Origin of the sequence: Citrobacter sp. wls710, assembly GCF_005281115.1 — a bacterium.
In the GTDB taxonomy this organism is placed as follows: Bacteria; Pseudomonadota; Gammaproteobacteria; order Enterobacterales; family Enterobacteriaceae; genus Citrobacter; species Citrobacter werkmanii.
This window is the reverse complement of record NZ_SZXD01000033.1, coordinates 1-54356: the sequence shown is the minus strand read 5'-3', so window position 1 is coordinate 54356 and position 54356 is coordinate 1. Positions and strand designations below refer to the sequence as shown.

Annotated in this window: 66 protein-coding genes, 1 tRNA gene and 2 pseudogenes (1 of these 69 running past the window's edge); 23 read left to right on the top strand and 46 right to left on the bottom strand. The window is 52.7% G+C overall.

All coding sequences use genetic code 11. From position 1 onward, the window contains the following. Positions 1-658, bottom strand: the 5' portion of a protein-coding gene (locus FDX14_RS14900) for a CYTH domain-containing protein (protein ID WP_061382459.1). It extends 644 nt beyond the left edge of the window; 658 of the gene's 1302 nt are visible here — the first part of the coding sequence; its start codon is at positions 656-658; its stop codon lies beyond the left edge, outside the window. A 242-nt stretch (positions 659-900) separates the two neighbouring features. Between FDX14_RS14900 and FDX14_RS14895 the strand changes: the two genes are divergently transcribed. After that, positions 901-1521, top strand: a complete 621-nt coding sequence (locus FDX14_RS14895) for a TIGR04211 family SH3 domain-containing protein (RefSeq protein WP_048232822.1) — start codon at positions 901-903, stop codon at positions 1519-1521. 62 nt (positions 1522-1583) lie between these two features. After that, positions 1584-2825 (top strand): multifunctional CCA addition/repair protein, encoded by a 1242-nt coding sequence (locus tag FDX14_RS14890; RefSeq protein ID WP_137349754.1) that lies wholly within the window; start codon positions 1584-1586, stop codon positions 2823-2825. Between the two features lie 97 nt (positions 2826-2922). Here FDX14_RS14890 and bacA read toward each other — a convergent pair whose 3' ends face one another. Both bacA and folB read right to left on the bottom strand, forming a co-directional pair. Further along, positions 2923-3741 carry an undecaprenyl-diphosphate phosphatase gene (bacA, locus tag FDX14_RS14885; protein ID WP_042311049.1) on the bottom strand — a complete coding sequence of 273 codons (819 nt, stop codon included), beginning with the start codon at positions 3739-3741 and terminating at the stop codon, positions 2923-2925. Positions 3742-3827: 86 nt separating this feature from the next. Next, entirely contained in the window at positions 3828-4196 is a 369-nt protein-coding gene (gene folB / locus FDX14_RS14880; protein ID WP_042311051.1) for a bifunctional dihydroneopterin aldolase/7,8-dihydroneopterin epimerase, read from the bottom strand. A gap of 106 nt (positions 4197-4302) precedes the next feature. On the opposite strand from folB, the gene plsY reads away from it, so the two are divergent. Next, positions 4303-4920: a glycerol-3-phosphate 1-O-acyltransferase PlsY gene (gene plsY, locus FDX14_RS14875; RefSeq protein ID WP_003024662.1), complete on the top strand. Its 618-nt coding sequence runs from the start codon at positions 4303-4305 to the stop codon at positions 4918-4920. Between the two features lie 31 nt (positions 4921-4951). Here plsY and ttdR read toward each other — a convergent pair whose 3' ends face one another. Next, a complete protein-coding gene (gene ttdR, locus FDX14_RS14870; protein ID WP_061382461.1) occupies positions 4952-5893 on the bottom strand; it encodes an L-tartrate utilization transcriptional activator TtdR in 942 nt (313 codons plus the stop codon). Between the two features lie 212 nt (positions 5894-6105). Here ttdR and ttdA point away from each other — a divergent pair, with 212 nt between their 5' ends. From ttdA to ureG, 10 genes are all read left to right on the top strand, one after another. Next, a complete protein-coding gene (gene ttdA, locus FDX14_RS14865; protein ID WP_042311054.1) occupies positions 6106-7014 on the top strand; it encodes a L(+)-tartrate dehydratase subunit alpha in 909 nt (302 codons plus the stop codon). After that, positions 7011-7616, top strand: a complete 606-nt coding sequence (gene ttdB / locus FDX14_RS14860) for a L(+)-tartrate dehydratase subunit beta (RefSeq protein WP_006688017.1) — start codon at positions 7011-7013, stop codon at positions 7614-7616. The genes ttdA and ttdB overlap by 4 nt, the downstream gene beginning before the upstream one ends. A 48-nt stretch (positions 7617-7664) precedes the next feature. Beyond that, positions 7665-9128: an anion permease gene (locus FDX14_RS14855; protein ID WP_069324355.1), complete on the top strand. Its 1464-nt coding sequence runs from the start codon at positions 7665-7667 to the stop codon at positions 9126-9128. Between the two features lie 123 nt (positions 9129-9251). Next, entirely contained in the window at positions 9252-10076 is an 825-nt protein-coding gene (locus tag FDX14_RS14850; protein ID WP_204556000.1) for an urease accessory protein UreD, read from the top strand. Positions 10077-10086: 10 nt separating this feature from the next. After that, positions 10087-10389, top strand: a complete 303-nt coding sequence (locus tag FDX14_RS14845) for an urease subunit gamma (RefSeq protein WP_003024678.1) — start codon at positions 10087-10089, stop codon at positions 10387-10389. A 9-nt stretch (positions 10390-10398) separates the two neighbouring features. Beyond that, complete coding sequence (locus tag FDX14_RS14840) at positions 10399-10719, top strand: urease subunit beta (protein WP_038633976.1); 321 nt, start codon at positions 10399-10401, stop codon at positions 10717-10719. Continuing rightward, on the top strand, positions 10712-12415 hold the full coding sequence (ureC, locus tag FDX14_RS14835) for an urease subunit alpha (protein WP_137349752.1): 1704 nt from the start codon (positions 10712-10714) through the stop codon (positions 12413-12415). Before FDX14_RS14840 ends, ureC begins: the two co-directional genes overlap by 8 nt. 9 nt (positions 12416-12424) lie before the next feature. Next, a complete protein-coding gene (gene ureE / locus FDX14_RS14830) occupies positions 12425-12883 on the top strand; it encodes an urease accessory protein UreE (protein ID WP_042311069.1) in 459 nt (152 codons plus the stop codon). Beyond that, on the top strand, positions 12883-13554 hold the full coding sequence (locus FDX14_RS14825) for an urease accessory protein UreF (RefSeq protein WP_137349751.1): 672 nt from the start codon (positions 12883-12885) through the stop codon (positions 13552-13554). Before ureE ends, FDX14_RS14825 begins: the two co-directional genes overlap by 1 nt. A 9-nt stretch (positions 13555-13563) precedes the next feature. Continuing rightward, on the top strand, positions 13564-14181 hold the full coding sequence (gene ureG / locus FDX14_RS14820; RefSeq protein WP_038633986.1) for an urease accessory protein UreG: 618 nt from the start codon (positions 13564-13566) through the stop codon (positions 14179-14181). A gap of 87 nt (positions 14182-14268) precedes the next feature. Here ureG and tsaD read toward each other — a convergent pair whose 3' ends face one another. Continuing rightward, on the bottom strand, positions 14269-15282 hold the full coding sequence (tsaD, locus tag FDX14_RS14815) for a tRNA (adenosine(37)-N6)-threonylcarbamoyltransferase complex transferase subunit TsaD (protein ID WP_042311072.1): 1014 nt from the start codon (positions 15280-15282) through the stop codon (positions 14269-14271). Between the two features lie 236 nt (positions 15283-15518). On the opposite strand from tsaD, the gene rpsU reads away from it, so the two are divergent. From rpsU to rpoD, 3 genes are all read left to right on the top strand, one after another. Then, positions 15519-15734 (top strand): 30S ribosomal protein S21, encoded by a 216-nt coding sequence (gene rpsU / locus FDX14_RS14810; protein WP_001144069.1) that lies wholly within the window; start codon positions 15519-15521, stop codon positions 15732-15734. Positions 15735-15972: 238 nt separating this feature from the next. Beyond that, positions 15973-17718, top strand: a complete 1746-nt coding sequence (gene dnaG, locus FDX14_RS14805; RefSeq protein ID WP_038633998.1) for a DNA primase — start codon at positions 15973-15975, stop codon at positions 17716-17718. Positions 17719-17882: 164 nt separating this feature from the next. Continuing rightward, positions 17883-19727 carry an RNA polymerase sigma factor RpoD gene (gene rpoD, locus FDX14_RS14800; RefSeq protein WP_038634001.1) on the top strand — a complete coding sequence of 615 codons (1845 nt, stop codon included), beginning with the start codon at positions 17883-17885 and terminating at the stop codon, positions 19725-19727. Positions 19728-19772: 45 nt separating this feature from the next. On the opposite strand, the gene mug is transcribed toward rpoD, so the two are convergent. Further along, positions 19773-20279 (bottom strand): G/U mismatch-specific DNA glycosylase, encoded by a 507-nt coding sequence (gene mug / locus FDX14_RS14795; RefSeq protein ID WP_069324359.1) that lies wholly within the window; start codon positions 20277-20279, stop codon positions 19773-19775. A gap of 124 nt (positions 20280-20403) precedes the next feature. Here mug and FDX14_RS14790 point away from each other — a divergent pair. Beyond that, positions 20404-20479 (top strand) — tRNA-Ile (locus tag FDX14_RS14790). Between the two features lie 158 nt (positions 20480-20637). Here the strand turns inward: FDX14_RS14790 and FDX14_RS14785 are convergent. The 25 genes from FDX14_RS14785 to FDX14_RS14665 form a co-directional block, all read right to left on the bottom strand. Further along, the gene (locus tag FDX14_RS14785) at positions 20638-20856 is read right to left on the bottom strand and encodes a DNA-binding transcriptional regulator (protein ID WP_023135249.1); all 219 of its coding nucleotides are present in this window, start codon (positions 20854-20856) and stop codon (positions 20638-20640) included. Positions 20857-20923: 67 nt separating this feature from the next. Further along, positions 20924-22093, bottom strand: coding sequence for a phage late control D family protein (locus FDX14_RS14780; RefSeq protein ID WP_061873335.1), 1170 nt, complete (start codon positions 22091-22093; stop codon positions 20924-20926). Beyond that, on the bottom strand, positions 22090-22575 hold the full coding sequence (locus FDX14_RS14775; RefSeq protein WP_137349750.1) for a phage tail protein: 486 nt from the start codon (positions 22573-22575) through the stop codon (positions 22090-22092). The genes FDX14_RS14780 and FDX14_RS14775 overlap by 4 nt, the downstream gene beginning before the upstream one ends. A gap of 13 nt (positions 22576-22588) precedes the next feature. Beyond that, on the bottom strand, positions 22589-25030 hold the full coding sequence (locus tag FDX14_RS14770) for a phage tail tape measure protein (protein ID WP_137349749.1): 2442 nt from the start codon (positions 25028-25030) through the stop codon (positions 22589-22591). After that, complete coding sequence (locus FDX14_RS14765) at positions 25023-25160, bottom strand: GpE family phage tail protein (RefSeq protein WP_032159022.1); 138 nt, start codon at positions 25158-25160, stop codon at positions 25023-25025. Before FDX14_RS14765 ends, FDX14_RS14770 begins: the two co-directional genes overlap by 8 nt. Positions 25161-25174: 14 nt before the next feature. Continuing rightward, entirely contained in the window at positions 25175-25510 is a 336-nt protein-coding gene (locus FDX14_RS14760; protein WP_088168974.1) for a phage tail assembly protein, read from the bottom strand. Between the two features lie 61 nt (positions 25511-25571). Next, complete coding sequence (locus FDX14_RS14755; protein WP_127791653.1) at positions 25572-26093, bottom strand: phage major tail tube protein; 522 nt, start codon at positions 26091-26093, stop codon at positions 25572-25574. A gap of 15 nt (positions 26094-26108) precedes the next feature. Then, on the bottom strand, positions 26109-27287 hold the full coding sequence (locus FDX14_RS14750) for a phage tail sheath protein (protein WP_137349748.1): 1179 nt from the start codon (positions 27285-27287) through the stop codon (positions 26109-26111). A gap of 129 nt (positions 27288-27416) precedes the next feature. Then, entirely contained in the window at positions 27417-27923 is a 507-nt protein-coding gene (locus FDX14_RS14745; RefSeq protein WP_170973595.1) for a tail fiber assembly protein, read from the bottom strand. Then, the gene (locus tag FDX14_RS14740; protein ID WP_137349746.1) at positions 27920-29767 is read right to left on the bottom strand and encodes a phage tail-collar fiber domain-containing protein; all 1848 of its coding nucleotides are present in this window, start codon (positions 29765-29767) and stop codon (positions 27920-27922) included. The genes FDX14_RS14745 and FDX14_RS14740 overlap by 4 nt, the downstream gene beginning before the upstream one ends. A 6-nt stretch (positions 29768-29773) precedes the next feature. After that, a complete protein-coding gene (locus FDX14_RS14735) occupies positions 29774-30307 on the bottom strand; it encodes a phage tail protein I (RefSeq protein ID WP_137349745.1) in 534 nt (177 codons plus the stop codon). Continuing rightward, entirely contained in the window at positions 30300-31208 is a 909-nt protein-coding gene (locus FDX14_RS14730; protein ID WP_137349744.1) for a baseplate assembly protein, read from the bottom strand. The genes FDX14_RS14735 and FDX14_RS14730 overlap by 8 nt, the downstream gene beginning before the upstream one ends. 6 nt (positions 31209-31214) lie before the next feature. Beyond that, positions 31215-31562 (bottom strand): GPW/gp25 family protein, encoded by a 348-nt coding sequence (locus FDX14_RS14725; protein WP_137349743.1) that lies wholly within the window; start codon positions 31560-31562, stop codon positions 31215-31217. After that, positions 31559-32200, bottom strand: a complete 642-nt coding sequence (locus FDX14_RS14720; RefSeq protein WP_137349742.1) for a phage baseplate assembly protein V — start codon at positions 32198-32200, stop codon at positions 31559-31561. Before FDX14_RS14720 ends, FDX14_RS14725 begins: the two co-directional genes overlap by 4 nt. 68 nt (positions 32201-32268) lie before the next feature. Further along, a complete protein-coding gene (locus tag FDX14_RS14715) occupies positions 32269-32718 on the bottom strand; it encodes a phage virion morphogenesis protein (protein ID WP_023140001.1) in 450 nt (149 codons plus the stop codon). Next, positions 32711-33178 carry a phage tail protein gene (locus tag FDX14_RS14710; protein WP_039516547.1) on the bottom strand — a complete coding sequence of 156 codons (468 nt, stop codon included), beginning with the start codon at positions 33176-33178 and terminating at the stop codon, positions 32711-32713. The genes FDX14_RS14715 and FDX14_RS14710 overlap by 8 nt, the downstream gene beginning before the upstream one ends. Further along, complete coding sequence (gene lysC, locus FDX14_RS25305; protein ID WP_231912255.1) at positions 33141-33386, bottom strand: Rz1-like lysis system protein LysC; 246 nt, start codon at positions 33384-33386, stop codon at positions 33141-33143. The genes FDX14_RS14710 and lysC overlap by 38 nt, the downstream gene beginning before the upstream one ends. Continuing rightward, positions 33286-33699: an Rz-like lysis system protein LysB gene (gene lysB, locus FDX14_RS25445; protein WP_023140004.1), complete on the bottom strand. Its 414-nt coding sequence runs from the start codon at positions 33697-33699 to the stop codon at positions 33286-33288. The genes lysC and lysB overlap by 101 nt, the downstream gene beginning before the upstream one ends. Then, entirely contained in the window at positions 33696-34193 is a 498-nt protein-coding gene (locus FDX14_RS14695; protein WP_023135263.1) for a glycoside hydrolase family 24 protein, read from the bottom strand. Before FDX14_RS14695 ends, lysB begins: the two co-directional genes overlap by 4 nt. Continuing rightward, the gene (locus FDX14_RS14690) at positions 34180-34476 is read right to left on the bottom strand and encodes a phage holin family protein (RefSeq protein ID WP_023135264.1); all 297 of its coding nucleotides are present in this window, start codon (positions 34474-34476) and stop codon (positions 34180-34182) included. The genes FDX14_RS14695 and FDX14_RS14690 overlap by 14 nt, the downstream gene beginning before the upstream one ends. A gap of 3 nt (positions 34477-34479) precedes the next feature. Further along, complete coding sequence (locus tag FDX14_RS14685) at positions 34480-34683, bottom strand: tail protein X (protein WP_137349741.1); 204 nt, start codon at positions 34681-34683, stop codon at positions 34480-34482. Next, positions 34683-35189 (bottom strand): head completion/stabilization protein, encoded by a 507-nt coding sequence (locus tag FDX14_RS14680; RefSeq protein ID WP_000214253.1) that lies wholly within the window; start codon positions 35187-35189, stop codon positions 34683-34685. Before FDX14_RS14680 ends, FDX14_RS14685 begins: the two co-directional genes overlap by 1 nt. A 92-nt stretch (positions 35190-35281) precedes the next feature. After that, positions 35282-36031, bottom strand: coding sequence for a phage terminase small subunit (locus FDX14_RS14675; RefSeq protein WP_137349740.1), 750 nt, complete (start codon positions 36029-36031; stop codon positions 35282-35284). 3 nt (positions 36032-36034) lie between these two features. Then, positions 36035-37102 carry a phage major capsid protein, P2 family gene (locus FDX14_RS14670; protein ID WP_137349739.1) on the bottom strand — a complete coding sequence of 356 codons (1068 nt, stop codon included), beginning with the start codon at positions 37100-37102 and terminating at the stop codon, positions 36035-36037. Positions 37103-37178: 76 nt separating this feature from the next. Further along, complete coding sequence (locus tag FDX14_RS14665; protein ID WP_052946311.1) at positions 37179-38033, bottom strand: GPO family capsid scaffolding protein; 855 nt, start codon at positions 38031-38033, stop codon at positions 37179-37181. Positions 38034-38198: 165 nt separating this feature from the next. Between FDX14_RS14665 and FDX14_RS14660 the strand changes: the two genes are divergently transcribed. From FDX14_RS14660 to FDX14_RS14650, 3 genes are read left to right on the top strand one after another with little or no spacing between them, the layout of a single operon-like run. Further along, positions 38199-39968: a terminase ATPase subunit family protein gene (locus FDX14_RS14660; protein WP_137349738.1), complete on the top strand. Its 1770-nt coding sequence runs from the start codon at positions 38199-38201 to the stop codon at positions 39966-39968. Then, positions 39968-40714 (top strand): terminase large subunit domain-containing protein, encoded by a 747-nt coding sequence (locus FDX14_RS14655; protein WP_137349737.1) that lies wholly within the window; start codon positions 39968-39970, stop codon positions 40712-40714. The genes FDX14_RS14660 and FDX14_RS14655 overlap by 1 nt, the downstream gene beginning before the upstream one ends. After that, complete coding sequence (locus FDX14_RS14650) at positions 40711-41733, top strand: phage portal protein (RefSeq protein WP_088168962.1); 1023 nt, start codon at positions 40711-40713, stop codon at positions 41731-41733. The genes FDX14_RS14655 and FDX14_RS14650 overlap by 4 nt, the downstream gene beginning before the upstream one ends. 331 nt (positions 41734-42064) lie before the next feature. Here the strand turns inward: FDX14_RS14650 and FDX14_RS14645 are convergent, their stop codons facing one another. From FDX14_RS14645 to FDX14_RS14620, 5 genes and pseudogenes are all read right to left on the bottom strand, one after another. Then, positions 42065-44002, bottom strand: coding sequence for an ATP-binding protein (locus FDX14_RS14645; RefSeq protein ID WP_137349736.1), 1938 nt, complete (start codon positions 44000-44002; stop codon positions 42065-42067). Beyond that, on the bottom strand, positions 43989-44489 hold the full coding sequence (locus tag FDX14_RS14640) for an ABC-three component system middle component 5 (RefSeq protein WP_137349735.1): 501 nt from the start codon (positions 44487-44489) through the stop codon (positions 43989-43991). The genes FDX14_RS14645 and FDX14_RS14640 overlap by 14 nt, the downstream gene beginning before the upstream one ends. Then, positions 44483-45049, bottom strand: coding sequence for an ABC-three component system protein (locus tag FDX14_RS14635; protein WP_137349734.1), 567 nt, complete (start codon positions 45047-45049; stop codon positions 44483-44485). Before FDX14_RS14635 ends, FDX14_RS14640 begins: the two co-directional genes overlap by 7 nt. Positions 45050-45418: 369 nt before the next feature. After that, a pseudogene (locus FDX14_RS14625) lies at positions 45419-45601 on the bottom strand (DinI family protein); the annotation flags it as partial. Positions 45602-45716: 115 nt separating this feature from the next. Next, the gene (locus tag FDX14_RS14620; protein WP_353698800.1) at positions 45717-47792 is read right to left on the bottom strand and encodes a replication endonuclease; all 2076 of its coding nucleotides are present in this window, start codon (positions 47790-47792) and stop codon (positions 45717-45719) included. 175 nt (positions 47793-47967) lie between these two features. Between FDX14_RS14620 and FDX14_RS25200 the strand changes: the two genes are divergently transcribed. Next, positions 47968-48561 (top strand): hypothetical protein, encoded by a 594-nt coding sequence (locus tag FDX14_RS25200; RefSeq protein WP_170973594.1) that lies wholly within the window; start codon positions 47968-47970, stop codon positions 48559-48561. Positions 48562-48582: 21 nt separating this feature from the next. On the opposite strand, the gene FDX14_RS14610 is transcribed toward FDX14_RS25200, so the two are convergent. The 6 genes from FDX14_RS14610 to FDX14_RS14585 form a co-directional block, all read right to left on the bottom strand. Beyond that, entirely contained in the window at positions 48583-48807 is a 225-nt protein-coding gene (locus tag FDX14_RS14610; RefSeq protein WP_137349731.1) for a TraR/DksA family transcriptional regulator, read from the bottom strand. After that, positions 48807-49013, bottom strand: coding sequence for a DUF2732 family protein (locus FDX14_RS14605; RefSeq protein WP_170916258.1), 207 nt, complete (start codon positions 49011-49013; stop codon positions 48807-48809). Before FDX14_RS14605 ends, FDX14_RS14610 begins: the two co-directional genes overlap by 1 nt. 90 nt (positions 49014-49103) lie before the next feature. Next, positions 49104-49304 carry a hypothetical protein gene (locus tag FDX14_RS14600; RefSeq protein ID WP_001550179.1) on the bottom strand — a complete coding sequence of 67 codons (201 nt, stop codon included), beginning with the start codon at positions 49302-49304 and terminating at the stop codon, positions 49104-49106. Beyond that, positions 49291-49518, bottom strand: a complete 228-nt coding sequence (locus FDX14_RS14595; protein WP_001550178.1) for a phage filamentation protein Fil family protein — start codon at positions 49516-49518, stop codon at positions 49291-49293. Before FDX14_RS14595 ends, FDX14_RS14600 begins: the two co-directional genes overlap by 14 nt. 7 nt (positions 49519-49525) lie before the next feature. Continuing rightward, positions 49526-50035: a phage regulatory CII family protein gene (locus tag FDX14_RS14590; protein ID WP_061873355.1), complete on the bottom strand. Its 510-nt coding sequence runs from the start codon at positions 50033-50035 to the stop codon at positions 49526-49528. A gap of 30 nt (positions 50036-50065) precedes the next feature. Beyond that, positions 50066-50329 carry a hypothetical protein gene (locus tag FDX14_RS14585; RefSeq protein WP_074011536.1) on the bottom strand — a complete coding sequence of 88 codons (264 nt, stop codon included), beginning with the start codon at positions 50327-50329 and terminating at the stop codon, positions 50066-50068. A 92-nt stretch (positions 50330-50421) separates the two neighbouring features. Here FDX14_RS14585 and FDX14_RS14580 point away from each other — a divergent pair, with 92 nt between their 5' ends. Further along, positions 50422-51051 carry a phage repressor protein CI gene (locus FDX14_RS14580; protein ID WP_077950227.1) on the top strand — a complete coding sequence of 210 codons (630 nt, stop codon included), beginning with the start codon at positions 50422-50424 and terminating at the stop codon, positions 51049-51051. Continuing rightward, the gene (locus tag FDX14_RS14575; protein ID WP_057517732.1) at positions 51051-52094 is read left to right on the top strand and encodes a phage integrase; all 1044 of its coding nucleotides are present in this window, start codon (positions 51051-51053) and stop codon (positions 52092-52094) included. Before FDX14_RS14580 ends, FDX14_RS14575 begins: the two co-directional genes overlap by 1 nt. Positions 52095-52418: 324 nt before the next feature. Here the strand turns inward: FDX14_RS14575 and FDX14_RS14570 are convergent, their stop codons facing one another. The 4 genes and pseudogenes from FDX14_RS14570 to FDX14_RS25300 all read right to left on the bottom strand — a co-directional run. Then, entirely contained in the window at positions 52419-52904 is a 486-nt protein-coding gene (locus FDX14_RS14570; RefSeq protein ID WP_137349730.1) for a hypothetical protein, read from the bottom strand. Positions 52905-53560: 656 nt separating this feature from the next. After that, the gene (locus FDX14_RS25630) at positions 53561-53689 is read right to left on the bottom strand and encodes a hypothetical protein (protein ID WP_256372417.1); all 129 of its coding nucleotides are present in this window, start codon (positions 53687-53689) and stop codon (positions 53561-53563) included. 311 nt (positions 53690-54000) lie between these two features. After that, a pseudogene (locus FDX14_RS25660) lies at positions 54001-54167 on the bottom strand (cell filamentation protein Fic); the annotation flags it as partial. Further along, a partial coding sequence (locus FDX14_RS25300; RefSeq protein WP_212734835.1) for a hypothetical protein occupies positions 54158-54356 on the bottom strand: 199 nt, incomplete at its 5' end. The gene FDX14_RS25300 and the pseudogene FDX14_RS25660, both read right to left, overlap by 10 nt.

The following is a 54356-nucleotide window of genomic DNA, read 5'->3' as shown; positions in this document are numbered from 1 at the left end:
TCGCCTTCGCGGGAACCCGTAAAATGCGCGTCGGTTTGAGTTCACGCGGCGCATTCCCCTGCGCTAAATGATAGCCGCGCGCCGCTTTGCTCAGGCTACCCTGCCGTAAACCAGTTTGTGAAACCAGCTGGTTTGCCAGCTTCAGTACCGCACGGGTATCGCCACTTAGCAGTTCCAGTTCAAGCTCACAGATAGGTTCAGCAAACTCGCCCGCTTTCACTTCCCCAAGGTCGAGGGCTATCTCAATCCGGCTACCGTCGACATCAAGGCACCATTTCTCACGGTAAAAATCGGTGCTAAACAGCGGTTGCACCTGAGAAGCGAGTTCCGTGGGTAGCTTGCCATCCGGCCAGACTTCAGCGGGAAACAGGGTGAGATCCAGCTCAGGCGTGCTCAGCGCAACGTTATATTCTGGTCGCTGATGCAGACCGCCCGTTACCCGTCCGGCAATTTTCATGGTCATTTCATAATGACCGTTTTCACCGCGAATACGCAGTCCCATATCGTGACCACGCAACCAGGCATCCGGCGTTTCGTAGTAGATATTCAGCAACTGGCTGGGCGCGTGATGCTCTCCTCCCAGCGTATTCAGACGCTCACGTAGCGCATCTACAGCATCACTATTGACGATAAATTTTAATTCGATTTCCTGGGCCATGGTCTTGTACTTATGGGTTATGTCACAGTTGAGAAAACTGACTGCGAACTAAGTTCGTTCTTAATGGTCAAGTAGATAGTATTTTGCGCCAAATTGCCATGCAACGAGCAATTTGACGGGCGTAAAAGTTTCGGGTGGTGGCAAAAAGGACACAGATGATTCCGATTGATGTCGAATGCTTTGCGTAGAGACACTGATGCCACTACTATCGTTCCACTTTCTATGACAATAACGACAGCCTGATGCCAAAATTACGCCTGATTGGATTAACTTTACTCGCACTTAGCGCCACTGCAGTCTCACATGCCGAAGAAAAGCGCTATGTCTCTGACGAACTGAACACCTGGGTCCGCAGCGGTCCGGGAGATAATTATCGCCTCGTGGGTACGGTTAACGCCGGCGAGGAAGTCACGCTTTTACAGACTGACGCCAACACCAACTACGCCCAGGTGAAAGACAGCACCGGACGTACCGCCTGGATCCCGTTGAAAGAGCTGAACAGTACGCCGAGCCTGCGCACCCGCGTTCCCGATCTGGAAAACCAGGTTAAGACGCTGACAGATAAGCTCAATAATATCGATACCACGTGGAATCAGCGCACCGCCGATATGCAGCAAAAAGTGGCGCAAAGCGACAGTGTGATCGACGGGCTGAAACAAGAAAACCAGAAGCTGAAAAACGAACTTATCGTGGCGCAAAAGAAGGTCAGCGCAGCCAATCTGCAGCTTGATGACAAACAGCGCACCATCATCATGCAGTGGTTTATGTATGGCGGCGGCGTGCTGGGTCTTGGTCTGCTGCTCGGCCTGGTTCTGCCACACATGATCCCAAGCCGTAAACGCAAAGATCGCTGGATGAACTGAATCGCCTTCTCCGCCACACTGACATATGATTAAGGGATGATTTTTTTCAGAAGGAAAGTGGCGTGAAGATTTATCTGGTCGGTGGTGCTGTTCGGGACGCGTTAATAGGGCTACCGGTTAAAGATAAAGATTGGGTTGTTGTCGGCGCCACGCCGCAAGAGATGCTTGACGCGGGCTACCAGCAGGTAGGCCGCGATTTTCCCGTGTTTCTCCATCCGCAAACCCGGGAAGAGTATGCGCTGGCGCGTACCGAACGTAAATCTGGTTCGGGTTATACCGGGTTCACCTGCTACGCCGCAGCGGATGTCACGCTGGAGGACGATCTTCAGCGTCGCGACCTGACTATCAACGCGATGGCCCGCGATGACGACGGGGAAATTATCGACCCCTATAACGGACGCAGCGATCTGGAAAACCGCCTGCTGCGCCATGTTTCTCCCGCCTTTAGCGAAGATCCGCTACGCGTGCTGCGCGTGGCGCGCTTTGCTGCCCGCTATGCGCACCTCGGTTTTCGTATCGCTGACGAAACCATGACATTGATGCGCAACATGACCGCTGCCGGTGAACTGGAGCATCTGACGTCAGAGCGGGTGTGGAAAGAAACGGAAAACGCCTTAACCACCCGTAATCCACAGGTATTCTTTCAGGTTCTGCGCGACTGCGGCGCATTGCGCGTCCTGTTCCCGGAAGTTGATGCCCTGTTTGGCGTTCCAGCGCCCGCGCAGTGGCACCCGGAAATCGATACCGGTATTCATACCCTGATGACGCTGTCGATGGCTGCCATGTTAAGCCCCGAGGTCGACGTGCGCTTTGCCACGCTGTGCCACGATCTTGGCAAAGCATTAACGCCCAAAGCGCTGTGGCCACGCCATCACGGTCACGGTCCGGCGGGCGTCAAGCTGGTCGAGCAACTGTGTCAGCGCCTGCGCGTGCCAAATGACATCCGTGATTTAGCCAAACTGGTGGCCGAGTTCCACGATCTCATTCATACCTTCCCCATCCTGCAGCCAAAAACCATCGTGAAGCTGTTTGATTCCATCGATGCCTGGCGTAAACCGCAGCGTGTAGAGCAAATCGCCCTGACCAGCGAGGCCGACGTGCGTGGGCGTACCGGCTTTGAAGCGGCGGATTATCCACAAGGGAGACTACTGCGTGAAGCCTGGCTGGTTGCGCAGGCGGTGCCAACGAAAGACGTCGTTGAGGCCGGATTTAAAGGTCAGGAAATTCGGGAGGAGCTGACGAAACGGCGAATTGCGGCGGTGGCCAGTTGGAAAGAGCAGCGTTGTCCGAAACCAGCCCAGTAAACTGACGTTACCTGATGACGGCATAAATGCCGTATCCGGCCTACATATCGCGCCCGTAGGCCGGATAAGCGTAGCGCCATCCAGCATTTAATAGCGATCAGAAAAAAACCACATAGACGGCGGCCGCCACAATAAAGCGGTAAATCGCAAACGGAATAAACGAGATGCGTTTAATCAGTTGCAGGAAGGTTTTGATCGCTACCAGCGCCACGATAAACGCCGTCACGAAACCGACTGCAAACATCGGAATATCTGACGCACTGAGGAACGACCAGCTCTTGTAGAGATCCAGGGCCGTTGCGCCCATCATCATCGGCACCGCCAGCAGGAAAGAAAACTCAGATGCCGCGTAACGGCTGACCCCCATCAGCATACCGCCAGAAATCGTCGCCCCAGAGCGGGAAAAACCCGGCCACAGCGCCAGACACTGGAAACAGCCAATCATAAACGCCTGACGATAAGTCATATCATCCAGCCCCGGCGCGCGCGGCTCTTTCGGCTTCAGGCATTCTGCGGCTATCAGCAGCACGCCCCCTACCACCAGCGCATACATCACGTTGATCGGGTTAAACAGTGATTTGATTGTATCGTGGAAAACCAGACCGAGGACAACGGCCGGAATCATCCCGAGCAGGATATGTCCCAGCGTCAACCGACCTTTGCCAGTCCCTTCGTGTTGGACCTTGCCAAAGTGAATGCCAATCAGGCCAAACAGACGTCGCCAGAACATCACTACGACGGCCAGAATAGAACCGAGTTGGATCACCACTTCAAATGTTTTTGCGGTATCGCCCTCAAAACCCAGCAGGTGGCCAACAATAATCATATGGCCGGTACTGGAAACGGGTAAAAATTCCGTCAATCCTTCGACCACACCCAAAATTGCCGCCACCAGCAGCGAGTGCATATCACTCATTAATAAACCCCTAGATAGAGAAACCACGGCAAAAAAGAGCCGACGAAAAGACCCTTTTATACCCGTTTGTTTTAGAAATTATTAAATTAATTATTTTCTTTCAGATTACTGCCACGCTCAATGATAACCCCGACGTTTGCCGCACGCGCCACCGCGCCAGGTTTACTGAGTTTGATACGCACCCATGGGGAATTAAAGCGACTAAGCAGGAGGTCAGCCACCTCTTCCGCTACGCGCTCTACCAGTGCAAAACGCCCACCTTCCACATGATTAACAACCGTTTGAGCAATATCAGCATAGCTCAGGCAATCAGCGACATCATCGCTTTTAGCCGATTTACGGTTATCCCATGCCATTTCGATATCGAACACCAACTTTTGCTCGATTGTCTGTTCCCAGTCGTAAACACCGATGGTGGTGATTACTGAAAGTTGCTCTATAAATACAATATCCATCACGACCCGCCTGCTTTTTGGCTAACCCGGATACCACTTCCGGCGAAATATGCGTATTATCCACAGAAGTAGCGTTTTACACGACATTTTCAAAACGGAACAGCTTATGAGTGCAATCGCGCCTGGAATGATTATCTTCGCGTACCTCTGCGGCTCTATTTCCAGTGCCATTCTGGTATGCCGCCTCGCTGGATTGCCGGACCCGCGTGACAGCGGCTCTGGGAATCCGGGCGCGACAAACGTGCTACGCATAGGTGGCAAGGGAGCCGCCGTCGCCGTACTGATTTTCGACGTACTGAAAGGCATGTTGCCCGTCTGGGGTGCCTATGCGCTAGGCGTCAGCCCCTTCTGGCTGGGATTGATAGCGATCGCCGCCTGTCTGGGACACATCTGGCCGGTATTCTTCGGCTTTAAAGGTGGGAAAGGCGTTGCCACCGCCTTTGGCGCAATTGCGCCAATTGGTTGGGACTTAACGGGCGTAATGGCGGGAACCTGGCTGCTGACTGTCTTACTCAGCGGCTATTCGTCGTTGGGCGCTATCGTCAGCGCGCTGATTGCTCCCTTTTATGTCTGGTGGTTCAATCCCCAGTTCACCTTCCCGGTTTCCATGTTGTCGTGCTTAATTCTGCTACGTCACCATGACAACATTCAGCGTCTGTGGCGCCGTCAGGAGCCGAAAATCTGGACCAAACTGAAGAAAAAACGCGAAAAAGATCCTGAGTGACGATACTGCCGGATGGCGGCGCTTAAGCGTCTTATCCGGCCTGAGGGACGTGATACCCTTCAATTGGCTTACCCAATCGGTGCTGACACCACGTCGCCAGAAACTCCACACAGACGCGAAGCTTCACGCTGCGATACAGCGGCTCCTGATAAACCGCCCAGATATTGGCGCTTTGTGCATAGTCCGGAAGTACACGCACCAGTCCACCGCTTGCCAAAAACGGTTGTACGTCCCATTCGGAACGCAACATGATCCCTTTTCCCTGCAGCGCCCACTGCAACACAATCTCACCGCTGTTCGATGAAAGGTGCCCAGCTACCTTGACCGATTTTTTCTCCTGGCCGTTATCCAGCTCCCACACTCCGTGGGTCATATCGCGTTCTTTGGTGACCAGGCAATCATGCTGACTTAATTCCTGTAGCGTCATCGGCTCGCCATATTTTTGTAAATAGGTCGGGGCCGCACACAATATTCTTTTGTTTTTCGTTAACAAATGCGCAATATAATAATCAGGAATTTCATCATTAATACGAATATCCAAATCGATATTATCCTGCGCCAAATCAATTTGCCGATCGTAAAGCTCAAAATGCACCTGTAATTCAGGGTAGCTATGCATCAGTTCGGTAATGGCCGGCGCAATATAGCTGCGCCCAAAACCAAAGCTACAGCCGATACGAATCATCCCCGCCGGGCGCGTTTTGATTTGCGTGACGTCATCAACCAGATGCTGGTAGCCCGCGAGGATCGCCTGGGCATGTTCATAGCAACGTTGACCACTCTCAGTTAACGCCACGCCGCGCGCAGAGCGGTTAAGCAACGTCGTCCCCAGCGTGGATTCGAGGATTTGAATACGTTTTGTCACAAACGCTGGCGTCTGTCCCAGCGTGGCGGCAGCGGCGCTAAAGCTGCCGCTATGAACAATTTCAACCAGCACCTGCAGGTCTTTCGCCAGGGGATACGTGTTCAGCATGGTCGGTATATCCGTAATGTTGTTAACCGCAGTGTAATTCTCTCACGCGTATTAAACCCTGCCTTTGCGCAATTTTTATTGCCTTATTTGGACATCATTCACGAACTGTTAATTGGATATTCACAGTGGCAAATAATATAAACCCCTATTTTTAGTGGTAGTTTGTGGCGGAGAATTTATTTCCAGAAAATAAAAGAACTGGAGTTTACAAGATGAGCAATCAAAATAACCAAAATGCGATAAATACGCTGACAAACATTGTCGCGAATTTTACCGCCATGATTTCTACCCGTATGCCCGACGACGTAGTGGATAAGTTAAAACAGCTGCGTGAAGGCGAAGACTCGCCGATGGGTAAAATCATCTACCACACCATGTTTGACAACATGCAGAAGGCGATCGAACTGAACCGTCCGGCCTGTCAGGACACCGGTGAGATTATGTTCTTTGTAAAGGTCGGTTCCCGTTTTCCGCTGTTGGGTGAACTGCAAAGCATCCTGAAACAGGCCGTTGAAGACGCCACGGTCAAAGCGCCACTGCGCCATAACGCGGTAGAAATTTTTGACGAAGTGAATACCGGCAAAAATACCGGCACCGGTGTGCCGTGGGTCACCTGGGACATCATTCCTGATAATGATGACGCGGAAATCGAAGTCTACATGGCTGGCGGCGGCTGTACCCTGCCTGGACGCTCGAAAGTGTTAATGCCTTCAGAAGGTTACGAAGGCGTAGTGAAATTTGTCTTCGAAAATATCTCCACATTGGCCGTTAACGCCTGCCCGCCGGTGCTGGTGGGCGTAGGCATTGCCACCTCAGTAGAAACTGCCGCAGTACTCTCCCGTAAAGCGGTGCTGCGTCCTATCGGCTCACGTCATCCCAACCCCAAAGCGGCCGAACTGGAACTGCGTCTTGAAGAAGGACTTAACCGCCTCGGTATTGGTCCGCAAGGGTTGACCGGCAATAGCTCCGTGATGGGCGTGCATATCGAATCCGCCGCGCGCCACCCGTCGACTATCGGCGTTGCTGTTTCCACCGGCTGCTGGGCGCACCGTCGCGGCACGCTGCTGGTTCATGCTGATCTCTCCTTCGAAAATCTGTCTCACACCCGGAGCGCGTTATGAAAAAGATCCTCACAACCCCGATTAAAGCCGAAGATCTGGAAGATATTCGCGTTGGCGATGTCATTTACCTGAGCGGTACGCTGGTGACCTGCCGCGACGTGTGCCACCGTCGCCTGATCGAACTGAAGCGCCCAATTCCTTATGACCTGAATGGCAAGGCTATTTTCCACGCAGGCCCAATCGTGCGTAAGAACGGTGATAAATGGGAAATGGTCTCCGTCGGTCCAACCACCAGTATGCGTATGGAAGCCTTTGAGAAAGAGTTTATCGAGCAGACGGGCGTCAAACTGGTGGTCGGTAAAGGTGGTATGGGACCGTTGACAGAAGAAGGCTGCAAGCAGTTCAAAGCGCTGCACGTAATCTTCCCGGCAGGTTGCGCCGTACTGGCGGCTACTCAGGTTGAAGAGATTGAAGAAGTGCACTGGACGGAGCTGGGCATGCCGGAATCCCTGTGGGTGTGTCGGGTCAAAGAGTTCGGCCCGTTGATTGTGTCCATCGACACCCACGGCAACAACCTGATCGCCGAAAACAAAAAGCTGTTCGCTGAACGCCGCGATCCCATCGTGGAAGAGATCTGCGAGCACGTGCATTACATCAAATAATCCTTCCGGAGAGGCGCAGCGCCTCTCCCCATTCGCAGGGATATCACAATGGCACCTTTAGCTGGTTGGTGGCGATACCTGGCTCCGCTGGTGGTCATCGCCATTATTGCTGTTTTACCCGTTCCCACCGGTCTTGAGAGCCACACCTGGCTCTATTTTGCCGTCTTTACCGGTGTGATTGTGGGGCTCATTCTGGAACCTGTACCCGGCGCGGTCGTGGCGATGATTGGTATTTCGATCATCGCCGTGCTTTCACCGTGGATCCTGTTCAGCCCGGAACAGCTTGCGCAGGACGGTTTTAAATTTACCGCCAAATCACTGTCGTGGGCCGTGTCTGGCTTTTCTAACTCGGTTATCTGGCTGATTTTCGCGGCCTTTATGTTTGGTACCGGCTATGAGAAAACCGGCCTCGGTCGGCGTATCGCGCTAATGTTAGTAAAAAAGATGGGGCACCGGACGTTATTCCTCGGCTACGCGGTGATGTTCTCTGAGCTGATCCTCGCCCCCGTTACGCCTTCCAACTCCGCGCGCGGGGCCGGAATAATCTACCCGATTATCCGCAACCTGCCGCCGCTGTATAACTCCCAGCCCAATGACGCCAGTTCACGTTCTATTGGCTCCTACATCATGTGGATGGGCATTGTCGCCGACTGCGTCACCAGCGCGATTTTCTTAACGGCGATGGCGCCGAACCTGCTGCTGATCGGCCTGATGAAAGGCGCATCTCATACGGCGCTCAGTTGGGGCGACTGGTTCTTGGGTATGCTGCCGCTGAGCATTTTACTGGTGCTGATCGTGCCCTGGCTGGCGTATGTGTTGTACCCGCCGGTGCTGAAATCCGGCGATCAGGTGCCGCGCTGGGCGGATACAGAATTAAAAGCGATGGGCCCGCTCTGCGCACGTGAGAAAAAGATGCTCGGGCTGATGGTCGGCGCGCTGGTGTTGTGGATCTTCGGTGGCGATTATATTGACGCCGCAATGGTCGGTTACAGCGTGGTGGCATTGATGCTGGTACTGCGCATCATCAGTTGGGATGACATCGTCAGCAATAAAGCCGCATGGAACGTCTTTTTCTGGCTGGCCTCGTTAATAACCCTGGCGACCGGGCTTAATAACACCGGTTTTATTACCTGGTTCGGCAAGCTACTGGCAAACGGGCTGAGCGGCTATTCACCGATCATGGTGATGGTGGCGCTTATCGTGGTCTTTTATTTACTGCGCTACTTCTTTGCCAGCGCCACGGCGTATACCTCCGCCCTTGCGCCGATGATGATCGCCGCCGCGCTGGCGATGCCGGAAATCCCGTTGCCGGTCTTCTGCCTGATGGTCGGTGCCGCTATTGGCCTGGGCAGTATTCTGACCCCCTACGCCACCGGCCCAAGCCCTATCTACTACGGCAGCGGCTATTTGCCAACGGTTGACTACTGGCGGCTGGGCGCTATTTTTGGCCTGATTTTCCTCGTGCTGCTGGTGATCACCGGTCTGGTCTGGATGCCTCTCGTTTTACAGTAAAATCCCATTGGGGCGACGTTTTGTCGCCCCTTTATCCATAAGCTTCTCATATGATCGATTTCCCGATGCGCTGAGGCATACTTTTTTGTATGCAAACACCCTCTTGCTGATAAGGGAAACGCTCTGGACACGCTGGCGCACGAGACACTCACACGAGGCTGGCAGGCCGAACTGGATCTGCACTTTACCCGCACCGGACACAAAACGGTGCTCGCCTCGGCGCGTCACTATGGACCTTTGACGGTTCAACGTCCGTTTTATCCCGAAGAAGAGGTATGTCACCTCTATTTGCTTCATCCACCTGGCGGGATCGTCGGCGGGGATGAGCTACATATTTCCGTATCACTTGATGAAAACAGCCATGCGTTAATCACTCAGCCCGGCGCGGGAAAATTTTATCGCAGCCGTGGGCCGCAGGCGTTGCTACGCCAGCATTTCACGCTCGCCCCACACGCCACGCTGGAGTGGCTGCCGCAGGATACGATCTTCTTTCCCGGCGCTAAGGCCACCGTCCAATCCGTATTTCATCTGACGTCCGCAAGCCATTTGCTGGCCTGGGATCTGCTGTGTCTCGGACGCCCTGTCATGCAGGAAACGTTCAGCCACGGCACGCTACAAAACCGTCTGGAAGTGTGGCGGGATGGGCAACCGCTGCTGATAGAGCGTTTGCAGGTGCAGGCAGGGGATCTGCATGGGATCGCACATCATCCCTGGGTCGGTACGTTGCTGTGTTACCCGGCCAGCGAACACATGCTGGAGGGGACGCGCGAGCGGCTTACGCCACTGGGGGATTATGCCGGGGCAACGCTTAACGACTCGCTGCTGACAATTCGATTTCTGACGAACGACAACCTAATTGTTCAGCGCGTTATGCGCAATATCTGGCAATTTCTGCGCCCGCTGCTGACACACAAAGCGCCCATGCTACCGCGAATCTGGCAAACCTAAGAGGCCCATTATGGAACTGACCCCCAGAGAAAAAGACAAGCTGTTGCTGTTTACCGCCGCGCTGGTGGCGGAACGTCGCCTGGCCCGCGGGCTGAAGCTGAATTACCCGGAATCAGTGGCGCTGATTAGCGCTTTCATCATGGAAGGGGCGCGCGACGGGCAAACCGTGGCCGCGCTGATGGAAGACGGGCGTCACGTGCTGCGCCGCGATCAGGTGATGGAAGGCGTACCAGAGATGATCCCGGATATTCAGGTTGAAGCCACATTCCCGGACGGTTCGAAACTGGTCACCGTCCACAACCCGATCGTCTAAGGAGCGGTAATGATCCCAGGTGAGTATCAGATCTCAGCAGGCAACATTGCGATCAATCAGGGGCGCGAAACCTGCACGATCGTGGTGGAAAATCACGGTGACAGACCCATCCAGGTGGGATCGCACTATCACTTTTACGAGGTGAACCCGGCGCTGCGCTTTGACAGGGCGGCCACGCGGGGCTTCCGTCTGAACATTGCCGCAGGTACAGCGGTACGTTTTGAACCGGGGCAAAAGCGCGAAGTCGAACTGGTGCGTGTCGCTGGCGCACAAAGGATGGTGGGTTTTCGCAGTGAAGTGATGGGCGCGCTGGAGGCAGATAATGAGTAACATTTCCCGCCAGGCGTACGCCGACATGTTTGGCCCAACCACCGGCGATAAAGTGCGCCTGGCGGATACTGATCTGTGGATCGAGGTGGAAAAAGACTTCACCACCTACGGCGAAGAGGTCAAATTCGGCGGCGGAAAAGTGATCCGCGACGGTATGGGCCAGGGACAAATGCGCGCCCAGGCGTGTGTGGATCTGGTGATAACCAACGCGCTGATCGTTGATCACTGGGGGATCGTCAAAGCGGATATCGGCATCAAAGACGGCAGGATCTTCGCCATCGGCAAAGCGGGTAATCCCGATATTCAGCCCGACGTCACGATCCCGATAGGCGTAGGAACAGAAGTCATCGCCGGAGAAGGCAAGATCGTCACCGCGGGCGGCGTGGATACGCATATTCACTGGATCTGCCCACAGCAGGCGCAAGAAGCGCTGGTTTCAGGCGTGACGACGATGATCGGTGGTGGTACCGGTCCGGCCGCAGGCACTAACGCCACCACCTGCACACCGGGCCCGTGGTACATCGCCCGCATGCTGCAGGCAGCGGACACGTTGCCGGTTAACATCGGTTTGCTGGGCAAAGGCAATGGTTCAAACCCTGACGCCCTGCGCGAGCAAATCAGCGCCGGCGCCATTGGCCTGAAGATCCACGAAGACTGGGGCGCCACGCCTGCCGCAATCGACTGCGCGCTGACCGTGGCCGACGAGATGGACATCCAGGTGGCGCTGCATAGCGATACGCTCAATGAGTCCGGGTTTGTTGAGGATACGCTGGCGGCGATTGGCAATCGCACCATTCATACCTTCCATACCGAAGGCGCAGGCGGCGGCCATGCGCCGGATATCATCACCGCCTGCGCACATCCGAATATTTTGCCCTCCTCCACCAACCCGACGCTGCCTTATACCGTCAACACCATCGACGAGCATCTCGACATGCTGATGGTCTGCCACCATCTCGATCCAGATATCGCTGAAGACGTGGCCTTCGCCGAATCGCGCATTCGCCGGGAAACGATCGCTGCCGAGGATGTGCTGCATGACATTGGCGCGTTTTCCCTGACCTCGTCCGATTCACAGGCGATGGGGCGCGTGGGCGAAGTGATCCTGCGCACCTGGCAGGTGGCGCACCGCATGAAGGTTCAGCGTGGCTCGCTGGCGGAAGAAACGGGCGACAATGACAACCTGCGCGTTAAACGCTACATCGCCAAGTACACCATCAATCCGGCATTGACCCACGGTATCGCCCACGAAGTCGGCTCCGTTGAGCCAGGCAAACTGGCCGATCTGGTGCTGTGGTCGCCGGCCTTTTTTGGCGTAAAACCGGCGACCATCGTGAAGGGCGGGATGATCGCCTGCGCGCCGATGGGCGACATCAACGCCTCAATCCCCACCCCGCAACCGGTGCATTACCGCATGATGTTCGGCGCGCTTGGCGCAGCGCGGCATCACACCCGTCTGACCTTTATTTCACAGGCTGCCGACGCGCAAAACGTCCCGCAGCAACTTAATTTGCAAAGCGCTATCGCCGTCGTCAAAGGCTGCCGGACGGTAAAAAAGGCTGACATGATCCACAACGGTCTACAGCCCAATATCACCGTCGATGCTCAGACCTACGAGGTACGCATTGATGGTGAACTGATTACCAGCGACCCGGCAGACGTTTTGCCGATGGCGCAACGCTATTTCCTGTTTTAAGGAGTGAGGATGATCTACCTGACCCAACGCCTTGACCACGCCCACCGCGTCACCGCAAGCGTCACGCTACCCATTGATGTTCGAGTAAAAAGCCGCGCCAGAGTGGCGCTGAGCGATGGCCGCGAAGCCGGCTTAATGCTACCGCGCGGTTTACTGTTACGCGGCGGCGATCTGCTGACTACCGACGATGGCCGCGAGGTGATCGAAGTGATCGCCGCGCCGGAGTCGGTTTCCGTCGTGCGCTGCGCCGACCCTTTCCTGCTCGCCAAAGCCTGTTACCACCTTGGTAATCGCCACGTACCGTTGCAGATCCTGCCCGATGAGCTGCGCTACCACCACGATCATGTGCTGGACGATATGCTGCGCCAGTTCAACCTCGAGGTGGCGTTTGCCCAGTTGCCGTTTGAGCCGGAAGCGGGTGCCTATGCGAGCGAGTCACACGGGCATCATCACGGCCATGCACACTGATGCATAGCACCCAACAGCTGCGCCTGATGCAGCTCGCCAGCAGCAGTCTCCCGGTAGGATCGTTTACCTGGTCTCAGGGGCTGGAGTGGGCGGTAGAAATCGGCTGGGTGAAAAGCGTCGATGACTTCTCTGACTGGCAAATCCAGCAGATGGAGCACAACTTTTTTACCGTTGACCTACCGCTGCTGGCGAGATTGTATCGCGCCTGTGAGCAGGACGATCTCGCCGCCGCGCGCCGCTGGACCGCTTACCTGCTGGCCTGCCGGGAAACCCGCGAACTGCGGGATGAAGAACGCAGCCGGGGCCTCGCCTTTACGCGGCTGGTCACCGACTGGGAACCAGACTGTTCCCGGGAATGGCGCACGCTCTTTGCCGATAGCCAGCTGTGCGGTATGGCCTGGCTGGGCGTACGCTGGAAAATCCCCCTGACGAATCTGGCGTTAAGCCTCGGCTACAGCTGGATTGAGAGCGCCGTGATGGCAGGCGTCAAACTGGTTCCCTTTGGCCAGCAGGCGGCTCAGCGATTGATTATTTCGCTTGGCGATCGTTATGCGCAAGGTCTGGCACAAGCGCTGGCGTGTCCTGACGCCAGCCTCGGATCCGCAACGCCGTTAGCCGCCATCGCGTCTGCCCGGCATGAAACCCAATATTCCCGCTTATTCCGTTCCTGAGGAGAAAAAATGAGTGATTACAAGCATCCCCTGCGCGTGGGCGTTGGCGGCCCGGTTGGCTCCGGCAAAACGGCGCTGCTGGAAGCGTTATGCAAAGCCATGCGCAGCAGCTATCAACTGGCGGTCGTGACTAACGATATCTACACCAAAGAAGATCAGCGCATTCTCACCGAGGCTGGCGCACTGGAACCGGACAGAATCGTTGGTGTGGAAACTGGCGGCTGTCCGCATACCGCCATCCGCGAAGATGCGTCGATGAATCTGGCCGCGGTAGAAGCGCTGAGTGAGAAATTCGGCAACCTGGATCTGATTTTTGTGGAAAGCGGCGGCGATAACCTGAGCGCCACCTTTAGCCCTGAATTAGCAGATCTGACGATCTATGTGATCGACGTTGCCGAAGGCGAGAAGATCCCGCGTAAAGGCGGGCCAGGGATCACCAAATCCGATTTTCTGGTGATCAACAAAACCGATCTGGCCCCTTACGTGGGCGCTTCGCTGGAGGTGATGGAACGCGATACCCTGCGCATGCGCGGCGAGCGTCCGTGGACGTTTACTAACCTGAAGGCGGGCGACGGTCTGGCGACGATTATTGCGTTTCTGGAAGAGAAAGGAATGTTGCGGGTGTAGCGTGGTTTATCGCCGGGAGGCGGCTTCGCCTGACCCGGCCTACGGTTTTGTTGGCCCGGTAAGTAAAGCCACCACCGGGCAAAAAACTCACGCCGCCGGTAATTCCGCCAGCGGCCAGCGTGGACGTACGGTCACGCCAAGATCCGCCGTTGCGCCCGCTTTAAAACGCACCATACCCGCGTAGGCGATCATCGCCCCGTTGTCGGTACAAAATTCCGGGCGTGCATAGAACACTTCGCCGCGGCGTTTTTGCATCATTTCGGCAAGCTTCGCGCGCAGCGTGCGGTTAGCGCTCACGCCCCCCGCCATCACCAGACGTTTAAAACCGGTGTGATCCAGCGCGCGTTTGCACTTGATCATCAGCGTATCAACCACCGCATCTTCAAACGCTCGGGCAATATCTGCACGCGTCTGATCGTCATTTTCGTTATTACGAATCGTATTCGCGGCGAAGGTTTTCAGGCCGGAGAAGCTGAAATCCAGTCCCGGACGGTCGGTCATCGGACGCGGGAAGACAAAGCGTTTTTCCACACCCTGTGACGCCAGCTTAGACAGCATTGGGCCGCCAGGATAATCCAGCCCCAGCAGCTTGGCGGTTTTGTCGAACGCTTCACCTGCCGCATCATCAATCGATTCGCCCAGTAATTCATACTGACCGATACCGGTGACGCTGATCAATTGCGTGTGCCCGCCGGAAACCAGCAGCGCGACGAACGGAAAAGCAGGAGGATTCTCTTCCAGCATCGGCGCCAGCAAATGCCCTTCCATATGGTGCACAGGAATTGCCGGCACGTCCCAGGCGAACGCCAGTGAACGTCCTACGGTTGCACCGACCAGCAGCGCGCCAACCAGACCCGGACCTGCGGTGTACGCCACCGCATCGATCTCTTTCGCCGTGAGTCCCGCTTCTTTCAGCGCGGCCTGAATCAACGGTACGGTTTTACGTACGTGATCGCGCGAGGCCAGTTCTGGCACTACGCCGCCGTAGTCAGCGTGTAATTTCACCTGACTATACAATTGGTTGGCTAAAAGACCTTTTTCATCGTCGTAAATGGCGATGCCGGTTTCATCGCAGGATGTTTCAATACCCAGTACACGCATGACTTGTTTTACCTCGCTCTATTACCGCGCAGTGTAGGACCAATGCGGGTTGATGTAAAACTTTGTTCGCCCCAGGCGCATGCCTCGTGTATACTCCTTGTCCTTATAAAAGTCCCTTTCAAAATCGCGTGGGTGCTTTACAAAGCAGCAGCAATTGCAGTAAAATTCCGCACCATTTTGAAATAAGCTGGCGTTGATGCCAGCGGCAAACCGAATTTATTAAAGGTGAGAGTTACATGCCGGTAATTAAAGTACGTGAAAACGAGCCGTTCGACGTAGCACTGCGTCGCTTCAAGCGTTCATGCGAAAAAGCAGGTGTTCTGGCGGAAGTTCGTCGTCGTGAGTTCTATGAAAAACCGACTACCGAACGTAAGCGCGCTAAAGCTTCTGCTGTGAAACGTCACGCGAAGAAACTGGCTCGCGAAAACGCACGCCGTACTCGTCTGTACTAATCCATTGAGAGCTAAGGCTCTCAATTCAGACTGAGTTGTAGTTGTAAGGCCGTGCTTCCGGAAGGAATGCGCGGCTTATTTTCGTTTATACACGTCATCATTCAAGCTGCCTCAGTGTTGGCTGCAGTCGCTCACCCCAGTCACGTACTTGCTGTACGCTCCTGAGGATTCGCTTCCTTGCCGCCTTGATGCATCCTGAATGATTTTGTGTATATGAGTCATCAAAAAACAGGGGCTTATGGCTGGACGAATTCCTCGCGTTTTTATTAATGACCTGCTGGCAAGAACCGACATCGTCGATCTCATCGACGCGCGGGTAAAGCTGAAAAAGCAGGGCAAAAATTATCACGCGTGCTGTCCGTTCCATAACGAAAAAACCCCCTCTTTCACCGTAAACGGTGAAAAACAGTTTTATCACTGCTTTGGGTGTGGCGCGCATGGCAACGCCGTCGACTTTCTCATGAACTACGACAAGCTCGAGTTTGTGGAAACCGTCGAAGAACTGGCCGCAATGCACAACCTTGAAGTGCCCTATGAAGCAGGCAGTGGCCCCAGTCAGATAGAGCGCCATCAACGGCAAAGCCTTTATCAATTGATGGACGGCCTGAACACTTTTTATCAACAGTCTTTGATGCAGCCCGCCGCTACCCCTGCGCGCCAGTACCTGGAAAAGCGAGGATTAAGTAGCGACGTTATCACCCGTTTTGCTATTGGTTTTGCGCCCCCCGGCTGGGACAACGTCCTGAAACGGTTTGGCGGCAATGCTGAGAATCGCAAATCGTTGGTCGATGCGGGGATGTTGGTCACCAACGATCAGGGACGCAGTTACGATCGCTTTCGCGAACGGGTGATGTTCCCCATCCGCGACAAACGTGGTCGGGTCATTGGTTTTGGTGGACGCGTGCTGGGCGATGCCCTGCCGAAGTATCTGAACTCCCCGGAAACCGATATTTTCCATAAAGGTCGCCAGCTGTATGGCCTTTATGAAGCCCAGCAGGATAACGCCGATCCGCAGCGCCTGTTAGTGGTGGAAGGCTATATGGATGTGGTAGCGCTGGCGCAATACGGCATTAACTACGCCGTGGCATCCCTTGGGACGTCAACCACCGCCGATCACATCCAGCTGTTGTTTCGCGCGACGAACAACGTGATTTGCTGCTACGACGGCGACCGCGCCGGACGCGATGCAGCATGGCGCGCGCTGGAAACCGCACTGCCCTATATGACAGACGGCCGCCAGCTACGCTTTATGTTTTTACCTGATGGCGAAGACCCCGATACGTTAGTGCGTAAAGAAGGGAAAGAGGCCTTCGAAGCCCGGATGGAGCAGGCGTTGCCGCTCTCCGCGTTTTTATTTAATAGCCTGTTGCCACAGGTGGATTTGAGTACCCCGGACGGACGCGCACAGCTCAGCACGCTGGCGCTGCCGCTGATCACTCAGGTGCCGGGCGAAACGTTGCGCATTTACCTGCGACAGGAGTTGGGAAACAAGCTCGGCATTCTGGATGACAGTCAGCTTGAACGTTTAATGCCAAAACTGGCAGAAAATGGCGCTTCCCGCCCTGTTCCACAGCTAAAACGTACGACCATGCGTATACTTATAGGGTTGCTGGTGCAGAATCCGGACCTTGCTCCGCTGGTTCCGCCGTTAGGCGCACTGGACAGTAATAAACTGCCTGGACTTGGCTTATTCAGAGAACTGGTCAACACTTGTCTGGCTCAGCCAGGCCTGACCACCGGCCAACTGTTAGAGCACTATCGTGGCACAAATGATGCTGCAACCCTTGAAAAACTGTCGATGTGGGACGATATAGCAGATAAAGATATCGCAGAAAAAACCTTCACCGACTCACTCAACCATATGTTTGATTCGATGCTTGAACTGCGCCAGGAAGAGTTGATAGCTCGTGAGCGCACACACGGTTTAAGCAGCGAAGAACGCCGGGAACTCTGGACGCTGAACCAGGAACTGGCCAAGAAATAGCTGAAAGACAAAAGTATTTAACGGCTTAACTGCCGAATATCGATCGGGAAGCCCCCGACAGCCGCACGGAGAGGCAGCGGCAAAATATAAGTATGCCCTCGTTTTGCCGTTGGCGGTTTTACCGCCCAACACCAATCAAACGAATTAAGTGTGGATACCGTCTTATGGAGCAAAACCCGCAGTCACAGCTGAAGCTTCTTGTCCAACGTGGTAAGGAGCAAGGCTATCTGACCTATGCCGAGGTCAATGACCATCTGCCGGAAGATATCGTCGATTCAGATCAAATCGAAGACATCATCCAAATGATCAATGACATGGGTATTCAGGTGATGGAAGAAGCACCTGATGCCGATGATCTGCTGCTTGCTGAAACCTCCAACAGCACCGATGAAGACGCGGAAGAAGCGGCTGCCCAGGTTCTGTCCAGCGTTGAGTCCGAAATCGGCCGTACAACTGACCCGGTCCGCATGTACATGCGTGAAATGGGTACCGTTGAACTGTTAACCCGTGAAGGCGAAATCGACATCGCTAAGCGCATCGAAGACGGGATTAACCAGGTTCAATGCTCCGTAGCCGAATACCCGGAAGCCATCACCTACCTGCTTGAGCAATACGATCGCGTAGAAGCTGAAGAAGCGCGTCTGTCCGATCTCATCACCGGCTTTGTCGATCCGAACGCGGAAGAAGACATGGCGCCAACGGCGACCCACGTCGGTTCTGAACTCTCTCAAGAAGAGATGGATGAAGATGAAGACGAAGATGAAGAAGATGACGACGACAGCAGCGATGACGACAACAGCATCGACCCTGAATTAGCGCGTGAAAAATTCGCTGAACTTCGTACCCAGTACGAAATCACCCGCGACACGATCAAGGCCAAAGGCCGCAGCCATGCTGCCGCGCAGGAAGAAATTCAGAAGCTGTCTGAAGTGTTCAAACAGTTCCGCCTGGTGCCGAAACAGTTCGACTACCTGGTAAACAGCATGCGCGTCATGATGGACCGCGTGCGTACTCAGGAACGTCTGATCATGAAGCTCTGCGTTGAGCAGTGCAAAATGCCGAAGAAAAACTTCATCACCCTGTTCACTGGCAATGAAACCAGCGAAACGTGGTTCAACGCGGCCATCGCGATGAACAAACCGTGGTCTGAAAAACTGCACGACGTGGCAGATGACGTTCACCGCGGTCTGCAGAAACTGCAGCAGATTGAAGAAGAAACCGGCCTGACCATTGAGCAGGTTAAAGACATCAACCGTCGTATGTCCATCGGTGAAGCGAAAGCCCGTCGTGCGAAAAAAGAGATGGTTGAAGCGAACTTACGTCTGGTTATCTCTATCGCCAAGAAATACACCAACCGTGGTCTGCAGTTCCTTGATCTGATTCAGGAAGGCAACATCGGTCTGATGAAAGCGGTTGATAAGTTTGAATACCGTCGTGGTTACAAGTTCTCCACCTACGCAACCTGGTGGATCCGTCAGGCAATTACCCGCTCTATCGCGGATCAGGCGCGCACCATCCGTATCCCGGTGCATATGATTGAGACCATCAACAAGCTCAACCGTATCTCCCGTCAGATGCTGCAAGAGATGGGCCGCGAGCCGACGCCGGAAGAGCTGGCCGAACGCATGCTGATGCCGGAAGACAAGATCCGTAAAGTGCTGAAGATCGCCAAAGAGCCTATCTCCATGGAAACGCCGATCGGCGACGATGAAGATTCGCATCTGGGTGATTTCATCGAGGATACCACCCTCGAGCTGCCGCTGGACTCTGCCACTACCGAGAGCCTGCGTGCCGCAACGCACGACGTGCTGGCTGGCCTGACCGCCCGTGAAGCGAAAGTGCTGCGTATGCGTTTCGGTATCGATATGAACACCGACCACACGCTGGAAGAAGTGGGTAAACAGTTCGACGTTACCCGCGAACGTATCCGTCAGATCGAAGCGAAGGCGCTGCGTAAACTGCGCCACCCGAGCCGTTCTGAAGTGTTGCGTAGCTTCCTGGACGATTAATCTCGCCGTATAAGTTCAAACGCCACCGCAAGGTGGCGTTTTTATTTACATCCCGCGCATGACCAGCGCGTCATCCAACTCGCGATACGCCTCCACCAGCTTATCCAGTGTAATCCGGCTCAATCCGCTGGGATTTGGCAATACCCAAATCTGCGTCGCGCCAATGGTCAGCGTCTGCTTTCCCCACTGCGCTCCGCGCTGACTGAAGCCTTGCTCGAACGCCTGCTTGCCAAGGATCGCCAGCGCGGCGGGCTGATAGTCATCAATCTTTTCAATAAGCTTACGGCCACCGCTACGCATCTCCTGTAGCTTCACTTCATTAGCCTGCACCGTCGGTCTGTCGACAAACTTGGTCACGCCACAGCGGAAGTCCAGCAGGTGTTGCGCCTCTTCAGGTTTGAGTTGGCGATCGGTAAATCCCGCCTGATGGATGACCTTCCAGAAGCGATTGGCGGGATGCGCAAAGGGGAACCCCGTACCTGCGGAAGATAGCCCCGGATTGATGCCGCAAAACACCACCCGCAGCCCTGGTGCCAGTATGTCCTTAACCATAATTACTCCGAACAATACATCAGAGTAACAGTATAACGGACTGAAAATACATTGTTTATAAAATCAGCATCCGTACGCTTATGGCTGGATTGCGACGCGGAGTTACTTTATAATCCACCGCCACGGCCCCTTAGCTCAGTGGTTAGAGCAGGCGACTCATAATCGCTTGGTCGCTGGTTCAAGTCCAGCAGGGGCCACCAAATTTTAGCTTTAAAATCATATAATTAAGCCACTCAAGCGAGTGGCTTTTTTGTTATCTGGTTTTCTAGTGGCGATGAAATGGCGGTGGATTTTTTTTACCGCCACTTTCCTGAGCGCATAAAAAACCCGCGCATGGCGGGCATTAAACGAAAATTTGTCAGAGCCACAATGGCCGCTGACCACCGACAGTCGGGTGCGGCGGTGCCGGGTCGATAGCTCCCGGAGTAACAATAAAGCGTTCTATCGTTTCCATTGTCATAAACGTACAACTACAGTTGATGTTCTGGCATTGGTGGTAACGCTCTTTTGTATTCTCTGTTAGATAGCGACTTGTTCGTGCATGTGCGGCATGATGACACTTTGGACAATGAAACATAACCCACCCCGTTATTCTCAATTCGTGAACCAATGATAAACATCAATTCACTTTTTGTGAATACATTTTACTCATCATCCTGTTCAGCACTGTACTCCACATCGGAGAGCTTAACCTCAAGCTCTAATCCCGTCGTGAATCCATTATTATTCAGATTGTGAGTTACCTTACTGATTAACCATGCCTGCTCGTCTATGACGCGCTTAAAGCCCGACACGCGCACCGGTGTCTCAGGGAACAAATCAGCCCTACCAAGCGCCAGCGTAATTGAAAATTCCGCAACACCTCGTTGCAACTTATCCCACTTTGCCTGAGCGGCACGCATCGCCTGAGCCTTTGAAGCGTAGACCGTCGTCAGCGCCAGCACGTTATCGGCCTCACCAGCCATATACTCACCCTCGCGCGCTTCCTGCTCTTTTTTGGCTTTTGTCTTTTTGCTGACTGGCTTTGCTTTCGGGTGTTCCAGTGCGCGCAGGTGCTTCTCTTTTGGTTTACGTTTCAGCGTGACCTTCTGCTTTTGCGGCTTCGGGTCTTTGGTGTGCAGCCATTTTGCCGTTACGCCGGTATAAGCCCCACGGTCGGCAATAGCAAACTGATGGCGGTCACCATCACTGCGGGTCAGTGTCATTTGTGGGACTGGTTTGCCGCTGGCCGTCACTGCACTACCGGCTTTCAGAAACAGCAGTTTCCCCGCTTTCACTGATACTGTCGCCCCGTTCCGCTCAGCCAGTCTGGTCAGAAATACTGCGTCGGATTCCTGCGACTGGTCGATATGCGGTACCGGGATTTTTTTCAGCGAATCCGCGACGCTGGCCGTCAGTTTATTGCGTTTCGCGATAGCACTGACCAGCTCACCGAGAGTGGTGTCGTGCCATGACTCCTCACGCCGTGAATTGAGCGTTCCGCGAAAATCTGCGCTACGCGCACGAATGGTCAGCGTATCAGGCGCGCCCCGGTGCTCAATCTCATCAACCGTGAAATCGCCCTTATTCAGAAGTGCCGAACCCTGCCAGCCAAGCCACAGTGTCAGCACCGCCCCGCGCAGGGGTAACTCGACTTTGCCGTCAGTATCGTCGAGCTCAATGTCGAGCTGGTCAGCTTCAAAACCCCGGTTATCTGTCATGGTGAGAGAAATCAGCCTGTCACTAAAATTGCTGGTAATGTCCTGGCTGTTCAGCGTCAGCATAAATGCCGGGGCAAGGCTTGCCCCGGCATCAATGGTCATGCCCGTCATCATGCAGTCAGCCCTCCGAGCATACCCTGTAGCTTATCGGTCAGCTTACCGGCTGTGCCAAGCAGCTCGTTGGCCTGTTTATTCAGGTCACCAAACATCGCCGCCAGTGATTCGTCGACCCGTTTCAGTGAAAGCGTGAAATCAATCTTTCTGGCAGCGCCATCACTGAAAAATTCAGTGTGTGTGGTCGAGACTTTATCGACGATATACATCCCGAGAATATTGCCGGTACCCTCAATCAGCGGCCACGCTCTGCCCTCGTCGGCCATCAGTTCAACAGCCCTCAGTGATATACGGCCACCAGTAATGGCAGGATAAAGCTTACCGGCAAGCTGAATTGAGGTCTCCCCCTCACCGAGAAACTGATAAGCGGGAGGTTTACCAACCCTGTCATTAGACACCCAGCGGTAATCCTTCGAGTGTTGCATCGACTGATAAGGCAGGGTGCGGCGTTCAAACACAAACATTCCTAGTGCAAGCATCATTATTTATTACCCCTCAGTCATGGCTCATACTGGCGCGCTGCCGTGCACGCTTCTCACGCTCGATCTGTTCGAGTGTGTCGCGTAGCTGTCGGTCAAGCTGATGCCCGGGCGCAACACCACCCGGTAAAGTGATGTTGTACTCACTTTTGCTCTGGTCGATGTAAGAACGTCCCGCCGGTGCGGTCACTGGCTGATAAGCCTGATAACCGCCATATGTGCTGGTTGCCGGGATATAAGAATTACTCTGCGTGGCCGCGTTGGTTTTGGCGGCAGTCTGGTCGAGGCTGTCTGACTCTTTGTTGATGATACCGAGCTTTTCGAGAAGCCAGTCGACACCGCTGCGCAACTTGTTAAATACATTGAGCGGAGCCATCAAAGCAGAGGCCAGCGCCTGACCAAATATGACGCCGACATTTTTGCAGCTATCGAGCGTTTCCTGCGTGGCCTTGACCGGTGCTATCAGGTCTTTAAACCACTGCCAGACGCCGCGCAGTTTCTCACCGAGACCGTCAAAAATGGGTGCCAGTGGTGCGAACATTTCCCCGACAGGGGCAAAGGCGCTCATGACACCCTCAATCACCCCCGAGAAAAATGCGCTGATGGGCTCCCAATATTTACGGATGAGCAGCGCCCCAGCCACAATCGCCGCCCCCACTGCGACAATCGGCCAGGTAATCGCGCCGAGTGCGGTCACAATGGCACTACCGGTGACAGTAAATACCGTACCCAGCACGCCAGCAGCAGCGATAATGGCGTTAATCCCCATAACAACCGGCCACGCAACGAGACCAATACCGCCGATGATACCAATCAGAGCCAGTGCGCCACCGGCGATGATGCCGATGGTTGTCGCCAGCCCTTTGTTCTTCTGGATCCAGCCGTCGAGCTTTAACACGTATTGCGTAGTGGTTTGGGTGAGTTTACGCAGTGAGCCCTCTTGCTGGTCAAACAGGTCGGTACCGACTGCCTCATAAGCAGACTGGAACTCTTTAAAGTCGCCGCCGAGGTTATCCTGCATGACCTTAACCAGTTCCTCGGTTTTACCGTCCGAGGCTTTAAACGCTGCGGTGAGCCGGTCAAGTTTTCCGCTTGAGGCTGCTTCCATCAGTACCGCCGCCGCCGAACTGGCCTCTTCGCCGAAAATGGTTTTCATGTACTCGCCGCGCTGGCTTGTCCCGAGGTTGTTTTTCTCAAAGCTGCGCTGCATTTCTTTCAGGATGGAGAATATCGGGCGCGTGTTCCCCTTGCTGTCGGACGTTTTGACGCCGAGCTCCTTAATGGCCTCAAACGCTTTTCCGGTGGGAGCCTGCAGGCGGCTGAGAATGGCGCGGCTACCCGTGCCCGCCATTGACCCGGTGATTTTGGCGTCGTGCAGCGCACCGACCATTGCGGCGGTTTGTTCGATGCTCACCCCGGCATTTTTTGCCACCGGCGCGGCATAGGTCAACGCGTCGCTCAGTCCGTCAAAATCGGCAGCGGTTTTGTTCATCGTCATCGAGAGAACGTCGCCAATGTGCGCAATCTTGTCGTTTGAAAGCTGAAATGCTGATTTCATCCCGGTCAGCAGCGCTGCGTTTTCCTCCATCGAGCGCCGGTTTGACAGTGCCATATTCAGTGTGACCGGCGTCGCCGCCTGAATAGCAGCAGCGTCACCGCCGCTTTTCGCAATGATGATTTGCGCGCTCGCTGCGTCATCTGCAGAGGCTGCAGTATTGTCGCCGAGCTGGCGAGCCTGTTTGCGTAACGCCTCCATTTCTGGCGATTGCTTATCGACCCCGAGCACAGCCTGCAGCTCGGAATTTTTCTGCGCAAAGTCATAACCGGGCATCAGCAATTTAACCCCGGCCATCGTTCCCGCTGTCGCAATACCGACCCCGGCAGCACCTGCTGCAGCCATGTTACCGGCAAGCTCCTTGCCTGATTTATATCGCTCTTTCACGCGGCTTAATTTCGCCTGCTGCGCACTGACGCGCGCCAGTGCCTCGCGCTGGCGGTTAAGCTGCGCAGTTGTTTCGCTGATGGACGTTTTAAGACGACGCTCATCGGCAGACAGGGTGCGGGTATTAATACCGGCCTGCATCAGCTCGGAGCGCTGACGCTGTACCGACGTTCTCAGGCTGTTGTATTTCGTCTGCAGCTCAGAAGCGGCACGCTTTGCCGCTTCGAGTGCCTGCGCCTGCGCGCGGGTCGGACTGGCGGTGTTTTTAAACTGCACAGCCAGCTCACCGGCTTCGCGCTTCGCCTTGTCAAGCGCCTGACCGGTTACGGCCAGTTGCGCGCTTGCCTTACGAAAACCGTCGATTTTCGACGCCTGACCGTTCAGGTCACGCAGCCCTTTTTGTGTGGTACGAATATCACCCGACAGGGTTTTACTCGCGGTCTGGATAGATTTAAGCGGTCGGGTCGCCTGGTCGACCGCTTTCAGCAATACCTCAAGCCTCAGGTTATTACTCATTGTGGTTTCCGCTACGCTGCAGCGCCTTTTCGCGCCATGTGATGAGCTCGGTCAGGCTCAGGGAATAGAGCTCTGATGGCGGCCAGTGGAATATCACTGCGATATCCGCCATCAGGTCATCGGTCGACAGGCCGGGCGGGAAATCTACTCCGCCGAAGCCGGTGACAAAAAACCAATCACCTTAGCGGCCAGCGACAGCATATCTGGCAGGTTCATTGCGGTAAGTTCCTGCGTGGTGAGTGCCGGGTAGGTCATTCGGGGCAGTACCTTAATCAGCGCATCGACCTCGGACTGCGCCACCGCCGCCAGACTGACGCCGCGCAGGGTGCCTGCGTTCGGTTCAATCAGGGTGACCTTTTCAATCGTCTGACCGGCGCGCTTAATCGGCTTGTCGAGAGTCACGATATTCGGGTTTACGGTGTCAATTTCATTGCCAGCCGTATCAACAAATTCAGGGGTTTTGCGTGGTGCTTTTGCCATGATTTTTTCTCTGCTCTGAATGGGGGTAATAACCGGCCAGCAGTGCTGACCGGTCAGGGAATTACAACAGCCCGATTGCGCGGCGGTGCTGTTCCAGACGGTCAATGCCGTTCACCTTCTCGACCATGTTGACGGTGTCGATTTCGATAATGTCGCTACCATCAATCGTGAGGCGGTAATAGGTGCAAACGGTCGACAGTTTGGTCGAGGTGTTTTCACCCTGCTTATTTTCGCCGCCGTCGATTTCTTTATGACGGCCACGCATGACCACCTCGACCGCAACGATTTCGCCAGTGTCGTCACGCTGGTAAGAGCCAGCAAAACGCAGCGGCACGGCATCAGCACCCGGCGCGGCATACTGCGCCCACAGCGCCACGTCAGGCAGGCCACCGACAGACCATTCGACGGTAAGTGCATCATCGTCGAGGCCGAGGTCAATCGCTGCTGCGCCATTCATACCGCCACCGCGATAGTTTTCGAGCTTGCGGGTCAGCTTCGGCAGCGTCACGGATTCAACAACGCCCATATAGCTAAGGCCGTCATTGAACATGTTCAGATATTTAAGTTTGCGGGGTAGTGCCATGTTGTTTCAGGCTCCTTAGCTGTTGACCGATTCGGCCAGATTCACCAGATATTTATCGGTGATGCGCTGGCGCAGGGTCAGGCTTTCCAGTGGGGGAACCGGTGTATAGTCGTAGTCGATATACAGTTTCCCGGCCTTGAGGGTTTCCTTGTCGTTCGATTCCTCATCGAACCAGCATTCACCGTCCACGATGTAGCCGTTAGATTTCAGCTCGCGGAATTTGGCGTTAATGCCGTCGACAATGTCACGGATGAGCGATGCGGTGATGGGCTTATCGACTGCCCACATGTGCGCCTCAGCCATTGTGTCGGCCAGCACCTGCGCGGTGCGGGTGTAGTTCTCAAACAGGAAAAGCGGGTCATCAGAGCAGGTGCGGTTCCCCCAAAAACGGAAACCATCCTTGCGCACCAGCGTGGTGACTCCGGCCTCGTTGAGCAGGTCAGCATCGGTGCCGGATGCCTGCAAATCCCAAAAGACTGAGGCGCTGATGCCGGTGACGCCTTGCACGCCAACGTTAGACAGCGTTTTGTGCCAGCCGATAGTCTGGTCGATGTAGGCACGCAGACCGAGTGCGCGGGCGGTGGCGTATGCCGTGGTGGTGGCGTTCGCAGTGGTATCCCATGCGAGGAAGTCAGGCCAGATGACCATCAGTTCGCGCTGGCTGAAATTCTCGCGATAGGCCATCGCCTCGGAAATGGTTTTACAGCCCCACGCGCTGACATAGCAAAATGCGCGCAGTTTGATAGCGGCTGACGCAAGTGCGACCGCCACCTCCTGCGTATCGAGACCCGGCACGCCGAGAATGCGCGGCTTAACGCCGGTAACCGCTTCGGCAGTCAACAGCGCTTTAATGCCGGTGTATTTTCCGTTCTCATCCGTGCCGCCGATGATGTTGGTAACGGTCTGCGCTTCTGCATCGTCTCCGGTACCTTCGGCAACGCGCACAACAATAGTGACAGGTTTAGCCTGGTCGGCGATGGCCTGCAGAGAGGCTGCCAGCGTGCCTTTTTTACCGGCTTTCGCAATGGCGCTCTGCACATTGGTAATCAGTACGGGCTCATTGAGGGGAAATAGCTTTTCATCTGCATCACTTGCCGTGCAGACCATGCCGATGATAGCGGTCGAAACAGTGGAAATGACGCGAGTGCCGTCGTTAATTTCAAGCACCTGTACGCCGTGGTGAAAATCACTCATCCGGTTAACTCCGTGGTTAAGGGGTGAGCGTATTTTCTGTTGTGCCGTAACGGTGGGCTATTTGTCGGCGTTGGGTAAGGGGTGATACAACAGCAGGGTAAAAAGAAAGCGGGTTTTAGCCCGCTTCTTTCATACCGGTGCGTCAGGCCAGTTGATTTTCGTGGCAGCGCTCAGATCCAGACGACGTAACGCAGTACGATAAGCTCGTAATTCTGCAAGCTCTGCCGCTTCCTCAGCAGTAATATCGCCATCCTTTTGTGCATCCTCCAGCCAGTCAATACGCGCTGTCGCATCAGCCATACGACTGTTACGTTCCGTTTCAGCGTCCGCCAGATAGTCGCGAATTTGCTGCAATTTACCGTCTTTATAAAACCAGCTTTCATCTGGAATTAATTCAGCCGGAACATCTGCAGGAGCTATTTCAACAACCGAAAGGTTGACCGGAAATATCCCCGTAGCATCCAGCTCGCAGACAGTAATGACGCCATCATCACGATACGAAATTTTAAACGTATCGGGTGAAAAACTATCAATAACCGAATACCAGTCGTTTCCGTTTTCATCACGTAAATACAGTGCTGTGGGTAATTCCTTATCGTCTGGTTCATATAATTTAAAATTTTTGAAATGTTTCATAATTGCACCACTGTAATCCATTTCCCGTTAACTAATTTCTGAATCGGCCGAGCATAAGCCTGGTCCGGGCTGTCAGGCATAGGCCATCGACTAGTATCACCGTCAAGAATTGCAGTTAACATATGACCAGACGGAGCCGTCAGAGAAGCTTTACCACCATTTCCTGACCCCGATACTAATACCTGAGCGCCCAGCCTGATATCCTGCACGTAACGCGCATCAGACTCTGCTTTTGTGTAAGCCTGACCCGCAGGTGTGTAACTGCCTTTGGGCTGGTAATTAGTGCTCAACCAGGCGTCAAGCCAACCACCCCAGTTCGTTCCATAAATGTTTCCATTAGCCGCAATTCTTACCCCGCCATTCGCAGCCTGCAATTCGCCGGTTGCTATGCAATTACCGTTAACTTTTAACGGTTTCAGGCTTTCAATGAGGCTGCTAATAAACCGCATAACAAGCGCTGAGTTCGCGTAGACATTCAGGATTCCATCGCCTTCCTGCTTGAATCCTGTATCACTGTCACCTAAAACTATTGAGTTACCGCCGAGGCCGTTCGCCGTTCCAACTCCCAGCGGGCCGTTTAACGTGCCTCCAGAGATTGGGAGTGCACCGACATCAGCCGCACTGGGCTTATTTTGTGTATTGTATTCGCGCGCCCACGGCGTCCATCCCCCGTTACTGTATTGGCTGCGTGACCAGATTCGTGAGCTGTTATATACATAATAAATCTGCGTAATACCGGCGCTTCTCAGCACAATGAGTGCCCCTGCATTATTCTCCGGGTAGTTTAGTGCTGAGCTTGCATTAACATTCATCCCCTGAAAGTACAGGCCAGCTGTTTTTAAATCATTCAGATTTTGACCATCGTCAATTCTGATAGCCTGCCCGTTAAAAATATCCTGCGAGGTGATGTAGATATCACCGGCAAGCGCCTTTTCGTTTACTTTTCGCACTGACGGCACACGTCCATTCGCATTATCATTCGCGGCTTTTACTGCCTTTGGGGTGGCGGCAAGCAACTCGGACTCACTGTCGGTAGCGCTGCTGAGTTTAACAATACCTTTCTGCGCCGTGGTCGCGTCCTGAGCCGTATATTTACCACTGGCAAGGTCATACGCCGCCTTAACCGCTTTCGGCGTTGCTGCGAGCGCCTCAGACGTGCTGTCGGTCGCGCTGCTGAGTTTAACGATACCTTTCTGCGCTGTGGTCGCGTCCTGAGCCGTATATTTACCACTGGCAAGGTCATACGCCGCCTTAACCGCCTTCGGCGTTGCAGCGAGCGCCTCAGACGTGCTGTCGGTGGCGTTGCTGAGTTGCACAAAACCTTTTTCTTTCAGCGTGGCGTCAGGATGCCTGCGGGACTGTTCATGCTCGGCGAGCTTATCGTCGACATAATCCTGCGTTGCCATCACCGTTGTTGCATCAATGGACAACGCCACCGAGTCGACGCTGCTGACAATAATCACCATGCGACAGGTCTGAGCACGCCCCGAGCCCTCGGCCAGCTTCGGCTTGTAACTTTCGGCCATATTGGCAACGGCAATCAGCGTGCCTGCATCATCATACAGACCCAGCTCGCGCATCCAGAAGCCTCCCTCATCAGGAGGGATGACCAGCTCTGCCACGATGTAGTTTTTATTTTTATTGTCCTTGCTGACTTTATTCAGCGCATGACGCCAGACCTCATTAATGAGCTTCGTCTGACCGGCGTCTGGCTCCGGCAGCGTGCCGCCACCATCACCGACAGCCATCGCTGTAAGGTTCACTTTTTTACCACCCGGCACAGTTGCTGCCGCCAGTTTCTCAGCACCGGCAGTGGTAATAATTGTTTTAAATTTTTTGCTCATTATTCCTCACTCATCCGGGTAAACCGTAATAATGTCGCCGTCATATGCCACACCGCCGGTGTACATATAGCCCGCTATGTCCTGGATAATATTCAGACCAATCAGGTAACGACTGGCGGGTTTTGCATCCGCAATTAACCGTTCCATTTCTAAATACATTTCTTCGGTGATGCCGCTTTCGAGTACACCGATATCAAGACGAAAAGTGCCCGCCGGGTCGTCATTTTCCCACCACTCAGTAACGTTAATGACGTAACCGAGCGGCTCAACCACACGCCGGACTGCGCCTATCGTCCCTTTGTGGCAGTGGATGTAATACGCACTGCGAATAACGTCACGCTTGGTTTCTTCCGGCCAGTTCTCATCCCAGCGGTCAACGGAAAACGCCCACGCCAGCCACGGCAAAAGGTTTGCAGGACAGGTGTCAGGGCTCCACAGACGGCGTAACGGAACAGGTGTATTTTCAATATCGGCGCAGGCTCGGGCAGCAGCCACCTCAAGAGGCGATGAGCCTGCAGGTAACAGACGCGCATCACTCATCAGAGCCACCAATCACTATCCGATAGTCGGTGCAAAAGGAGGCCTGTGTTTTATCAAGCACAATGTCAGCCACTGGCGCCGTAAGTTCGACACGCTGCACCCCCTCAACATGTAACGCGGCATAGATGGCCGACAGGCGAATATCCCGCCCTAACCGGTGTTGAGCGCTGGCATAGGCTTTGAGCCTCGCCTCAGCCGCTGCGCGAATCGGTTCACTTTCCGGCCCCGGATAAGTGAAAATCGTTGCGCGTATCTGGTAATCAACAATCAGAGCCGACTGCACCGTTACACGGTCAGCAACCGGCCTCACGTCCTCCCCATTAAGCGCATTGCGCACAATGCTCAGTAGCTCATCAGATGCCGCGCCGTTGTTCTCGCGCGAGAGCACAGATATCGTGACGCAGGCGGGGGAAGGGCTGATAACCGAAATATCAGCGACACGCCCGTCAGCACTACGGCCATGAAATTCATAGGCACCCGTAGAGCCCGCCACGCTCATTCCTTCGAAAGCCTGCTGTATACGCAGACGATAATCGGCGTCGAGTTCCATTTCTGCCGGGGTGGGTGGAATGGTGGTGTCATCAGCAGGTGTGACGACAAGGCGCTCAACATTGAAATTCGCCCCGATATTATCGAGGTCACTGTCTATGGCATAAGCCAGCATGACTGCGCGAGCAGCCTCATTGACACGCTGACGCCAGATAACCTCACGGTAGGCGTTTTCCTGCAGCAGCTTAACAACCGGCTCAGACTCAAGCGCGAGCGTCCGGGCTACGGCTTCCTGCTGGTCTTCTGGATAGAGCGAAATCAGCGTTACAATGCGCTCCGCAAGGATAGTTTCATAGTCCAGTTCCTCAACCACATCGGGAACAGGTAGCAGGCTCAGGTCAACAGTTGCCATAGTGATTTAACTCAGTGAAACAGTGGTTGAAACTGACGCACCGGTATCGGTACGCATCCCGGTAATATCGACATACATTTCGCCAGCGTCGCCGGTCTCAAAGCTGATGGATGTAAGCCTGATGCGTGGCTCCCACTTCTGGATCGCGGCATAGCACGCCACCATGATTTGCAGCCTTAGCGCCGGGGTTTGCGGCATATCAATCAACGCAGACAGGAGCGAGCCATATTCACGACGCATAACCCGCGAGCCGACCGGCGTCAGCAGAATGTCGCGCATGCTCTGGCCGATATGCTCACTGTCACTGATAGCGAGGCCGGTATTTCGGTTCATCCCCATATAGCGAGCTGTCATCTGATGCCCTCCGTCCAGCTCCCGCCCCGTTGCACGCCGCCGTGACCGTGGTCATCAACCTGCACACCGTTTGATTTCAACGTGCCATCGGTATGTTCGATGTTTCCACGCATGGTGCCGCCTTTCTGCACCTCAAGCGTCGCCGTCGTCAGTTTGTTGGTGCAGACCACCTCCGGGGTGTCGAGGGTGATACGCTCTGCCGCTTTGACCAGCACCACCGGCACGGTGGCGGTGATGGACTCCGATGCCGTCACATCGGCAGTCTTGATGCCGCTGACCGTCAGTGCGCCGCTTTCCGGCTCATACTCAATAACCGCGCCATCAGGGAACACCACATGCCACGCATCCGCTGAGGCTGACGGGGCGGGGTTATCGTCGGAAAAAATCCCCGGCAGCACGAAAGCGGTATCAAGCTCACCACCAATCGCCAGCAGCAGTACCTGCTCACCGACCGAGGGAGCCCACCATGTACGCGAACGACCGGCGCGGGTAGTCAGCCAGTTCAGCCATGTAGTCTGGATCCCGCCGCTTTGTACGCGGCACAGCCCTTGCACAGTATCGACCTCAGTCACCACACCTGAGCGGATGAGGTTGCGAATTGCGCGCGCGAGTTCCTGTAGAGTGGATAACGTATTCATAGTGCAAGAATGCCTCTGGTCTGGAGCCGCGCCAATTCGCGCGGCTCCGGTGATGGCTCACACAATATTTATTTGCCGAGGTGACTGAGAATGACGTCTTCAATCATCTGCTCATCGTCGCGAGTGAAACCGAGTAGCGGGCGCGCCTCGTACTGCACCTCCCGGCTGTTGCGGTTTGGCCGGTCTTTGAGGCCATACTGATGCACCCGCGCCATGCGCTGCACTTTGCCGGTAAATTCCACCACCGCCGCACTGTCGCTGCCTTTGGCTTTCATAAAGCGGTTAGTGCGCAGTCTGGCGAACATCTCGCGTTTAATGCGGCCTTTTTTGCTCCGCACCGGCTGGCGCTTTCGCGCCGCATACGGGGTGCCGTCGGGTGCCTGCTGCCGCTTAATGCGTTGTTGCTGACTGGCGCGCAGCTTTTTCGCAATCTCAGCCGCCATTTGACGACGCGCCGCCGGTGACAGGCTGGCAATCAGACCGGCAAGACGTTCCTGCAACGCGGTTAACTCACTCATCCCACTTACTCACCAGTTCGCCGTTAACGTACAGCTCGACCGGGCGCGTCACCGGCTCAGGCAGCGGCGGCTCAGGGGCATAGCTGACATGCAGCGCGCCGTCGACCTCTCTGACGAGCGTGCGCTCAGTGAGTCTCAGGCTGATACTGATATCGAGCGAATCGTCGTTATTGATATCAATCATCCAGGTGAATCCTTTTTCCCGCCCGTCGTCGGTGGTCATAATGTCCGGCTGATGTTCACGCAGCCACGCCTGCACCGGGACGAATATCAAATCGAGGTCGCCGGTGAAGTCAGTCACCACCACGTTAAGCACGTACACCTTTTCAAACGACAGCGAGCTCGCCAGTCGGGAATCGGTATGGCCGTTGTCGGCAAACAGGCGCAGCATATCGGGGTTATTTCGGAGCTGCGGCACTGCGTTAATCAGCGCTTTGCGCAGGCTTTTGTGCTTCTGCATCGAGTTCATCCTGACAGTGTTTGACGGTTTTGACCTGCAGCGCACAGGCAGTCAGCGCGCCCTCAAGACGGCGAATATCCGCGCTCAGGTCACCATTTGTTTTCGGGTCACTTCCCGGCATCGGGCAAAGGCTCACCTTCGGGCATCCGTTGACCACAATCACCGGCGCTGGCGCAGGCGGGGCGGGTGTGCAGCCGACGCACAACATCAGGCAGAGCAGCGTTATACCAGCGGCGAAAGGCTTCATTTTCATTAAGTAACCTCGTTATCGTCTGCTCACGGCGGCTGGCTTCTGCGCTTGCCTTTGCGAGCTGTTCGCGCAGTGCCACCTGCGCGGATTCATTACGTCGGGCGAGCTGACCGGCAACACTGAGCTGATTTTTCAGCATGCCAATCGTCGTCTTTTGCTCGCTCGCGACACGGTTTGCCGTCTCAAAGGAGCGGGATAAATTGCCGTTCTCATGACGCAACCACAGCAGCCCGAGCACGGCCAGCACAAGCAGCGTTATCAGGACTTTCATGCCACCACCCCGCCAGCCGTGCGCCAGACAGTGACCAGTTTTTCGAGGCTATGCTCGCGCTGGCCGTAACCGGCACCCGGTAATGACGCCCAGATATTGCGACAACGGGAAACAGCACGCTCAATACGCCCCGCCCGGATATCATCAATAGCGCCACGCTCCCGGATTAACTGGATCGCGAGCTTGTCCTGCGACAGTGGGCTGAAATCAGGCAGTGAGAGCTGTTTTTTATAGTGCGGCCAGAACAGATAAAGCTGCTGGTAACGCCCCGATGCCGTGGATTTCTCGCCACGGCGATTAAACACTTTCGGTGGTCGGCCATGTGCGAAAGGGTGGTCGCTGTAATCGGTGAAAATCTCTGGCTTACCATCAAGGCCGGTGACAATGACGTCATAGCCACGGTTTTTCGTCAGCGGATGGTTCGCTGTTCCTTCGGAATACGCCAGCATGTCCAGAAAGGCGGCGATATTCTGGTGAGTATTAATGACCGGCATCGTCTTCCCCTTTCTGTGACTTAAAGCGGCGCTGTATGGCGATTTCCACCACCTGATAACCGGCAATGCCGAGCATGGATCCAATCCCGCACACGGCAGGCAGTGACATATCAGGAAACTGCACCAGAACAACACCGGCGACCATCGAAACGAAACCGCCGAGCAGCATGCGTCCGACAAACAGGCGCGGGGTGATGGGCTCACCACCTGCCAGCACTTTCCCGACAACAATCATCACGCCAATCACAAACAGTGACAGGACGCCTTTTTCCCCTTCTGTCATGGTTTACTCCCAAAGATTGATAGTGTTAGTTACTGGTGAAGACGGCACGTCGGGCAGGTCAATCTCCGTACCATGCGGCAGAATGACACCCAGCTCAGACAGACCCGGATTGGCCTGCAGCACCCCCTCGACCACACCCTCAGTGCGTCCGTAATGCCGGGCGCAAATCGCATCGAGGGTGTCTCCCTGCATTGCCCGGACTTTCATCAGAGCTGACCCACAATGCAACGCGGCTTGTCCTGCAGGCGCGCAACCGACCAGCGCATATCCCGCCACAGGTCATCAATGGTGGTTTCCACACTGTCGGCTTTTTTGTCACCCTTGCCGGTGGCCTCAACGCCGCGATAGCGCTCATACAGGGTGGCGGTTGCCATCGCCGTCACGGCGCTCAGGTAGTGGAAAACACGCACATTCTCGCCGTCGATTTCCTCGGCAGGCACGTCGGCCAGTTGCTTAAACCCGGCGGCAGTCTGGCGCAGCCGGTAGTCGTAAAGCTCCGCATTGGTCTCTGCCATGCCGGTCTTGATGGCATTGCGCAGGCGCGCATCGGAAACCGTCTGCTCAAGGCGCATCAGTTCGCGCACGCGCTTCGGATCCACATCAGGGAAAAAGAACGTGTTTTTAATCACTGCACCGCCCGTCTCCGGTGCGGGAATCACCACGCCCGGTACGTCCTGCGGTTCGTCGGGCTGGTTCAGAATCACTGTCGTCATGACAACCTCATCAGGTTGGGCGGTGGACGCCGGTCGCCGTCAGGTCTTTGCCTGCTTTGACCGGCGTGCCGCCCGGCTCGGGGAGCGTTTAGTTAACCGGCGGTTTTTGCCGCCTTTGGTGGACGCCCGCGCTTTGCTGCCGGTCTGGCGGCAGGTTGGCGCGTGCGCGGTTTAGTCGTTTTACGGGGTGCGGCCTCTGGCTTTGGCTTCAATGCCCGTTCCAGTCGCTCAATCTCCTTGCGCACACCGGCATTGCGGTCGAGCTGCATCGCGCGCTGAAACTGCGCCAGCGCCTCGGCATTCATACCGGCATCACGCAGGGTCAGGCCTGTCACCTTATGCAGACGGGCGCGCACCATATCGGGAACGTCAGCACCATCGGTCAGGTCGATAGTGGTCTGCAGCCAGGAAAGGTCGACAGACTCACCGGCATCGCGCAGACGCTGCGCGGCAAGCGCCACTTCCTCAACCAGCATGTAAGGTGTTGTGCGGCGATGGTCAGAGGTGAGGCCGTATTTCAGCGCGTAGGGGGCAATTTCCAGCGCGCCAGCGATATCACCAGCATCGAGACGCCACAGCATGACGGTCATGACAATGTCATCCTGCGCACCACGACCATCAGCCAGCACACCAGCGACCCACGGCGCATAGAACGGCAGCAGCTCGCGCTTTTTCTCGGCTTTACGTTCGTTTGAACGGATGTTTTTTAACGTGCGGCGGTCATCGGCCAGCTTAACCAGCATCTGCTCATAGGCGGTTGCATGGCGCAGCGGGGCTTGCTCCCGCTGCGCGGCTTGAGAGGCCGAGACCCGCATCATGTGACGCTGTGCGGGGCTCGTCATGGTTTAGGCTCCGCTTTCCGGTGCTGCAGGTGCGGTGAAATCGCCCAGGGTGATGTTTTCCAGCAGGCACCCGGCGGCATACGCCTCGACCACGTAGTCGATATTCATCGACTCGTAGTTTTCAACGCGGTCTTTTTTCGGGTTTTCATCAATGCTGCGGCGGTGGCTCTCATCCATGAAATAGATAGAGAGGTTTTCCAGCGTGGTCACTAACACGGCATTCGCCGGGAAGTACGGCACGCGCACAGCGGGCAGGTTGCCGATTCGCTTCTGGCTGATGATGATATCTACCGCGAGCGCCTCGCTGTTTTCCTGCGGCTTGTTCACCAGCGGGAAATATTTGTCGGCCAGCAGCTTACGGCCAACGATGGCAACGAGTTTCGGGTCATCCTGATAAACCTCGTCAATCAGGTTGTTGGTCGCATCCATCACCAGCGCGTCGAGGTTCTCATAGTCGCCATTTCGACCGACGCGAATCACTGCTGAAACGACCTTACCGTCAGCGTCAGTGATGTTGCTCATCACGCGCGTCGGGGCTTCATTGCGGTATTTCTGCAGCCAGCCGACGGCCACATCCTGCAGCATCGGATTTTTGGTGCGGTCAGAGGTGGCGGCGCGGGCGGTACCGTTAAAACCGGCCATGATGAAATCGAGCGCCTGACGCTTGACAATGGCGTCGCGGATGCGGCGCTGGAAGTCCTGAAAACGCGCCCACAGGTCGAGGGTTTTATATTTCAGATGGAAGTCAAAATTAATCTGGTCGCACTCGTACTTGTTGGACTCAAGCGCGGTGAAGTCTGCGGTCTTACGCTCATCATCGCCTGAGGTGTCGGTCGTGCTGGCGATAGTACCGGTCACACCGACGCCGATTTTCTCCCCCTTCATTTCTGCGACCGGCAGGATATTAATCGTCTGCAGAAACGCGGATGATTCCTGCACTTTGTTCATCAGCGTTTGCGTGACGGACGGCTCGACGGTGAATTTTTTACTGACGTCATCAGTGCTGATGCCGTTCAGCTCAGCGACGCGGGTCAGATAGGCATTGAACTTAAAACGGGTTTCCGGGCGCATAGTATTTCCTGTTTGAATTTATCGGTTAGTCACTGCATCGGGCGGGGTTGCCGCCCGGTTTCGGGTCTGCGGTTTATCAGCAGTCGGTCAGCAGCTCATCGCCACCACCGCCGCTGGCTTTCGTGCGTCGCGGCTGGCTGAAACTTTCGGTTTTATCGAGGGTGGTTTTCAGGGCGGAAAATGCCTGGCTGGTTTCTTCAACCTTGCCGGTCAGTTCCTGTTTGAAGGTGGCAAGCGCGGTTTCCATATCGGAAATACGCTTATCCTGCGCAGTGAGGTTGGTCTGCACATGCTCGCTGACGGCGGTCACCGCTTCATGCACATCATTCATGCGCGCATCGTCGCTGACCTGTTTACGGCTGAAAATGGCTTTCACCTTGTCAGTCAGGGCGGTAAATACCGTTTCCGGCTGGTCTTCAAACTCAAGCTCCGCAAGCGTTGCCGCTGAAATCAGGTTTTCAGGATTAGCTTTAAAGCGGTTAAGCGGGTTGTGTTTTGCATTGCGACAGAATTCGAGGTATTCGGTGCCGAGGCTTGCCGGGTCATCGGTCACAGCCAGACCAACGAGATAGCATTTGCCGCTGTTGCTGAAATTCGGCGCAATTTCCATTGAGGTATAAACCTTCTGGAGTGCCTTATTCATTGCGACTAAATCGTCGGATGGGCTGATTTTTGCGAACAGTGCCAGCTTTCCGTTAAGCGCGGAGTCATCTTCGATTTTCTCCGCTTTCAGTTCGACCACATCGCCATAGCGTTTGAACGGGCTATCAGGAAACACGCTTTTGATGTGCTCAAGATTGATGCGGCAACCGTAGACGCGCGGGTCAAACGTGTCGGCCATTTCCTGAATATCACTGGCGCTGATAATGCGCCCGTCGCAGGTATCACCCTCGACGCCGATGCGAAAGAATTTTGAGACTTTTTTTGCCATTGTGAGGAGTCCTGAGGTTAGGGTTACTGGTCAACGCCAGTTTCCAGACTCAGGGCACACCAGACCACTAACGACGGCTGGACAATCGCCCACACAACAGCACCTTAGCGAATCACTGACGGCCATTAAGTAGCCTTGCCCTGAATCCACTACGGCGAGGCATCAATGACCATTTCCACCGATACAACCTTGTTGCATGACCCGCGACGACAGGCATCGCTGCTTTACTGGCAGGGCTTTTCCGTGCCACAGATTGCCGAAATGCTGCAGGTCAAGCGCCCGACCGTGCAGAGCTGGAAGCAGCGCGACGGCTGGGACGGCATCGCACCGATTTCCCGCGTTGAAAGCAGCCTTGAGGCCAGGCTGATTCAGCTCATCGCCAAGCCGCAAAAGACAGGCGGCGATTTCAAAGAGATTGACCTGCTCGGGCGGCAGATTGAGCGGCTGGCACGCGTCAACCGCTACAGCCAGACCGGCAACGAGGCCGACCTTAACCCCAACGTCGCCAACCGCAACAAAGGGGAGCGCAAAAAGCCGAAAAAGAATTTTTTCAGCGACGAGGCTATCGCAAAACTTGAAGAAATTTTCTTCGACCAGTCTTTCGAGTACCAGTTGCAGTGGTATCGCGCAGGGTTGGAGCACCGTATTCGCAATATTCTCAAATCCCGCCAGATTGGCGCGACATTTTACTTTGCGCGTGAGGCGCTGCTACGTGCGCTCAAGACCGGCCACAATCAGATATTTTTATCAGCCAGTAAAACGCAGGCTTACGTGTTCCGCGAATACATCATTCAGTTTGCGCGACTGGTCGACGTCGACCTGACCGGTGACCCCATTGTGCTCGGTAATAACGGCGCAAAGCTGATTTATCTCGGCACCAATTCCAACACCGCGCAGAGCCACAACGGCGACCTGTTGGTCGATGAAATATTCTGGATCCCGAACTTTCAGAAACTGCGCAAAGTCGCCTCTGGCATGGCTTCGCAGAAGCACCTGCGCTCAACCTACTTTTCGACCCCCTCAACACTGGCGCACGGGGCTTACCCCTTCTGGTCGGGTGAGCTGTTCAACAAGGGGCGCGCCAGTGCCGCTGACCGCATCGAAATCGACATCAGTCACCGCGCGCTCGCCGGTGGTCAGCTCTGCGACGATGGTCAGTGGCGGCAGATTGTCACCATTGAGGACGCCCTTGCCGGGGGCTGCACCCTGTTCGACCTCGACCAGCTCAAACGCGAAAACAGTGATGATGATTTTAAAAACCTGTTTATGTGCGAGTTTGTCGACGATAAGGCATCGGTATTCCCGTTCGAGGAGCTGCAGCGCTGCATGGTCGATGTGATGGAAGAATGGGAGGACTTTGCCCCGTTCGCCGACCATCCTTTCGGCTCTCGCCCGGTCTGGATTGGCTACGACCCGTCGCACACTGGCGACAGTGCCGGGTGCGTCGTGCTCGCGCCGCCGGTGGTCTCGGGTGGCAAGTTCCGCATGCTGGAGCGCCACCAGTGGAAGGGCATGGACTTTGCCGCACAGGCAGAGGGCATCCGAGGGCTTACCGAAAAATACAACGTCGAATACATCGGTATTGACGCAACCGGCCTCGGTCTCGGCGTGTTCCAGTTGGTGCGCTCATTCTACCCGGCGGCACGCGGCATCCGTTACACACCTGAGATGAAAACCGCGATGGTGCTCAAGGCGAAAGACACCATTCGCCGTGGTTGTCTGGAGTACGACGCCGGGGCAACCGACGTCACGCAGTCGTTTATGTCGATTCGCAAAACCATGACCAGCAGCGGGCGCAGCGCCACCTATGAGGCCAGCCGCACTGAGGAAGCCAGTCACGCCGATATCGCATGGGCGACCATGCACGCCCTGTTAAACGAACCGCTTTCTGCCGGTAGCGGCATGCAGCCTAAATCAATTCTGGAGTTTAATTAATGAAAAATAACGTTTTCTCACAAAGCCAGATTCAGGCAATGGCCGATATTCTGCACAATGACAGCTTTGACTATCAGGCAACATGGCTGCGGGTTGGAAAACTCAATATCGATCGCAGCATCACCAAATCGCGCCAGATTGGCGCAACACATCTCTTTAGTCGTGAGACGCTGCTCAATGCGCTGACAACAGGCGATAATCAGGTCTGGTTTGCTCACACCATTGAGCATGCACGCGTGGCGCTGATGTACATGAGTAACTTTTCGGCGCGCGTCGGCGCCCGTCTGTCGAGCAACGGCTACAGCCTGCAGCTCGACGGCGGTGCGGTTATCAGTTTTGTCGGCGAGGAGTCCCATTGCGCCGCGCTGGCGGGTAATGTCTACCTTGATGAGTTTGGATGGTTCAATAACCCGTTAAGGGCGGCAAAAATCGCGGTGGCTATCGCCTGCCATAAGCGCCACAGCCTGACGATGTTCACCTCGCCCTCTGATAATCATGACGCTTTCCGGGTATGGAACGGCACTACCCGCAGGCACCGACCGTCACCGCTCATCAATACTGGCGACAGCGTATTTTGTACAGATGGTGTCTGGCGTCAGTCGGTCACACTGGATACAGCATGCCAGCGCGGATGCAATCTCTTTGCACCTGAGGATATTAAACGCGAATACAGCGACGATGATTATCGTATGCTGTTTGGCTGCGACTGGTCTTTAGCGGTTGCAGCGGGTGAGGTGAAAGCATGAGCAAGCGCAAGCCACGTAAAGCAGCAGCCATGACTGCCAGCGCCCCGCAAAAAATGGAAGCGTTCACTTTCGGTGAGCCAGTGCCGGTGCTCGACAAGCGCGATATTCTGGATTACGTCGAATGCATCAGTAACGGCAAATGGTATGAGCCGCCGGTCAGCTTCTCCGGTCTGGCAAAGAGCCTGCGCTCTGCCGTGCATCACAGCTCACCGATTTACGTTAAGCGCAACGTACTCGCGAGCACTTACATTCCGCACCCGCTACTGTCCCGTCAGGATTTCAGCCGTTTTGCGCTCGACTATCTGGTATTCGGCAACGCCTTTCTTGAGCAGCGCCACAGCGTCACCGGCCAGTTAATCAAGCTACTGACCTCACCGGCCAAATACACCCGCCGTGGGGTTGATGATTCGATTTTCTGGTTTGTGGAAAACTTCACGCTGCCGCATGAATTCGCGCCTGACACCGTGTTTCACCTGCTGGAGCCTGACATTAATCAGGAGATTTACGGCCTGCCGGAATATCTCAGCGCGCTTAATTCTGCCTGGCTGAATGAATCCGCGACGCTGTTCCGTCGCAAGTATTACCAGAACGGCGCGCACGCGGGTTACATCATGTATGTGACCGACCCGGCGCAGAGCGCGACCGACGTCGAATCGCTACGCGAGGCGATGCGCAACTCGAAAGGACTCGGCAACTTTAAGAACCTGTTTTTCTACGCCCCCGGTGGAAAACCGGACGGCATCAAAATCGTGCCACTGAGCGAGGTCGCCACAAAGGATGACTTTTTCAATATCAAGAAAGCCAGCGCCGCTGACCTGATGGACGCGCACCGCGTGCCGTTCCAGCTTATGGGCGGTAAGCCCGAGAATATCGGCTCACTCGGTGATGTTGAGAAGGTGGCAAAGGTATTTGTGCGCAACGAGCTGTCGCCTCTACAGGACAGGTTCAGGGAGGTAAACGACTGGCTCGGCATGGAGGTAATCAGGTTCAAAGAGTACACCCTCGACAACCCGGAATAACCCCCCTCAAGCCGCCAGCATGGCGGCTTTTTTCACACCCCGCCACCATCACGCCTCAGACGCGCCACACGCGCACGAACACACACGACCACCAACGAAGCGACAGCAACCACGATAGCGCCATTACGAGGCGCTCAGACGATAATTTTTATCATTACGCACCACCTCTGGCGCGCAATGCTTTCCCCGCCACGCCTGCCCGCTTTATGGGTCGGTTTTAATGCAGTTGAATGACCACTCTGGATCCGCACCAGCTCTGGCGTAGGCTAACAAAGTTTGACTAAAAAACCGAATGCAAAACCATGCACTACAATGCATGGTTTTCATACAATTATATTAATTTCCCATTATCAGTCGCTACATAGCTCACATTGAGTGATCGATCTTCAGGGTTAAAGTATCTTCCAACGATCAAATCAGTGTTGTCATACTGAGGATTAATTTCTGATGTTGCATAAATCAACTGAAAATCATACTCATATGTTTCTGCTTCTTGAACTATGATTTTCTGCAAATTGTGGCTACGCTCTTTCTCCATACCACCATCATCAATCCCGTCCAGCATTAAGAAACGAGGTAATCTCATGTAAGGTTTTTCAAGGCTTGCAGTAAGAAGCGCTAGATGGAAAATATGCCTTAGCACTACAGCCGAACTCTCTGAGAAATTTTTAGAACCGTTCACATACACTTCATTATCAACAAAACTAAAATTAATTTGCTTAGGGTCAATAAATTCAGTTTGTAAAGGAAGGTCTAGTTTTAAAAGCCTCGTCATAATAGACTCAACAGTCTGAGAAATATCTTTCTTCCTGCTTTCCTCCTTGCTTTGCAAAGATTCTATGAGAGCCTCCAATCGCTCTTTCTCTGATTGCAAGTCATCGCGATTTTTTTGTAACTCAGAAATTACATCACTCAGCTTCTGCGATTCATACGCTTGATTAATTTCCTCTTCAATCCTACCAAGCGCCTTAGTCAGCGCTTCAAACTCTATTTCGTAGGCATTTTCCCATACTGTTGAAACAGCTTCATATTCTCGAATAAGAGCCTGAACATTTTTCTTTAGAATTGGTGCCTGGAGCTTCAACTCTTTTAACTTTTCAATATTATGTTCGAGCAAGTACCTTGACTCTTTCAACTGTACAGAAATTTCATTTTTCATTCTCAATAACTGCGGGGCTTCACTTCCTTCAGATGTCTGGCTTTTACACAGCGAGCACTCCGCCTCAGAGGAGCTATGAAGCTCACTCAAGCAGCTTGGACAAAATTGAAACTGTACATTGCTGAAATATTCTCTAGCTATACCCGACTCATTTAGCGCTTGGAACCTTGCCTCTAATTCATTAATAAACATCTCTGAATCAGCCACCTCCATCTCCAATACATTAATGTGGTCGGTGTTTTTAACTTCCTTCTCTTTCGCTTTATTCAACCGTTTACGAAGATTATCTGTTTTTTCTCTATCAGATTTTTTATTATTCCCTTCAGATACTGCACGGCCTTTTAGATTATTTAACTTGTTATAAATATCATTTTTCTCTTGTTCTAAATCAGCTATCCTTTGTTCAATGAAATGAATATTTTCTGATTGCCCAGAACGACCTAATACTGTAAATATACTTCTTAACTCTGTGACTTTAGTCGATAGTTCAGAATCTACCTGCTTGAGTCTGATTAGCGAACTATAAAGAACATCATCAAATATACCGCATAAATAATCCCCAACTGTTTCCCGTGTTAGAGCTTTATCAAAATTATCGTTCCTGAATATAGGGCTATGAACCGAAGGTTGATCCGCGTAAAGTACACGAAGTATTTGATGCATAGTTAAAATTGACGCACCTTCTCCCTGTGCCAAAGGCATATCCAAGGCATGCAAAATTACCTGGGAAAAACTCAATGATTTCTCTGAACGCTTGAAAGGATATAATTCCCACTGGCTAGGCGAGGATTGTAATGCTTCATCCATCCCCCCCCAAAAAATACTCAATGGCCGCATGGATTCCTTACTAATTTCCCTTCTGAAACATGCAGGCCTATCATTCAAAAGAACTTCAACCAGGGTAAAAGTGCATAGTAGGGCTTGTGGTTTCCACCTAATGTTTTCTGCACCAATAGAAAAAGCAAGCAGATCCATAATAGTCGTTTTGCCAGAACTATTACGTCCTCTGATGACATTTACACCCTTGTGAAAGTCGCAACTAAATGCTTCTCGTCCATTTTGAAATACTTTTAGCTTACTTACAAAAAAAGATGGATTAAGAAAAGTCATATCTAAACTCCATTAAATTCGTTCTATCTTTAAGTCCATCCTTCCCTGTCAGATGGAATTGCGACAATTGTCTTATGATAAAAGTATAAATTTCTTCTTTTGCATTGAGAAAATCGCGCATGGATAACAACAAGCCATCAGGTATAGATTTATTCGTTCGCTTGATAATGTCTCTTTCTAGAGGCGTTATCTCAATCAATCCAGTAGCGGCCAAACATCTAATTGCTGCCATTTGAATTTCGTGCATATCTCGAAATGTTGATCTAATGTTAATAGGGTTTCTATAATCATTAGAATATTTCTTGGACTCTTTCTTTATTTCATTGTAATTATGAGGCATCCTAATCTCGGAAACTAAAGCAGGAAATATAAGATAAAAATCTAAAATCCTTGCCTTGTCTACCTCAATTTCATTTACGTGATCTATTAACGCAATCATTCTAAAAAGACAATGATACGCATCATATGCCGGATGATAAATTAACATTTATCCCACCTTATATGACAATTACCACCGAGAAAAAACAATAACCCCAAAAGATCTTTTGCAGTCAACTCCAATAGGTTTTCACCTAAAGACATATATAGATCATCAATAATCGAGCTTATTTTTTCATCAACAATTATTCTTGGGCTCTCGGCTTCTATTAGTGGTGTTACTTTCATTATAAAATCATAATGGATCTGATCTAAAATTATTACAAATATCCGTTGGGCTGTTCTCGAGGTTTGGCGACGCATTATCGCTTTCGTAGCCTTTTCCTTCATCTGCTTCGCCACAAATAACAAATCTTTTCTATTGCTTTCAATTAGCTTTGCATCCAGCCCCCGAACATCGATTTCAGGTTGAAGAGACATATAATGCTCAAGTTCAGCACAAAATGCTGAATTGGAGTCACCAGAGTCCCCTCTCTTCAAACGCTCATAGAGATCCTGTATCTCGCGATTAGTTCCCTTTGCAGCGTACTGATGGATTATCTGATTGGTCTGATTACCCGCAATAATGCTGCCATTGGCTACGGAATTGCCCGACTGTTCGATAGACACACGAATCCCTCTTAATGCGAACGATCCTGGTTACCACCGACAATGCTTCCGTTTGTAACACTGTTACCAGACTGAGTCACTGTCTTATTATTCGAATTTTTCGTGGTATCGCCAACTTGCTTACGCGACGAATACACAATTCGAATAGACCAACCAGCGCCAAGCCCAACGAAAAAAGTGATGATATGTGTAATCCAGTCCATTCTGATATCCTTAATGTAGATTTTATGTACGCATATTAAATTGAATACGCCTTGTCTACAACTCATGAATATCAACTACATATGAAGGATATACTGCATACTATTTATCTAGCACAAAAAATCAAAGAAGCTAGTCAAATCCATGACTGCTATCTGCGTTATCATTCACATGTGATGCAGAAAAAAACACAGAAAACCCTTTGTTTTTTAAGATATTTCCTTTCGCAATCTCCGCAATTAACCCCAACGCAATTTCACGGTCCCTTTCCTGACAGGCCCCCTCAGCAGTAAGACGCGCAATCATCTCGACCCGCTCAATCATAACGTGCTCGCTCAGCTCTCTATCCACATAACCTCCAACACGAGATACTGTACAAACATACAGTATCACGTATTGATAAAAATGGAAGAAAAAAATCAAGATTTAATAATACGTATGTGCATGATAGGAAAAACTATTAATGTCAATTTTTCACTACTGATTCGGCCAAAAATGCAACGCGATTGAGGATTTTTCTTGCTTGAGAGCAATATGATGGCGCAGCAGAAAATAGCTCACCTTTGGACGTTCCCCTCAGCCATTTACCGTCAAAACAACTTTTACCGCCAGACATCAGGTGCAGGGCTTCGCCCCGGCTGATAGTGATGCCGGTTGTCAGATGTATCTCGTCGATAATTTTCGCTACAACTGCGTTTTGCTCATTCGTTCCGTGAATGAATTTTCGCCGCATTTGTGGCTTTTGCTTCCTGAGTCGGTTTGTCAGCTCTCGTCTTTCACGTCGCCTCAGTGGTTTTGATAAATCGAGTTCCGGTGGATCGCTTTCGCTTCCCGTACAGTTATTGACAGAACTCCGAGAGGGCGCAGGAGCGCCCTTAACGTCAACGGCCAAATCAACGGCACGCTTCGGCACAATTTTCCACTGCGTTAACCGGGTTAAAATCGGAGTGCCAGCCCCAACAGCGGAATCGTACACGCCACGGATGCAGACGGTTTCCTCACCATACTGGTTAAACTCGGCGCGCGGTTCATACAGCGTGCGCACCTGCAAATCATCACGACGGACAAACGGACCACCCTGCGCATTGACATACCCAGCCCAATCACCGGCATCAGCGGCGTCATGAACGGCGGCAAACTCAATACTCAAGCCGTGCGCGGTCTCGGTATCAGCGAGACGACGCAACTCACGGTAGACCGTCACAGGCGCACCGCCGATAAACTGAAATTGCCGGATGTGCCAGCGCGCCGCCCATGCTGAAACAGCGGGGGCTGTTTCTTTTAGGAGCTCACCGCTTTCGTCATCGGTTTCGCCATCGAGAGCATAGCCGTCGATATTTTTGGAAATGTATTTAGCGACATAGCCGGTAGCGCTGCCCTTTTCTGGGTCAATGGCTTCGGCATGGAAGCGTGCCTTTTTGGCTTTATCGCTTTTCAGTTCGTGGTGGTCTTCCTCCCACGCATAATCGCGAATAATGAGGCGCACACGCTCAACGTCTTCCGGCAGCATAAACATAAGCATGTGCCAGTGAGGCGTCCCGTCGTGATGAGGCTCGGCAACACGGATGCCGAAAATGCGGATTTCTTCCCGGTGTAGCTTGGCGCGTATGCGCGCCCAAAGGCTGGTGAGATAACTCTGCGTGTCCGACGGGCTGGCACCGTTCCATTTGCTGTTACGGTATCCCGCTTTGGTGGTGGCGTGATATTTAGACGGTGCAGTCAGAGTGTAAAACTCACCGACATAACCGAGCTCATTGCAGATATTTTCAAACCCACGGATGCGGGTCATCAGCTCACAGCGACGTATTGCAGGGTTAGCAACCGAGCCATCGTATTTTTCAATCAGACTGATGCGGTTGCCGTCTTCGTCTTCGAGTTCCAGTCCTTTAAGAAATTCACGCGTGCGGCGCTTCTGCTCGCGCCAGTCGGTCACGCAGTTTTTACTCGCGTATGCGTGTCGTTTTTTGCTGACATTGCCGACTGCAATTTGCAGATGTTCGCGCCATGCAGCCGCAATGCGACGTAAACGACCGCGCCACCAGACATCATTAAACATGCGCATGATTGCTGGTGCCGCTTTGTCCTGGTCAAAGTATTTTGTTGTCAGTCCCGCCCAATGAGGAGGAGTAACACCAAATTGCAGCGCAATTAGTCCGGCGCGCATGTACCAGCCATGTAATGTCGCCAGCTCGCCGAAATCTGAATCAGCGTCATCATGTTCCGCCAGTTCAGCACGAATAAAATTAGCGACATCAGCAGCCAGCAAGTCAATGTCGGCACGCGACATATCCGGGAGGCGGTTGTATCTGGCAACCATATTGACCATACGTGATGCCAGATACTGCATATATTTCGTATCGAAATGACCACCGAAAACAGCGCCTGATACATCGCTGCTGATGCCTGCACACTCATATTTTTTGGCGACCAGTTCAAGACGCGGCAATGCCTTTTTGCAGAAGCTGATTAAAAAAGCATTGGCTCGTTGACTGCCCTGATTTTGCTCCAGCACCGCAGCGGTTCGATAAACATCAAAACGCACGCACTCAGGCTGGAGGGAAAGCATTTTTCTCGCATGCAGCAAAGCCGCGAACATGCGGTCGCGGCGATGCTGTTGGTCATAGGTGAGATATGGGCTGGCTATTGCCTGTTTTGGAAAATTCCATACAAAGGCATAATCAATCTCACCCGTAGCTTTTGCTGAGACAGGAGTGTCTATGACTTTATTCACTGAAGAAGATCCCACCCAACGCCGCTATGTTGATTTGATTACAGAGGTGACGCCTTTCGAAGCTACGAAAGAACCAATGAAGATCATTTCCGCATCCGACATGCTGGGCATTTGCGATGCTTTTCTTGCTGACACTCAATGCCACATAGCAGACCGGCTACCTCTTTCAATAGGTGGTCGGCGTGAGCTAGGTCGGAAAATTGAGTGGAATTGTCCACATAGCTGGAAACCACGCGAAGAATGGTCAACACATGTTCGGCACGCCTTACAAATTTTAAATCGACGTTATTTGGATACCCCAGTATCTCCACAGGATGACTGGCAGACCTGGGAAGAACTATCGACAGATATTCATGTGTCGGCTCGCTGTGTTCGGCAGACTGTTGAGTTTTTTCGCTCTGGAAATCCCCAGCATTTACCGATGTCGACTGAGCTTTTTGCTGTTCCCGAAGTTTTTTCAAAATTTGTAGCTTCGATTCTTTCGGGTGACATTCACCCTGTTTGGATGTGGCATGCTGACGCAGCCAAAACGCCGAGATGCTTTGATGGGCTTTATCCCAAATACACGCCGCTTTCTTGAGCTGGCTTAGTGGTCGGGTAGTCATATTGCCCCCCGATAGTGTTTTGCTTTCAGCTCTTCAACCTGCTGGCAGGTCACGCACAAATCCACGCCCGGAATCGCGATGCGGCGAGCTTCCGGGATTGGTGTGCCACATTTTTCGCAGAAAAAACGGGAAGGCGCAGTGATACGGCTGCGCGCTTTGTTGATGTAGCGCTCGCGGTCTTCCTGCTCACGCTGTTGGGCTAAATCAATTGTGTCGGCCATTAGTGCAGCTCCTGTGATTCGTTTTCGTAGCGGGTTGCTTCACGGCGCAGCAGTTCAGCCGCTTCAATACCGTTTAACCCTTTGTTGGCAATATGGGTTGCCAATGCCTCAAGGCGAATTGAAACTGCAAGCGCGCGACCTTTGCGCTCCTCACGCTTGGCAATATCAATCACAGTCATAAGTGGGTCAGTTTCGGCTACAAACATTTTTGGTAATTCTTTCTGCATTGTTCTTTCTCCTGAATTTGGGCAATAAGAAGCCCGGCGGGTTTACGCCAAGTAATTACGTTTAATTAATTAACTATATCCAAATACAACAGCAGGCTTGCTTTTTAACTGCTTGATGATTTCGGCTTTTAATCCATCCTTAAATTCTTTGCAGCACTCCCACTCAGGGTCAACGCGAAGTATTGCGCCGTCGCGGGTTTTAATTTCAAAACCTTCCTCCATATTTGGAATCATGGCACCCAAAACAATTCTTAATTCATCGCGTGACATGTTTCACTCCTTTAATTACAAAGTGGACAATACGAATAATTAAAAAGCCTGACGATTTCGGCGACTTTGTTTTCAGCCCTTTTAATAATTCGGACTGTGAGCGGCACGGGTGCCAGCGTTTGCCGTCCTTACCTGCGATCCAGCCGTGGCCGTAATGCATGCCGGGGCTTTGCTTAACGAGCAGAGACGCGAATGACGGTTCACTTTTCAGCATATGCACCTCAAATCAGACCAAACGATGCGCCAATACCGCTCATGGTATCGACCACGCTCGACATTGCTGGATTAGTCTGCAGACGTGCATGCAGCGCCAGAGCCGACAATGACAACATGCGAATGCCGGAGTTAACGCTTTCAATCATGTTGTGCTTACGGGCAGTAGTCAGACGTTCATCAGATACCGCACCGCTTGCCAGTTCGCCGAGTTCACTCATTGCGCGCATGACATAAGACTGCAATTTGTCTTTAGCCAGCTCATTAACTGGCACGCATGGCAGACAATGAATCTGCGCCAGAAAACCATCAACGAGGGTTGAGTCTTCGGTCAGGTCTGTCAGTGTCCATATCTCGCGGGGAGTTAACTGGTGCGGCTGTTCAGGGTTTAGCTTGTTATAAAGCGTATGAGGCTTGATGCCAGCCTTTACCGCTAGCTCTTTAACGTTGTGAGAGGCTGCAAATTTACTGCAAGCGTCATCAAAGTGTGTATGTGACGAAACGCGAAAATCTAACATGCTGCATCCTTATAATTCACATAAAGTGAATCAAGAACCAATAACGAGTTGAAAGCGGGAATGTCCCAGCGACTTGCGCAACTGCTCTTCTTTCCAGCGCGCGTAGTAAATGCGAACCATGCCGCTTGCACGTTTACGACCAGGCTTAATGACTCGCGGCTCGATTGGTATGCAAGGGTTGTCGCCAGTAGTCCAGCGACGAACTGTAGCGATAGAGACCCGCTCTAAAGCGGCAAACTCATGAGGAGAAACAATCTCACTTGGAATTTTCACAATTGTAATTTCAGAAGCCATATTGCATCATTCCCTGTTTATCAATAATTATCATTGATGCTCTTCGATTGTCAGCGATTATCATCAATGCATTACGGTTAAGCCGCATGTTAATGCGCAAAAGCCGCAATGGTCAATACTCGGATGCGAATTTTATGGAAATTGATTCAGAAATTAGTAACGAACACGTCTTAGATAGGATTTGTGAAATCTACGGATTTGCTCAAAAAATCCAGCTTGCACGGCACTTCAATATCGCGGCCAGTTCCCTGCAAAACCGCTACACACGAGGGGCTATCTCCTATGACTTCATAGTTCATTGCTCTCTGGAAACAGGTGCAAATGTAGAATGGTTGCTTACAGGTAAAGGGGAAAAGCTATCAGGCAGTAACCTCAAGGCATCTGTTGAATCTGATGAGTTAACAGTCAAATCATTCACATTAAGTGAAGGTCGATTGATTGACGGTACAGATTTGAGGATATCTAAGTCCCTCTTTAATCGACCGCTTAACAACCCACAATGCATACTGTCGGACAATGCGGCTCACTTTATTGAGACTGATGCCTTGCTGTCAGATGGTTCATGGCTTGTAGATATTGAGGGCGCAAAAAGCATTCGTGAGTTAACGATTTTACCAGGTAGAAAACTACACGTAGCCGGAGGGAAAGTCCCTTTTGAATGCTTGGTTGATGACATTCAAACATTAGGCCGCGTGGTGGGTGTATATAGTGAGGTGAGTTAATGACTGTCCGTAAAAATCCGGACGGAGGCTGGATTTGCGAGCTCTATCCAAACGGAGCAAAAGGCAAACGAATCAGAAAGAAATTCGCAACTAAAGGCGAGGCGCTGGCATTTGAGCAGTACACCGTACAAAACCCCTGGCAGGAAGAAAAGGAAGACCGACGCACATTAAAAGAACTGGTTGACGCATGGTACAGCGCTCACGGTATTACTCTGAAAGACGGGCTAAAACGCCAGTTAGCTATGCATCATGCCTTTGAGTGCATGGGCGAACCGCTCGCACGCGATTTCGATGCGCAGATGTTTTCTCGCTACCGGGAAAAGCGGCTAAAGGGTGAGCATGCCCGTTCAAATAGGGTTAAAGAGGTTTCCCCTCGCACGCTTAATCTTGAACTCGCCTACTTCCGCGCAGTGTTTAATGAGTTAAATCGTCTTGGAGAATGGAAGGGTGAAAATCCGCTAAAGAATATGCGCCCTTTCCGCACAGAAGAAATGGAAATGGCTTGGTTAACTCACGACCAGATTGCGCAACTGCTCGGAGAATGTAAACGGCATGACCACCCTGATTTAGAAACCGTGGTAAAAATATGTCTCGCAACTGGCGCTCGATGGTCTGAGGCTGAGAGCCTGAGAAAAAGCCAGCTTGCGAAATACAAAATCACATACACCAACACGAAAGGCAGAAAAAATCGCACCGTTCCAATTAGCAAAGAACTTTACGATTCTCTGCCTAATGATAAAAAAGGTCGGTTATTTAGCGATTGTTATGGCGCATTCCGGTCTGCACTGGAAAGAACATGCATCGAACTTCCGGCAGGGCAACTGACCCACGTTTTGCGCCACACCTTCGCCAGCCACTTTATGATGAATGGTGGCAATATTCTGGTCTTGCAGCGAGTGCTCGGCCATACCGACATCAAAATGACGATGCGATATGCGCACTTTGCTCCTGACCATTTAGAGGATGCCGTTAAGCTCAACCCTCTGGCGGTGAGTGGCGATAAAGTGGCGGTAGAAATGAGTAATGATGATAATCATAGATAATTTTTGATAATCTAATTAACTGTTTTTAAACGCAAAGTATTGATTTTCGGTTGTTCCTGTAGGAACTCATAATCGCTTGGTCGCTGGTTCAAGTCCAGCAGGGGCCACCAAATAAAACAAGGGCTTAGATAAGAAATTATCTAAGCCCTTTTTCTTTGCGTCAAATTTGGGTCAGGTAAGGTTTTGATTCCTTTCTACCTTAGATATCAGAAATGTCATCCAGCCACGACTATCAGAGTAATGCTTGACTAAATCAGAAAGCCTTTAGCTCTGATAAATTACACTAAGTCTGGATTAACACCTTTTTAGTGGACGTGTTCATTATTACCAGCCGCCCAGAGAACGGTTGATGCCCTGAAGAGCTTGTGTCTGCTGCTGCATCAGCATCATTTGCTGTTGCTGCTGTATCTGCTGGTTTGCCTGCTGCATCTGCTGATTGTTATACGCGTCTTGTTGCGCTTGCTGGGCTTGCATCTGCTGCCCCATTTGCCCGATTGCCGCCCATGCAGCTTGTGATCGCGCGGTCTCGGCTTGTTCCTGAGAAAGCTGGTTAACACCAGCCTGTGAAAGCGCCTGGCAAGTTTCTTTTGGTACACTCAATACACCGCCGTGCGCATCCATACGTTTCTGTGCTTCATTACCAACTTCAAGCATACGATTTGAATCACCCGCCGCCATTGAATAACCGTAGGTGGTACAAAGTTCTGCATCAGTCATCTGCATAGCTGGTTTAAGTGGAGTCGTCGAGCAACCCGCCAGGAAAGATATGGAAACTGCTATTGCAAGGGCTATATTTTTTGCTTTCATCATCACTTTTCTTTTGGTCTGTTTTACACCGTAGAGCGGTTATTTACTTCCTGCCGCTTGCGGTATTGTTTTTGGGGTTTATGTTCCAGATATAAGCTGGATAACTGTACTCATGCTGCATCCATCACTATTATTAGGTTCTTCAGCATTGTAGCCACTGCCGGTTATCTGGTTTGCCAGTTGGCCGCGTTGCCCCCTGGACTTACTCATCCTGTACGTCACGATATTACCGTAGCGGTAGACACGTACAGTCTCGGTGCTAAACGTTGCAACAGTGGTGCTGGTTGTATACCAATGATTCATACATAGTGTTGGCACAATAAGAAACCTCTACGATAATTGCAGATAATGGTATTTTATTCATTTGAACTTTAACTCTATGATTTATCTTATCTCAGCCAGACTTATTTAAAATAAAAACAACTACCTATCGATTAAAACGGTACTAACACAATACAAGAATAAAAATCACAATATCAATCAATAACTATGCTGCATAAATATTTCTCATCACACAAATATAAACAACAATCACACACCCGGTTAACAGGATATCAATCTTAATTAATTTATATTTAATCTCGACTATTGCGGATCTAACAATTAAAAGACCCACGAGAAAACGTGGGTTAGCAATCTAATTAATCAGTATATTAGTTTTAGTAGCAGGTACCGCCTGCATGGTGGCTACCAGTACCGCCATGCGGATGAGTGCCTGCCGGGCAAGCTTTAGCCACGCCAGTGAATGCTGCGACAGCCAGAACGGCAGCAAGGATAATTTTTTTCATTTTTCGCTATCTCATTTTTGGAAGAATTCCCCGGCTCTGCGAGGAATGATATTTATCTGATTGTTGTAATAGTCTTGTACAACAAACTGCGAAAATCTACGGCAGCTTCTTCTTTTCAGCAACCCAAAAAAGATATCCATTGTGAAAAAAGCATGGAAGCCTGTGAAAACAAATTCCTTTAGCCATTCGTGCTTTGAAAAATTGTTTCAATACTTGATATGGAGTTAACAAATAAGAGCAGGAATGCCTCAAGCTCCGTTTATCATTCCGCGCGTTGCTATTTGGTTACAGAACTTTCCGGCCCAGTCTTAGACATTATCTAACCATTACGGTGCCACTCGTGAATATGCCCAAAAATCAAGGTTGCAGGCAGTTGATGTCTGATAAATTACTGCTCATACAACATGAGCAACAGCCCTGACTCCAACGCATCCATTTCAGCAGTTTCGGTAATATCCAGCTTATTCGCTAAAACCAAATCAACTGAACCAGGCTGATAACGCTCTGCCTGTTTGCATCGAAATGTGAAATGAGTACCAAGAAAAACAAGTAGGCGAGCAAAGAAGGTGTATCACGAGACACGCCGATTAAGGCAGTTACATACGAAAGGTAACCCTTCTGGACGCCGCCATCCTTAGTGGATTTGCCCCTATATTTCCAGACACCT

What these genes read in the sequence shown, in the direction of transcription:
- FDX14_RS14825 (WP_137349751.1), top strand. Translation starts at nt 12,883, where the DNA reads ATGCATAGCACCCAACAGCTGCGCCTGATGCAGCTCGCCAGCAGCAGT.
- FDX14_RS14750 (WP_137349748.1), bottom strand. Translation starts at nt 27,287, where the DNA reads ATGAGTGATTTTCACCACGGCGTACAGGTGCTTGAAATTAACGACGGC.
- FDX14_RS14670 (WP_137349739.1), bottom strand. Translation starts at nt 37,102, where the DNA reads ATGCGCCCGGAAACCCGTTTTAAGTTCAATGCCTATCTGACCCGCGTC.
- FDX14_RS14685 (WP_137349741.1), bottom strand. Translation starts at nt 34,683, where the DNA reads ATGAAAGTCCGGGCAATGCAGGGAGACACCCTCGATGCGATTTGCGCC.
- FDX14_RS14775 (WP_137349750.1), bottom strand. Translation starts at nt 22,575, where the DNA reads ATGATGCTTGCACTAGGAATGTTTGTGTTTGAACGCCGCACCCTGCCT.
- FDX14_RS14785 (WP_023135249.1), bottom strand. Translation starts at nt 20,856, where the DNA reads ATGTTTCATTGTCCAAAGTGTCATCATGCCGCACATGCACGAACAAGT.
- FDX14_RS14645 (WP_137349736.1), bottom strand. Translation starts at nt 44,002, where the DNA reads ATGACTTTTCTTAATCCATCTTTTTTTGTAAGTAAGCTAAAAGTATTT.
- folB (WP_042311051.1), bottom strand. Translation starts at nt 4,196, where the DNA reads ATGGATATTGTATTTATAGAGCAACTTTCAGTAATCACCACCATCGGT.
- FDX14_RS14740 (WP_137349746.1), bottom strand. Translation starts at nt 29,767, where the DNA reads ATGAGCAAAAAATTTAAAACAATTATTACCACTGCCGGTGCTGAGAAA.
- bacA (WP_042311049.1), bottom strand. Translation starts at nt 3,741, where the DNA reads ATGAGTGATATGCACTCGCTGCTGGTGGCGGCAATTTTGGGTGTGGTC.
- FDX14_RS14715 (WP_023140001.1), bottom strand. Translation starts at nt 32,718, where the DNA reads ATGAGTGAGTTAACCGCGTTGCAGGAACGTCTTGCCGGTCTGATTGCC.
- FDX14_RS25200 (WP_170973594.1), top strand. Translation starts at nt 47,968, where the DNA reads ATGACTTTATTCACTGAAGAAGATCCCACCCAACGCCGCTATGTTGAT.
- dnaG (WP_038633998.1), top strand. Translation starts at nt 15,973, where the DNA reads ATGGCTGGACGAATTCCTCGCGTTTTTATTAATGACCTGCTGGCAAGA.
- FDX14_RS14590 (WP_061873355.1), bottom strand. Translation starts at nt 50,035, where the DNA reads ATGTTAGATTTTCGCGTTTCGTCACATACACACTTTGATGACGCTTGC.
- FDX14_RS14585 (WP_074011536.1), bottom strand. Translation starts at nt 50,329, where the DNA reads ATGGCTTCTGAAATTACAATTGTGAAAATTCCAAGTGAGATTGTTTCT.
- FDX14_RS14780 (WP_061873335.1), bottom strand. Translation starts at nt 22,093, where the DNA reads ATGATGACGGGCATGACCATTGATGCCGGGGCAAGCCTTGCCCCGGCA.
- plsY (WP_003024662.1), top strand. Translation starts at nt 4,303, where the DNA reads ATGAGTGCAATCGCGCCTGGAATGATTATCTTCGCGTACCTCTGCGGC.
- FDX14_RS14650 (WP_088168962.1), top strand. Translation starts at nt 40,711, where the DNA reads ATGAGCAAGCGCAAGCCACGTAAAGCAGCAGCCATGACTGCCAGCGCC.
- FDX14_RS14610 (WP_137349731.1), bottom strand. Translation starts at nt 48,807, where the DNA reads ATGGCCGACACAATTGATTTAGCCCAACAGCGTGAGCAGGAAGACCGC.
- lysC (WP_231912255.1), bottom strand. Translation starts at nt 33,386, where the DNA reads ATGTTGTGCGTCGGCTGCACACCCGCCCCGCCTGCGCCAGCGCCGGTG.
- FDX14_RS14640 (WP_137349735.1), bottom strand. Translation starts at nt 44,489, where the DNA reads ATGTTAATTTATCATCCGGCATATGATGCGTATCATTGTCTTTTTAGA.
- FDX14_RS14895 (WP_048232822.1), top strand. Translation starts at nt 901, where the DNA reads ATGCCAAAATTACGCCTGATTGGATTAACTTTACTCGCACTTAGCGCC.
- FDX14_RS14770 (WP_137349749.1), bottom strand. Translation starts at nt 25,030, where the DNA reads ATGAGTAATAACCTGAGGCTTGAGGTATTGCTGAAAGCGGTCGACCAG.
- FDX14_RS14745 (WP_170973595.1), bottom strand. Translation starts at nt 27,923, where the DNA reads ATGAAACATTTCAAAAATTTTAAATTATATGAACCAGACGATAAGGAA.
- FDX14_RS14730 (WP_137349744.1), bottom strand. Translation starts at nt 31,208, where the DNA reads ATGGCAACTGTTGACCTGAGCCTGCTACCTGTTCCCGATGTGGTTGAG.
- FDX14_RS14570 (WP_137349730.1), bottom strand. Translation starts at nt 52,904, where the DNA reads ATGATGAAAGCAAAAAATATAGCCCTTGCAATAGCAGTTTCCATATCT.
- FDX14_RS14725 (WP_137349743.1), bottom strand. Translation starts at nt 31,562, where the DNA reads ATGACAGCTCGCTATATGGGGATGAACCGAAATACCGGCCTCGCTATC.
- lysB (WP_023140004.1), bottom strand. Translation starts at nt 33,699, where the DNA reads ATGAAAGTCCTGATAACGCTGCTTGTGCTGGCCGTGCTCGGGCTGCTG.
- ttdR (WP_061382461.1), bottom strand. Translation starts at nt 5,893, where the DNA reads ATGCTGAACACGTATCCCCTGGCGAAAGACCTGCAGGTGCTGGTTGAA.
- FDX14_RS14575 (WP_057517732.1), top strand. Translation starts at nt 51,051, where the DNA reads ATGACTGTCCGTAAAAATCCGGACGGAGGCTGGATTTGCGAGCTCTAT.
- FDX14_RS14845 (WP_003024678.1), top strand. Translation starts at nt 10,087, where the DNA reads ATGGAACTGACCCCCAGAGAAAAAGACAAGCTGTTGCTGTTTACCGCC.
- FDX14_RS25630 (WP_256372417.1), bottom strand. Translation starts at nt 53,689, where the DNA reads ATGAAAAAAATTATCCTTGCTGCCGTTCTGGCTGTCGCAGCATTCACT.
- FDX14_RS14665 (WP_052946311.1), bottom strand. Translation starts at nt 38,033, where the DNA reads ATGGCAAAAAAAGTCTCAAAATTCTTTCGCATCGGCGTCGAGGGTGAT.
- ttdA (WP_042311054.1), top strand. Translation starts at nt 6,106, where the DNA reads ATGAGCAATCAAAATAACCAAAATGCGATAAATACGCTGACAAACATT.
- FDX14_RS14760 (WP_088168974.1), bottom strand. Translation starts at nt 25,510, where the DNA reads ATGGCAAAAGCACCACGCAAAACCCCTGAATTTGTTGATACGGCTGGC.
- FDX14_RS14855 (WP_069324355.1), top strand. Translation starts at nt 7,665, where the DNA reads ATGGCACCTTTAGCTGGTTGGTGGCGATACCTGGCTCCGCTGGTGGTC.
- mug (WP_069324359.1), bottom strand. Translation starts at nt 20,279, where the DNA reads ATGGTTAAGGACATACTGGCACCAGGGCTGCGGGTGGTGTTTTGCGGC.
- FDX14_RS14680 (WP_000214253.1), bottom strand. Translation starts at nt 35,189, where the DNA reads ATGACGACAGTGATTCTGAACCAGCCCGACGAACCGCAGGACGTACCG.
- rpoD (WP_038634001.1), top strand. Translation starts at nt 17,883, where the DNA reads ATGGAGCAAAACCCGCAGTCACAGCTGAAGCTTCTTGTCCAACGTGGT.
- FDX14_RS14675 (WP_137349740.1), bottom strand. Translation starts at nt 36,031, where the DNA reads ATGACGAGCCCCGCACAGCGTCACATGATGCGGGTCTCGGCCTCTCAA.
- FDX14_RS14710 (WP_039516547.1), bottom strand. Translation starts at nt 33,178, where the DNA reads ATGCAGAAGCACAAAAGCCTGCGCAAAGCGCTGATTAACGCAGTGCCG.
- ureC (WP_137349752.1), top strand. Translation starts at nt 10,712, where the DNA reads ATGAGTAACATTTCCCGCCAGGCGTACGCCGACATGTTTGGCCCAACC.
- FDX14_RS14605 (WP_170916258.1), bottom strand. Translation starts at nt 49,013, where the DNA reads ATGTTTGTAGCCGAAACTGACCCACTTATGACTGTGATTGATATTGCC.
- FDX14_RS14600 (WP_001550179.1), bottom strand. Translation starts at nt 49,304, where the DNA reads ATGTCACGCGATGAATTAAGAATTGTTTTGGGTGCCATGATTCCAAAT.
- tsaD (WP_042311072.1), bottom strand. Translation starts at nt 15,282, where the DNA reads ATGCGTGTACTGGGTATTGAAACATCCTGCGATGAAACCGGCATCGCC.
- FDX14_RS14655 (WP_137349737.1), top strand. Translation starts at nt 39,968, where the DNA reads ATGAAAAATAACGTTTTCTCACAAAGCCAGATTCAGGCAATGGCCGAT.
- FDX14_RS14720 (WP_137349742.1), bottom strand. Translation starts at nt 32,200, where the DNA reads ATGAATACGTTATCCACTCTACAGGAACTCGCGCGCGCAATTCGCAAC.
- ureE (WP_042311069.1), top strand. Translation starts at nt 12,425, where the DNA reads ATGATCTACCTGACCCAACGCCTTGACCACGCCCACCGCGTCACCGCA.
- FDX14_RS14690 (WP_023135264.1), bottom strand. Translation starts at nt 34,476, where the DNA reads ATGACAGAAGGGGAAAAAGGCGTCCTGTCACTGTTTGTGATTGGCGTG.
- FDX14_RS14580 (WP_077950227.1), top strand. Translation starts at nt 50,422, where the DNA reads ATGCGCAAAAGCCGCAATGGTCAATACTCGGATGCGAATTTTATGGAA.
- FDX14_RS14755 (WP_127791653.1), bottom strand. Translation starts at nt 26,093, where the DNA reads ATGGCACTACCCCGCAAACTTAAATATCTGAACATGTTCAATGACGGC.
- FDX14_RS14660 (WP_137349738.1), top strand. Translation starts at nt 38,199, where the DNA reads ATGACCATTTCCACCGATACAACCTTGTTGCATGACCCGCGACGACAG.
- FDX14_RS14695 (WP_023135263.1), bottom strand. Translation starts at nt 34,193, where the DNA reads ATGCCGGTCATTAATACTCACCAGAATATCGCCGCCTTTCTGGACATG.
- FDX14_RS14735 (WP_137349745.1), bottom strand. Translation starts at nt 30,307, where the DNA reads ATGAGTGATGCGCGTCTGTTACCTGCAGGCTCATCGCCTCTTGAGGTG.
- ttdB (WP_006688017.1), top strand. Translation starts at nt 7,011, where the DNA reads ATGAAAAAGATCCTCACAACCCCGATTAAAGCCGAAGATCTGGAAGAT.
- rpsU (WP_001144069.1), top strand. Translation starts at nt 15,519, where the DNA reads ATGCCGGTAATTAAAGTACGTGAAAACGAGCCGTTCGACGTAGCACTG.
- ureG (WP_038633986.1), top strand. Translation starts at nt 13,564, where the DNA reads ATGAGTGATTACAAGCATCCCCTGCGCGTGGGCGTTGGCGGCCCGGTT.
- FDX14_RS14595 (WP_001550178.1), bottom strand. Translation starts at nt 49,518, where the DNA reads ATGCTGAAAAGTGAACCGTCATTCGCGTCTCTGCTCGTTAAGCAAAGC.
- FDX14_RS14840 (WP_038633976.1), top strand. Translation starts at nt 10,399, where the DNA reads ATGATCCCAGGTGAGTATCAGATCTCAGCAGGCAACATTGCGATCAAT.